Annotated in this window: 53 protein-coding genes and 3 pseudogenes (1 of these 56 running past the window's edge); 17 read left to right on the forward strand and 39 right to left on the reverse strand. The window is 72.1% G+C overall.

Going from position 1 to position 55,260, the window contains the following annotated elements; all coding sequences use genetic code 11:
- Window positions 1–69: 69 nt before the first annotated feature.
- From ACZ6S0_RS02245 to ACZ6S0_RS02255, 3 genes are all read right to left on the reverse strand, one after another.
- Complete coding sequence (locus tag ACZ6S0_RS02245; protein ID WP_103955008.1) at window positions 70–201, reverse strand: SapB/AmfS family lanthipeptide; 132 nt, start codon at window positions 199–201, stop codon at window positions 70–72.
- Between the two features lie 3 nt (window positions 202–204).
- Window positions 205–2,871, reverse strand: a complete 2,667-nt coding sequence (gene lanKC, locus ACZ6S0_RS02250) for a class III lanthionine synthetase LanKC (protein WP_465912769.1) — start codon at window positions 2,869–2,871, stop codon at window positions 205–207.
- Window positions 2,872–3,005: 134 nt separating this feature from the next.
- Entirely contained in the window at window positions 3,006–4,163 is a 1,158-nt protein-coding gene (locus ACZ6S0_RS02255; protein ID WP_465912770.1) for a sensor histidine kinase, read from the reverse strand.
- 190 nt (window positions 4,164–4,353) lie between these two features.
- Between ACZ6S0_RS02255 and ACZ6S0_RS02260 the strand changes: the two genes are divergently transcribed.
- The 4 genes from ACZ6S0_RS02260 to ACZ6S0_RS02275 all read left to right on the forward strand — a co-directional run bounded on the left by ACZ6S0_RS02260 (window position 4,354) and on the right by ACZ6S0_RS02275 (window position 10,102).
- On the forward strand, window positions 4,354–5,322 hold the full coding sequence (locus ACZ6S0_RS02260) for an aldo/keto reductase (protein ID WP_465912771.1): 969 nt from the start codon (window positions 4,354–4,356) through the stop codon (window positions 5,320–5,322).
- A gap of 69 nt (window positions 5,323–5,391) precedes the next feature.
- Complete coding sequence (polX, locus tag ACZ6S0_RS02265; RefSeq protein WP_465912772.1) at window positions 5,392–7,071, forward strand: DNA polymerase/3'-5' exonuclease PolX; 1,680 nt, start codon at window positions 5,392–5,394, stop codon at window positions 7,069–7,071.
- 202 nt (window positions 7,072–7,273) lie between these two features.
- On the forward strand, window positions 7,274–8,320 hold the full coding sequence (locus ACZ6S0_RS02270) for a sulfite oxidase (RefSeq protein WP_344874965.1): 1,047 nt from the start codon (window positions 7,274–7,276) through the stop codon (window positions 8,318–8,320).
- 159 nt (window positions 8,321–8,479) lie between these two features.
- Entirely contained in the window at window positions 8,480–10,102 is a 1,623-nt protein-coding gene (locus ACZ6S0_RS02275; protein WP_465912773.1) for a WS/DGAT/MGAT family O-acyltransferase, read from the forward strand.
- A gap of 184 nt (window positions 10,103–10,286) precedes the next feature.
- Here ACZ6S0_RS02275 and ACZ6S0_RS02280 read toward each other — a convergent pair.
- Window positions 10,287–10,391 (reverse strand): annotated as a pseudogene (locus tag ACZ6S0_RS02280) (TetR/AcrR family transcriptional regulator); the annotation flags it as partial.
- A 59-nt stretch (window positions 10,392–10,450) separates the two neighbouring features.
- Here ACZ6S0_RS02280 and ACZ6S0_RS02285 point away from each other — a divergent pair.
- Together ACZ6S0_RS02285 and ACZ6S0_RS02290 are read left to right on the forward strand one after the other, a co-directional pair.
- On the forward strand, window positions 10,451–11,026 hold the full coding sequence (locus ACZ6S0_RS02285; protein WP_465912774.1) for a TetR/AcrR family transcriptional regulator: 576 nt from the start codon (window positions 10,451–10,453) through the stop codon (window positions 11,024–11,026).
- On the forward strand, window positions 11,023–12,540 hold the full coding sequence (locus tag ACZ6S0_RS02290) for an MFS transporter (RefSeq protein WP_465912775.1): 1,518 nt from the start codon (window positions 11,023–11,025) through the stop codon (window positions 12,538–12,540). Before ACZ6S0_RS02285 ends, ACZ6S0_RS02290 begins: the two co-directional genes overlap by 4 nt.
- Window positions 12,541–12,782: 242 nt before the next feature.
- Here the strand turns inward: ACZ6S0_RS02290 and ACZ6S0_RS02295 are convergent, their stop codons facing one another.
- On the reverse strand, window positions 12,783–13,223 hold the full coding sequence (locus ACZ6S0_RS02295; protein ID WP_465913369.1) for a helix-turn-helix domain-containing protein: 441 nt from the start codon (window positions 13,221–13,223) through the stop codon (window positions 12,783–12,785).
- 138 nt (window positions 13,224–13,361) lie between these two features.
- On the opposite strand from ACZ6S0_RS02295, the pseudogene ACZ6S0_RS02300 reads away from it, so the two are divergent.
- Window positions 13,362–13,694 (forward strand): annotated as a pseudogene (locus tag ACZ6S0_RS02300) (STAS domain-containing protein); the annotation flags it as partial.
- A gap of 243 nt (window positions 13,695–13,937) precedes the next feature.
- Here the strand turns inward: ACZ6S0_RS02300 and ACZ6S0_RS02305 are convergent.
- Window positions 13,938–14,867, reverse strand: coding sequence for an aldo/keto reductase (locus tag ACZ6S0_RS02305; RefSeq protein ID WP_465912776.1), 930 nt, complete (start codon window positions 14,865–14,867; stop codon window positions 13,938–13,940).
- A gap of 159 nt (window positions 14,868–15,026) precedes the next feature.
- Entirely contained in the window at window positions 15,027–15,929 is a 903-nt protein-coding gene (locus ACZ6S0_RS02310) for a polyprenyl synthetase family protein (protein WP_465912777.1), read from the reverse strand.
- 561 nt (window positions 15,930–16,490) lie between these two features.
- Between ACZ6S0_RS02310 and ACZ6S0_RS02315 the strand changes: the two genes are divergently transcribed.
- On the forward strand, window positions 16,491–17,795 hold the full coding sequence (locus ACZ6S0_RS02315) for a cytochrome P450 (RefSeq protein ID WP_465912778.1): 1,305 nt from the start codon (window positions 16,491–16,493) through the stop codon (window positions 17,793–17,795).
- Window positions 17,792–19,333: a prenyltransferase/squalene oxidase repeat-containing protein gene (locus tag ACZ6S0_RS02320; protein WP_465912779.1), complete on the forward strand. Its 1,542-nt coding sequence runs from the start codon at window positions 17,792–17,794 to the stop codon at window positions 19,331–19,333. The genes ACZ6S0_RS02315 and ACZ6S0_RS02320 overlap by 4 nt, the downstream gene beginning before the upstream one ends.
- On the opposite strand, the gene ACZ6S0_RS02325 is transcribed toward ACZ6S0_RS02320, so the two are convergent.
- Complete coding sequence (locus ACZ6S0_RS02325) at window positions 19,330–20,367, reverse strand: terpene synthase family protein (protein WP_465912780.1); 1,038 nt, start codon at window positions 20,365–20,367, stop codon at window positions 19,330–19,332. The genes ACZ6S0_RS02320 and ACZ6S0_RS02325 overlap by 4 nt on opposite strands.
- Window positions 20,368–20,560: 193 nt before the next feature.
- On the opposite strand from ACZ6S0_RS02325, the gene ACZ6S0_RS02330 reads away from it, so the two are divergent.
- From ACZ6S0_RS02330 to ACZ6S0_RS02345, 4 genes are read left to right on the forward strand one after another with little or no spacing between them, the layout of a single operon-like run.
- Window positions 20,561–23,011 (forward strand): sensor histidine kinase, encoded by a 2,451-nt coding sequence (locus ACZ6S0_RS02330; protein WP_465912781.1) that lies wholly within the window; start codon window positions 20,561–20,563, stop codon window positions 23,009–23,011.
- Window positions 23,008–23,427: a roadblock/LC7 domain-containing protein gene (locus ACZ6S0_RS02335; RefSeq protein ID WP_465912782.1), complete on the forward strand. Its 420-nt coding sequence runs from the start codon at window positions 23,008–23,010 to the stop codon at window positions 23,425–23,427. The genes ACZ6S0_RS02330 and ACZ6S0_RS02335 overlap by 4 nt, the downstream gene beginning before the upstream one ends.
- 32 nt (window positions 23,428–23,459) lie before the next feature.
- Complete coding sequence (locus ACZ6S0_RS02340; RefSeq protein WP_344874990.1) at window positions 23,460–23,801, forward strand: DUF742 domain-containing protein; 342 nt, start codon at window positions 23,460–23,462, stop codon at window positions 23,799–23,801.
- On the forward strand, window positions 23,782–24,369 hold the full coding sequence (locus tag ACZ6S0_RS02345) for a GTP-binding protein (protein ID WP_344874992.1): 588 nt from the start codon (window positions 23,782–23,784) through the stop codon (window positions 24,367–24,369). The genes ACZ6S0_RS02340 and ACZ6S0_RS02345 overlap by 20 nt, the downstream gene beginning before the upstream one ends.
- 84 nt (window positions 24,370–24,453) lie before the next feature.
- Here the strand turns inward: ACZ6S0_RS02345 and ACZ6S0_RS02350 are convergent, their stop codons facing one another.
- The 5 genes from ACZ6S0_RS02350 to ACZ6S0_RS02370 form a co-directional block, all read right to left on the reverse strand.
- Window positions 24,454–25,038, reverse strand: a complete 585-nt coding sequence (locus ACZ6S0_RS02350; protein ID WP_465912783.1) for a hypothetical protein — start codon at window positions 25,036–25,038, stop codon at window positions 24,454–24,456.
- Window positions 25,039–25,178: 140 nt separating this feature from the next.
- Window positions 25,179–25,898 carry a DUF6882 domain-containing protein gene (locus ACZ6S0_RS02355; protein WP_465912784.1) on the reverse strand — a complete coding sequence of 240 codons (720 nt, stop codon included), beginning with the start codon at window positions 25,896–25,898 and terminating at the stop codon, window positions 25,179–25,181.
- Between the two features lie 89 nt (window positions 25,899–25,987).
- On the reverse strand, window positions 25,988–26,521 hold the full coding sequence (locus tag ACZ6S0_RS02360) for a DUF4240 domain-containing protein (protein WP_465912785.1): 534 nt from the start codon (window positions 26,519–26,521) through the stop codon (window positions 25,988–25,990).
- Between the two features lie 37 nt (window positions 26,522–26,558).
- Window positions 26,559–27,293 carry a TioE family transcriptional regulator gene (locus ACZ6S0_RS02365; protein WP_465913371.1) on the reverse strand — a complete coding sequence of 245 codons (735 nt, stop codon included), beginning with the start codon at window positions 27,291–27,293 and terminating at the stop codon, window positions 26,559–26,561.
- A 101-nt stretch (window positions 27,294–27,394) separates the two neighbouring features.
- Window positions 27,395–27,838, reverse strand: coding sequence for a MarR family winged helix-turn-helix transcriptional regulator (locus ACZ6S0_RS02370; protein ID WP_465912786.1), 444 nt, complete (start codon window positions 27,836–27,838; stop codon window positions 27,395–27,397).
- 107 nt (window positions 27,839–27,945) lie between these two features.
- Here ACZ6S0_RS02370 and ACZ6S0_RS02375 point away from each other — a divergent pair, with 107 nt between their 5' ends.
- Window positions 27,946–28,875, forward strand: a complete 930-nt coding sequence (locus tag ACZ6S0_RS02375; protein WP_465912787.1) for an LLM class flavin-dependent oxidoreductase — start codon at window positions 27,946–27,948, stop codon at window positions 28,873–28,875.
- Window positions 28,876–29,017: 142 nt separating this feature from the next.
- Here ACZ6S0_RS02375 and ACZ6S0_RS02380 read toward each other — a convergent pair whose 3' ends face one another.
- The 3 genes from ACZ6S0_RS02380 to ACZ6S0_RS02390 all read right to left on the reverse strand — a co-directional run bounded on the left by ACZ6S0_RS02380 (window position 29,018) and on the right by ACZ6S0_RS02390 (window position 32,330).
- Entirely contained in the window at window positions 29,018–30,616 is a 1,599-nt protein-coding gene (locus ACZ6S0_RS02380) for a solute symporter family protein (RefSeq protein WP_465913373.1), read from the reverse strand.
- Between the two features lie 17 nt (window positions 30,617–30,633).
- The gene (locus ACZ6S0_RS02385) at window positions 30,634–30,963 is read right to left on the reverse strand and encodes a DUF485 domain-containing protein (protein WP_465912788.1); all 330 of its coding nucleotides are present in this window, start codon (window positions 30,961–30,963) and stop codon (window positions 30,634–30,636) included.
- 200 nt (window positions 30,964–31,163) lie between these two features.
- Entirely contained in the window at window positions 31,164–32,330 is a 1,167-nt protein-coding gene (locus ACZ6S0_RS02390) for a trans-sulfuration enzyme family protein (RefSeq protein ID WP_465912789.1), read from the reverse strand.
- A gap of 32 nt (window positions 32,331–32,362) precedes the next feature.
- Here ACZ6S0_RS02390 and ACZ6S0_RS02395 point away from each other — a divergent pair.
- Window positions 32,363–33,301 (forward strand): annotated as a pseudogene (locus ACZ6S0_RS02395) (LacI family DNA-binding transcriptional regulator); the annotation flags it as partial.
- Window positions 33,302–33,356: 55 nt separating this feature from the next.
- On the opposite strand, the gene ACZ6S0_RS02400 reads toward ACZ6S0_RS02395, so the two are convergent.
- The 12 genes from ACZ6S0_RS02400 to ACZ6S0_RS02455 form a co-directional block, all read right to left on the reverse strand.
- Window positions 33,357–34,178 (reverse strand): inositol monophosphatase family protein, encoded by an 822-nt coding sequence (locus ACZ6S0_RS02400; protein ID WP_465912790.1) that lies wholly within the window; start codon window positions 34,176–34,178, stop codon window positions 33,357–33,359.
- On the reverse strand, window positions 34,175–35,350 hold the full coding sequence (locus tag ACZ6S0_RS02405) for an alpha-D-ribose 1-methylphosphonate 5-triphosphate diphosphatase (protein ID WP_465912791.1): 1,176 nt from the start codon (window positions 35,348–35,350) through the stop codon (window positions 34,175–34,177). The genes ACZ6S0_RS02400 and ACZ6S0_RS02405 overlap by 4 nt, the downstream gene beginning before the upstream one ends.
- On the reverse strand, window positions 35,347–36,102 hold the full coding sequence (locus ACZ6S0_RS02410) for an ATP-binding cassette domain-containing protein (RefSeq protein ID WP_465912792.1): 756 nt from the start codon (window positions 36,100–36,102) through the stop codon (window positions 35,347–35,349). Before ACZ6S0_RS02410 ends, ACZ6S0_RS02405 begins: the two co-directional genes overlap by 4 nt.
- Window positions 36,099–36,935 (reverse strand): ATP-binding cassette domain-containing protein, encoded by an 837-nt coding sequence (locus ACZ6S0_RS02415; protein ID WP_344875577.1) that lies wholly within the window; start codon window positions 36,933–36,935, stop codon window positions 36,099–36,101. Before ACZ6S0_RS02415 ends, ACZ6S0_RS02410 begins: the two co-directional genes overlap by 4 nt.
- Complete coding sequence (locus ACZ6S0_RS02420) at window positions 36,932–37,789, reverse strand: alpha-D-ribose 1-methylphosphonate 5-phosphate C-P-lyase PhnJ (protein ID WP_465912793.1); 858 nt, start codon at window positions 37,787–37,789, stop codon at window positions 36,932–36,934. Before ACZ6S0_RS02420 ends, ACZ6S0_RS02415 begins: the two co-directional genes overlap by 4 nt.
- Window positions 37,786–38,964, reverse strand: coding sequence for a carbon-phosphorus lyase complex subunit PhnI (locus ACZ6S0_RS02425; protein WP_465912794.1), 1,179 nt, complete (start codon window positions 38,962–38,964; stop codon window positions 37,786–37,788). Before ACZ6S0_RS02425 ends, ACZ6S0_RS02420 begins: the two co-directional genes overlap by 4 nt.
- On the reverse strand, window positions 38,965–39,651 hold the full coding sequence (phnH, locus tag ACZ6S0_RS02430) for a phosphonate C-P lyase system protein PhnH (protein ID WP_465912795.1): 687 nt from the start codon (window positions 39,649–39,651) through the stop codon (window positions 38,965–38,967).
- Window positions 39,648–40,088, reverse strand: a complete 441-nt coding sequence (gene phnG / locus ACZ6S0_RS02435; protein ID WP_344875585.1) for a phosphonate C-P lyase system protein PhnG — start codon at window positions 40,086–40,088, stop codon at window positions 39,648–39,650. The genes phnH and phnG overlap by 4 nt, the downstream gene beginning before the upstream one ends.
- Window positions 40,085–40,804 carry a GntR family transcriptional regulator gene (locus ACZ6S0_RS02440; protein WP_465912796.1) on the reverse strand — a complete coding sequence of 240 codons (720 nt, stop codon included), beginning with the start codon at window positions 40,802–40,804 and terminating at the stop codon, window positions 40,085–40,087. Before ACZ6S0_RS02440 ends, phnG begins: the two co-directional genes overlap by 4 nt.
- 71 nt (window positions 40,805–40,875) lie before the next feature.
- Window positions 40,876–42,459, reverse strand: coding sequence for a phosphonate ABC transporter, permease protein PhnE (phnE, locus tag ACZ6S0_RS02445; RefSeq protein WP_465912797.1), 1,584 nt, complete (start codon window positions 42,457–42,459; stop codon window positions 40,876–40,878).
- A 161-nt stretch (window positions 42,460–42,620) separates the two neighbouring features.
- Window positions 42,621–43,379, reverse strand: a complete 759-nt coding sequence (phnC, locus tag ACZ6S0_RS02450) for a phosphonate ABC transporter ATP-binding protein (RefSeq protein ID WP_344892871.1) — start codon at window positions 43,377–43,379, stop codon at window positions 42,621–42,623.
- A complete protein-coding gene (locus ACZ6S0_RS02455) occupies window positions 43,376–44,296 on the reverse strand; it encodes a phosphate/phosphite/phosphonate ABC transporter substrate-binding protein (RefSeq protein WP_465912798.1) in 921 nt (306 codons plus the stop codon). Before ACZ6S0_RS02455 ends, phnC begins: the two co-directional genes overlap by 4 nt.
- Window positions 44,297–44,524: 228 nt before the next feature.
- Between ACZ6S0_RS02455 and ACZ6S0_RS02460 the strand changes: the two genes are divergently transcribed.
- Window positions 44,525–45,052: an HD domain-containing protein gene (locus tag ACZ6S0_RS02460; protein ID WP_344892877.1), complete on the forward strand. Its 528-nt coding sequence runs from the start codon at window positions 44,525–44,527 to the stop codon at window positions 45,050–45,052.
- Here ACZ6S0_RS02460 and ACZ6S0_RS02465 read toward each other — a convergent pair.
- The 11 genes from ACZ6S0_RS02465 to ACZ6S0_RS02515 all read right to left on the reverse strand — a co-directional run bounded on the left by ACZ6S0_RS02465 (window position 45,049) and on the right by ACZ6S0_RS02515 (window position 52,795).
- Window positions 45,049–46,536: a sodium/solute symporter gene (locus ACZ6S0_RS02465; protein WP_465912799.1), complete on the reverse strand. Its 1,488-nt coding sequence runs from the start codon at window positions 46,534–46,536 to the stop codon at window positions 45,049–45,051. The genes ACZ6S0_RS02460 and ACZ6S0_RS02465 overlap by 4 nt on opposite strands.
- The gene (locus ACZ6S0_RS02470; RefSeq protein ID WP_465912800.1) at window positions 46,533–46,910 is read right to left on the reverse strand and encodes a hypothetical protein; all 378 of its coding nucleotides are present in this window, start codon (window positions 46,908–46,910) and stop codon (window positions 46,533–46,535) included. Before ACZ6S0_RS02470 ends, ACZ6S0_RS02465 begins: the two co-directional genes overlap by 4 nt.
- On the reverse strand, window positions 46,907–47,659 hold the full coding sequence (locus ACZ6S0_RS02475; protein ID WP_465912801.1) for a LytR/AlgR family response regulator transcription factor: 753 nt from the start codon (window positions 47,657–47,659) through the stop codon (window positions 46,907–46,909). The genes ACZ6S0_RS02470 and ACZ6S0_RS02475 overlap by 4 nt, the downstream gene beginning before the upstream one ends.
- A gap of 33 nt (window positions 47,660–47,692) precedes the next feature.
- Window positions 47,693–48,898, reverse strand: coding sequence for a sensor histidine kinase (locus ACZ6S0_RS02480; protein ID WP_465912802.1), 1,206 nt, complete (start codon window positions 48,896–48,898; stop codon window positions 47,693–47,695).
- Between the two features lie 70 nt (window positions 48,899–48,968).
- Complete coding sequence (locus tag ACZ6S0_RS02485; protein WP_465912803.1) at window positions 48,969–49,418, reverse strand: HIT family protein; 450 nt, start codon at window positions 49,416–49,418, stop codon at window positions 48,969–48,971.
- Window positions 49,415–50,134, reverse strand: a complete 720-nt coding sequence (locus tag ACZ6S0_RS02490) for a DUF1838 family protein (RefSeq protein ID WP_465912804.1) — start codon at window positions 50,132–50,134, stop codon at window positions 49,415–49,417. Before ACZ6S0_RS02490 ends, ACZ6S0_RS02485 begins: the two co-directional genes overlap by 4 nt.
- A 53-nt stretch (window positions 50,135–50,187) precedes the next feature.
- Window positions 50,188–50,607, reverse strand: coding sequence for a protease inhibitor I42 family protein (locus ACZ6S0_RS02495; protein ID WP_465912805.1), 420 nt, complete (start codon window positions 50,605–50,607; stop codon window positions 50,188–50,190).
- Between the two features lie 53 nt (window positions 50,608–50,660).
- Window positions 50,661–51,350 (reverse strand): DUF3618 domain-containing protein, encoded by a 690-nt coding sequence (locus ACZ6S0_RS02500; protein ID WP_465912806.1) that lies wholly within the window; start codon window positions 51,348–51,350, stop codon window positions 50,661–50,663.
- Complete coding sequence (locus tag ACZ6S0_RS02505) at window positions 51,347–51,727, reverse strand: phage holin family protein (RefSeq protein ID WP_465912807.1); 381 nt, start codon at window positions 51,725–51,727, stop codon at window positions 51,347–51,349. Before ACZ6S0_RS02505 ends, ACZ6S0_RS02500 begins: the two co-directional genes overlap by 4 nt.
- A gap of 118 nt (window positions 51,728–51,845) precedes the next feature.
- Window positions 51,846–52,010 carry a hypothetical protein gene (locus ACZ6S0_RS02510; protein ID WP_465912808.1) on the reverse strand — a complete coding sequence of 55 codons (165 nt, stop codon included), beginning with the start codon at window positions 52,008–52,010 and terminating at the stop codon, window positions 51,846–51,848.
- 17 nt (window positions 52,011–52,027) lie between these two features.
- Window positions 52,028–52,795 (reverse strand): class I SAM-dependent methyltransferase, encoded by a 768-nt coding sequence (locus ACZ6S0_RS02515; protein WP_465912809.1) that lies wholly within the window; start codon window positions 52,793–52,795, stop codon window positions 52,028–52,030.
- A 90-nt stretch (window positions 52,796–52,885) separates the two neighbouring features.
- Between ACZ6S0_RS02515 and ACZ6S0_RS02520 the strand changes: the two genes are divergently transcribed.
- A protein-coding gene (locus ACZ6S0_RS02520; protein ID WP_465912810.1) for a DEAD/DEAH box helicase crosses the window boundary here: on the forward strand, window positions 52,886–55,260 show its 5' portion. 676 nt of this gene lie beyond the right edge of the window; only the first 2,375 of its 3,051 coding nucleotides appear in the window; it begins with the start codon at window positions 52,886–52,888; its stop codon lies beyond the right edge, outside the window.

Genomic DNA, 55,260 nt, shown 5'->3' on the forward strand with positions numbered 1-55,260 from the left:
CCTCCCCTGGGTCGTTGATGTGGAGTCCCCGCGCCGAGACAGACGGCGCGGGGACCCGGGTATCGCGAATCAGTGGCAGAGAGCGACACTGAGGTTGCTGGGCTTGCCGGAGTGGCAGGACAGCACGGTGAGAGTGCTGCCGCCGCTGGCCACGTCGCTGGCCGCGGGAGCCTCCAGACCCTGAAGGTCGAGAAGTACCATGTCTTACACCTCCTTCCGCGGTGTCGTGGGGTCAGCAGGCCGCTCGGGCGCGGCCTCCAGGAACGGCAGATGGCAGGCCCGCTCGCCCGAGACCGCACCAAGGGCGAGGAGCACGCCGGCCGTTCCGGTCGCGAAATCCATGGACAGGCGCAGGAGCTGGTCACCGGGGAAGGCCAGGCCCCCCGCGTACGGCAGCGCGTGCCACCGCAGCCCCTCCACCAGTTCGGGCACCGGCCCCGGGTCCCCCGCGGCCGCCCCGGCGATGATCCCGGCGCGGCCGGTGAACAGGCCCGCCTGCACGAAGAAGCCCGCGCGCCCGGCCAGCCGCAGCTCGGCCAGCGCCGTGGCGAACGCCTCGTCCTGCCGGTGCCGCAGGTAGCGCTCCAGCACGAGCGCGATGCCGGCGGACCCCTCGTCCAGGTACGGCAGCAGCCGCCAGCCCTGGTTCACCTGGAGCGAGCCGTCCTCCGCGTGGCGGCAGCGCCGCAGGTCCTGCCGGAGCGCGGTGGCCGCCAGGTCGAGCAGGGCGGGGTCCGCGGTGTGCTCGTAGGCGTGCAGGAACAGCAGCGCGGGCCCGGACGAGCCGTGCATGAGCCCGGCGCGCGGCCCGGCCCCGCCGCTGATCTCCGGTACGGGGGCGTCGAGCCGCCCGGCGCAGATGTCCGCCGCGCGCAGGGCGAGGCCGGTGTGCCCGAAGTGGAGGAGGTTCAGCCCGATGCCGGACAGGCCGGAGACGAGCGCGGACTCCAGGCCGTCCCACTTCTCGCGCAGGCAGACGTCGACCAGGTCGCGGGCGTCGTCGTGGTGGCCGAGCAGGTCCAGCACGTACGCGATGCCGTGCAGCCCGTCGTACAGGCCGAGGCCGGAGCCCTGGACCGGGCGGCGGGCGCGCTCGCGTAACCAGCGCTCGTACTCGGGGTAGGGCCCCAGCCCGGCGCCGGCCAGGGCGAACAGCACGCCGGCCGCGCCGTGGGCGAGGTCGAGCCCGCCGCCGGGCCGGAACTGGGCGACGTCGCCGGGGAACAGCCGGTCGTCGCGGCCCGGCGTGGCGCTGGCCACGATGGCCGTGGCCATGGCGTCGCGCAGTTCGGGCCATCCTGCGGTGCCGGGAACGGGCGTCCCCGCCATCCCGGCCGGTGACGACGCCGGGCCGCGCCCACCGCCAGGCCGGGCGCTCTTCCCCGCAGGGCCGCTTTCCCGCGCGTCGCCCGAGAGGGCCGCTCCACCGGCGTCACCGCGGAGGGCCGCTCGCCCCGCGTCGCCCAGGATGGTCGCGACCGCCTCGTCGATCAGCCCCGCGGGCACCGGGAACGTCTCCTTGACGATCTCCCCCAGGTGCGCGACCTTGGCCCGGTGCAACGGCAGCATGATCGTGCACTGGGGCGCGAACAGGCCGAGGCGCAGGCACGCCAGCGCGTACCGGTCCACGTCCGGCCCCTGCCGGTCCGCGGGCGCGACGAAGGCCGGGTGGGCGAGGGCGGCGCGGCCCCGGTCCCCGGCGAGCGTGGCGACCTCGTAGTCGATCAGCGCGACCCGGCCGTCCTCGGTCAGCAGGATGTTGTCGGGGTGCAGGTCGCCGAAGACGACGCCGCGCCCGTGCAGCGAGGCGACGGCCCTGTCCACGGCGTCCAGGGTCGCGACGGCCCAGGCGGTGTAGTCGGCGAGGTCGTGCTCGGTGCAGGTGGCGCGCGTCAGCGGATAGCGCTGCACGAGCCGCCGCTGGAGCGGGGTGCCGTCCACGAACTCCTGCACGAGGAAGTGGTGCTCGCCGAGCGTGAAGTAGCCGCGCGGCGCGGGGGCGGCGGGCAGCCCGGCCAGGCGTTCGAGGATGTCGCGCTCGTGCTCGATCCTGGCGACGGCGTCGCGTCCCGCGGCGTCGAGCCCCGCGTGCGGCCTGGCCTCCTTGAGCACCACCCGCTCCCCCGAACGTGTGTCGCGGCCCAGGTAGACGCCGCCGCCGTTGGAGAAGTGCAGGACGCTCTCGATCTCGTACGGCAGCCCGGCCGTGGTCACGGCGTTGCGCGCGGCGAGCTGAGGCTCCAGGAACGCGGGCAGCGTCGTCCACGGCGGCACCGAGAACGTGGCGCCGCGTACGTCGGGCACGAGCCGGCCGTCCCCGTCCTCGACGGCGAGCACCCGCTCGCCGGAGGGCGACAGGCAGTGGCGCTCGGCGAACCCGCCGTACCTGACGAACAGCGGGCCGGTGCCGTAGCGCAGGTCGCTGAGGATGTACGGCCCGCGCACGTCGCACAGCAGCCCGTCCAGCTCCTTGAGCACGAGTTCGAGCTGCGCCTCGTCCCTGGGGTAGACGGTGACGAGCTTGCCGCTGGAGGCGCGGGAGGCGGCCTTGGAGTTGACCATGACGAGCACGGGCAGCCCGCGCAGGAACTTGAACGCGATGCCGCGCGGGAGACAGTAGTCCCGTACGGCCTCGATGGCCTTCTCGGCGTCCTCCACGCGGGCGGAGACGTGGATTTTCCAGCCTTGCGGGGGAAGGGGCGGGTCGATGGTGTCGGGGGCGTAGTAACACCAGGTGTCGGTCAGGGCGGTGGACCAGCCGGGCGGAAGGGGCCTGCGCAGAAGGGAGAAGTCGGCGTCCTCGGCCGTGCTGTGTTCGAGCGTGTCGTAGAAACACGGGTCAACAAGGCAGTACAGCTCGTGCTTGTCCATCTGGCGGGGACCTCCGGGGCGGTGTGCTTAGAGCCTCCCGCCGGGGCCGCCTTTCGACTAGTCACATACCGCATTGCCCATGCATGCCTATTGAATTGCCATTTGTGAATTCTTCACGATAAATCGGGTCAAGGCTATTTCTTTCGTGGGACGTACACCGTGAAGGAGAACTGCCCGCTGCTGGAGTCGGCGGCCTCCAGCCAGCCGCCGAGCATCGCGACCCGCTCGGCCAGGTTCAGCAGGCCGTGACCTCCCTCGCCAGGGCGGCGGGGCGGGCGCACGCCGTCGTTCGTGATCGTCAGGCGCACCATCCGGTCACGTTCCAAAAGATGCACCGAGCACTCCCGGGCGTCGGCGTGCCTGAGCACGTTCGTCACCCCCTCGCGCAGGGCGTGCGTGAGCGCCTCCTCCACCTCGCCCGGCAGGTCGTGGCAGGACACCCTGATCTGGCAGCGCACCCGCGCCGACTCCAGCAGCGCCCGCGCCGAGCCCAGCTCTCCCGCCAGCGACGAGTTGCGCAGCCCGTGCGCCACGGCACGGACGTCGGCGGACAGGACGCGCAGCAGCTCCAGCGTCTCGCCCACCTCGGCCCTGGCCTTCTCCCGCGCGGTGTCGTCCGGCTCGGCCACCAGCCGGTCCAGGAGCTGCATCTTCAGCACCAGCACCGTGAGCCGGTGGCCGACCAGGTCGTGCAGGTCGCGGGTGAAGCGGCGGCGCTCCAGCGCCACCGCCCTGCGCATGACCTCGGTACGCGCCTCGCCCAGGTGCCGCGCCCGCCTGGCCAGCGACACGACCGCGTACTCGGCCAGGCCCACCAGCGGCGCGACGACCACCCAGAGCGGATGGATCACGGACGGGTCGGGCGCCAGCAGCACCACCGGCCCGCACGCCGGCGCCAGCACCGCCAGCACGGTCGAGCGGATCCGGCGGGCCACCTCCAGCAGCGCGCCCGTCAGCAACCCGCACACCGGCGTCCACGCCGCCCCGAACACCGTCAGCGGCAGGTACGTCAGCCACGCCTGGACCGCCACCAGCCACCACGAGCCCGCGCACCGCGCCGGGGTCTCGGTCATGAACTTCAGGTGCAGCCCCAGCAGGACGAGCAGCGTCGCCGTCCCCGCCGCCAGCCTGTCCGCCGCCACCGCCCCCGGCGCGGCCAGAGCGCCCATGACCGGCAGCGTCAGCGCGATGATCCCCGCTCCCAGACCGAGCCCGCCCACCCAGTACGGGGACGACAGCTCCCCGAACCACTCCCGCGCCCGAGACGCGCGTCCCCAGCCTGTGTCGTCCACCCCACCCCCGATGTGCGCCGACTCCGGGGCCATGCGGTTCGCCAAGCCGCTGGAGAGCCCCGTTTGCAACGTTCCTCCAATCGACCCGATGGGCCTCGCCCCTGTAAAGCGCGTTTCCGCTTTTGGACAGGAATGACTGCCCGTCCGCCCGCCCGGTTAACCATGGCATCAGGGCCCTATGGTGAGCGGTATGGACTACACACGACTTGGTGACTCGGGTTTGAAGGTGTCGCGGGTGTGCCTCGGCATGATGAGCTACGGCGACCCCGACCGGCAGAAGTGGGCGCTGCCGCAGGACGCGGCCGAACCCCTCGTCCGCAGGGCCGCGGACGCCGGGGTGACGTTCTTCGACACCGCGAACGTCTACAGCAGGGGCGAGAGCGAGGTCGTGACCGGCAACGTGCTGCGCGGCGTCTTCCCCCGGCGGGAGGACTACGTGCTGGCCACCAAGGTCTATTTCCCGATGGGCAAGGGGGTCAACGACCGCGGGCTGTCGCGCAAGCACATCCTCGACTCCGTCGACGCCTCGCTCAGGCGGCTCGGCACCGACTACGTGGACCTCTTCCAGATCCACCGCTGGGACGACGAGACGCCCATCGAGGAGACCATGGAGGCGCTGCACGACGTGGTCCGGGCGGGCAAGGCCCGCTATCTGGGGGCGTCGAGCATGTGGGCCTGGCAGTTCGCCAAGGCGCAGCACGTGGCCGAGACCCACGGGTGGACGAAGTTCGTCTCGATGCAGAACCACTACAACCTCCTCTACCGGGAGGAGGAGCGCGAGATGCTCCCGCTCTGCGCCGACCAGGGCGTGGGCGTGATCCCGTGGAGCCCGCTGGCCCGCGGCGTGCTGGCCAGGGCCGGCTCCGCCGCCACCACCGTCAGGACGGGCTCCGACGAGCGCATCGACTACCTGTACGACCCCGAGAACGACAAGCTGGTCGTCGACCGGGTGGCGCAGGTGGCCAGGCAGCGGGACCTGCCGGCCGCGCAGATCGCGCTGGCCTGGCTGCTGCACCGGCCGGGCGTCACCGCGCCGATCGTGGGGGCCACCAAGGAGCGGCACGTGGACGACGCGGTGGCGGCCGTGTCGGTGTCGCTGTCGGCGGAGGAGTCGGCGTTCCTGGAGGAGCCGTACCGGGCGCGCGAGGTGCGCTTCTGACCGCGTGACCCGTGGCTCGTCCCAGGTCGCCGGGCGGGATTGTCGGCGCAGGACCCTAAGGTATGGGACATGCGGGCAAATGAGGAGGCTGCGGCCGCGCTGCAGGAATACGCGGAGCTGTTCGCGCTCACCGGCGGCGACGCCTTCCGGGTGCGGAGCTATCAGAAGGCGGCCAAGGCGATCGCCGGGTTCCCCGAGGACATCTCGGTCGTCGACGTGCGCTCCGTCCCCGGGGTGGGCGAGGCGATCGCCAAGAAGATGGAGGAGTTCCTCCAGCGCGGCAGCTTCCGGCAGCTCGACGACCTGCGGGGCCGTGTGCCCGAGGGCGTGCGCCGGCTGACCAGGGTGCCCACGCTGGGGCCGAAGACCGCGATCATGCTGTTCGACGACTTCGGCATCGACTCCACGGCGGCGCTGAGCGAGGCGATCGCGTCCGGTCGCCTCGACGGCGTCAAGGGCCTCGGCCCGAAGACGCTGGCAAACCTGCTCAAGGGCATCGAGCAGCTCGACCAGGCGGGCCGCCGGGTGCACATCGGCATCGCGATGTCCCTGGCCGAGCAGGTGATGGGATCGCTGAAGGCCGAGCGCCTCGCCTACGCGGGCTCGCTGCGCCGGATGAAGGACACGATCGGCGACATCGACATCCTCGCCGTCGCGCCCGAGGCTGTCATGGACGACTTCCGCGCCCAGCCCTACGTCGCCGAGGTGATCGCGGCGGGCGACAAGAAGACCTCGATCCGCACCACGTCCGGCATCCAGGTCGACCTGCGCGTGGTCCCGGCCGGGTCGTGGGGCGCGGCCATGCAGTATTTCACCGGCTCCAAGGAGCACAACGTCGCCATCAGGGAGATGGCGGTGAAGAAGGGCTGGAAGCTGTCCGAGTACGGGCTGTTCGAGGGCGACCGGGTGATCGCCGCCGAGTCCGAGGAAGACATCTACCACGCGCTCGGCATGCAGTACGTGCCGCCGCCGATGCGGGAGGACGGCGGGGAGGTGAAGGCGGCGCTGAAGGGTGAGCTGCCCGTCCTCGTCGAGCTGGGCGACCTCAAGGGCGACCTGCACACCCACACCGACCTGACCGACGGCATCGCCTCGCTCGACGACATGGTCGCGGCCGGGCACGCCCGCGGCTACGCCTACTACGCGGTCACCGACCACGCGCCCGACCTGGCGATGCAGCGCATGACGCTGGACAAGGCGCTGGCGCAGCGGGGCCGGGTGGCCGAGTTGCAGGCGAGATATCCGGACATGCGGCTGCTGCACGGCACCGAGCTGAACATCGCGCCCGACGGGTCGGTCGACTGGCCGGAGGACATCCTGCGGGAGTTCGACGTGTGCGTGGCGTCGGTGCACTCGCACTTCGGCATGTCCCGCGACGAGATGACCCGCCGGTTCATCGCGGCCTGCGAAAACCCGTACGTCGACATCATCGGCCATCCCACCACCCGCAAGATCGGCAAGCGTGAGCCCGTGGACGCCGACTGGGACGCCGTCTTCCGCGCCGCCGCCCGCACGGGCACCGCGATGGAGATCGACTCCTTCCCCGACCGCTCCGACCTGCCCGCCGACCTGGTGCGGCTGGCCAGGCACCACGGGGTGAAGTTCTCGATCGACAGCGACTCGCACGCGATCCCGCACCTGGCGAACCAGCGGTTCGGGGTGGGCATCGCCCAGCGGGCCTGGCTGACGACCGACGACGTGATCAACACCTGGCCCCTCGACCGTCTCCTGGCCTTCCTGGGCCGGTGAAGTCGACGCCCGCGCCTGTCAAACCTGGGACAAGCGCGGCGGTTGGGCGGGGTATGGGGGCGGGTAAGGGGTTTGAGGGGCCTCAGTTGGATCGTTCCCGTGCCGATCGCACAGATTTTTGGCAATGAAAGGGGTCCCATGAGACAGGGCCAGGAGATTAAATGGTTTCCAGGTAGGAAATAGGTGCTAAGAGGTGATGCGTATGGAGCAAGTCACGGCGGCGATCGTCAAGCCGCTGCCCGACCACCTGTTCCGCGTCCACGGCAACAGTGCCGAGATGCGGTGGGAGGCCATGGCGGGGTTGGGGTACCACACCCCCAACGACCGGTTCTTCGTGCGCAACCACACCTTCACCCCTCTCATCGACGCCGCCACCTGGCGGCTGCGGATCCATGGGGCGGGAGTGCGATGTCCGAGCGAGTTCCGGTACGAAGACCTGCGGGCCATGCCGTCGCGCACGTACGACGTCGCGATCGAGTGCGCCGGCAACGGGCGGCGGTTCTACCGGACCCAGCAGCACGACGGCGCTCCCGGCACGCAGTGGGGCCTCGGGGCGATCGGAGTGGCGCGGTGGCGCGGGGTGCCGCTGAAATACCTGCTCAAGCAGGCCGGCGTGCTCCCCGACGCGGTGGACGTGCTGGCGACCGGGCTCGACGCGCCGTTCGAGGACCACGGGCACGTGCGCCGGCCGGTGCCGATCCGCAAGGCCATGGACGACGTGCTCGTCGCCTACGAGATGAACGGCGTCCCGCTGCCGCCCGACCATGGATTTCCCGCGCGGCTGGTGGTGCCGGGGTGGGTGGGCATAGCGTCCATCAAATGGCTGGGCGACCTGGAGGTCTCCACGACGCGGCTCTACACGCCGTGGAACACGGTCTTCTACCCGGACATGACGACGCTGCCGGTGAAGAGCGCGTTCGAGCTCGAGTGGAACGCGCGCCTGCCGATCCCGGGCACCCACATCCTGCGCGGGCGGTCCTGGTCGGGGCGAGGGAGAATCGTCCGGGTGGAGGTCAGCTTCGACGGCGGGCTGACCTGGCGCCGGGCCGAGCACCACGGCCAGCGGCTGGTCAGGGCCTGGCTGCCGTGGCACATCGAATGGGCTCCGCAGCACACGGGCACGCGGCTGCTCATGGCCCGGGCCACCGACGAGACCGGCGCCACGCAGCCCCTCACCCGGCCGCGCGACCCGTACGGCTACAACTTCGACGCCGTGGTGCAACATCCGATTCACGTGGTCAACGGATAGGAAGCCGTCAACGGATAGGAAAATGTCACTGACCCAGGCTGAGCTGGACCTTCTCCATACGTACGGACAATGCACCTGAAGCCATCTGTAAGACTCGCGCGGAAACCTCCCGGAAATCCCCTCATGTAATGCTGACTACCTAGGGAAAGAGGAGAGCCGATGCGCCAGCTCACCGCACTCGACGCGCAGTTTCTCAATGTCGAGACTGCGACCACGGCCGCGCACGTGGCCGGAGTGGCGCTGGTCGACTCGGCCGACGGATCGGTCAACCGCGACGCGCTGGCGGCGCTCCTGCTCGACCGCCTCCACCTCTCCCCCGCGCTCGGCCTGCGGCTGGCGGAGGTGCCGCTCGGGCTCGACCACCCCTACTGGATCCCCGACCCCGACTTCGACATCGACAACCACCTGTTCGAGCTGACGCTGCCGCAGCCGGGGGACGACTGGCAGCTCGCCAGGGCCGTCGCGGAGCTGCACGCCCGCAGGCTGGACCGCGCGCACCCGCTGTGGGAGATGCACCTGATCGACGGGCTCGTGGACGGGCGGCTGGCCGTCTACACGAAAGTGCACCATGCGGCCATCGACGGCATCTCGGGCGCCGAGACCCTCGCCACCCTGCTCGACCTGACCCCCAACGGGCACCTGACGCGCAAGGGCCGGCTGGCGAGCGCCCTGGACGCCCGGCAGCACGACGTGTCCGCGGCCTGCGCCACCCCGTCCAGGGCCACCCCGCCGCGATCCGCACCGGCACCGGCCGGGGACGTGCCGGGGCAGGCGGCCCCTGAGGGCGTGGCGGCGACCGGCCCTGGTACGGGGCCCGACGAGGCCGGGCTGGTCGACATGCTGGCCAGTGCCGTCATCCGCACCGCGACCCACCCGCTCCGCGCCGCCCAGTCCGTGGTCAAGGCCGCGGGCGATCTGGACGTCATCCCCCTGGCCGCCGGGCTCCCCGGCGCGAAGCTGATCGCCAAGGCCGCCAGGGTGGTCACCCGCGACCGGCACCAGCGTCCCGAGCTGCCGAGCCTCACCGTCCCCCGCACCCCGTTCAACGGCCCCATCAGCGCCCGCAGGCACCTCTCCTTCGGCTCCCTGTCGCTCAAGGACGTCAAGAAGGTCGCCAAGGCGCACAACATGAGCGTCAACGACATCGTCATGGCCCTGTGCACGTCGGCCCTTCGCTCCTGGCTGCGCGAGCGCGCCGCCCTGCCGGAGGAGCCGCTGGTCGTGGGCGTGCCGGTGGCGGTTCGCCGGTCGAGGACCAAGGATCTGGTCGGCAACCAGCTCTCGGCCATGGTCGCCCCCATGCCCACGAACGTCCCCGACCCGTGGGAGCGCCTGCGGGCCGTCGGCGCCGTGATGGACGCGGCCAAGCGGCGTTTCGCGCTGGCCCCGGCGACCTGGCTGAACGAGCTGTGCTCGGTGCTGCCCGCCCCGCTGACGAGCCTGGCGACACCGGCGATCTTCCGGCTGGCCGGGCTGGCGTTCCCGCCGATCAACCTCATCATCAGCAACGTCCCGGGGCCGCAGGTCCCCCTGTATCTGTGCGGCGGGCGACTCCTGTCGTACTACCCGCTGTCCGTGCTGACCGACATGAGCGGCGGGCTCAACATCACCTGCTTCTCCTACGACGGGATGCTCGACTTCGGCATCGTCGCCTGCCCCGAGCGGATGGACGACGTGTGGGGCCTGCTCGACCACCTGCGTACCGCGCTCGACGAGTTGCTGGACGAGCGCGTGGGCGATGAGTTCCGAGACGGCGTCGGGGTCGATCTGGCGGCCGGTTAGCCGGCAGAGGCTCTCCTGGTAGAGCGGCACGGCCGCGGGCCGGCCGCGACAGCGTACCGACCAGGTCGCCGGGCACCGCGTCGACCTCGCGCCCCTCCTCGACGAGCGTGCGCTCGTCGACCAGGGCCACCAGTACGTCGATCTTGCGCGGGAAGTAGTCGGAGATCAGCCCGTTGGGCACCTTCGCCAGCTTGGCGATGACCGCGGTCGGGGTAGCCGCGTAGCCACCGCCCGCGAACCACCGCTCCGCCGCGTCCAGGATGCGCGGACCCGGGCGGGGAGCAACCACGCGAGTCGGTGCTGTAGCATCTGAGACAAGATTGTCTCAAACGATACGCAGGTGTTCACATGGCAGTGACCCGCGACCAGCTCATGACGGCCGCGATCCACCATCTCAACGAGTACCCGTCCGCCTCCATGGCCCAGCTCGCCGAGGCCGTGGGCATCAGCAGGGCCACCCTCCACCGCCACTTCACCAGCCGTGACGAGCTGATGCTCGCCCTCGGCCACCGCGCCCACGAGCAGTGGGAGCAGGCACAGGCGAGCAGCGGCATGGCCGAGGCGACCGCCTCCGACGACCCCGAGGTGGTCGGCAGGGCGCTGCACACCCTGCTCGACCGCCTGACCGAGGTGGCCGACGCGTACGGCTTCGGCCTGACCGACTACGCCATGGTGGTCCACCCGGAGCTGAAGCGCCGTTCCGACGAGCTGGAGGAGCGTGAGATCGCGTTCTACGCCGCCGCCCAGCGCGTGGGCGTGCTCCGCGCCGACCTGTCCGCCCGCTGGGTGAGCTGCATGGTGTACGGCCTGCTCGTGGCCGTACGCGAAAGCCTGCGCAGGGGCGACGTGGCCCGCCGCGAGGCCCCCCGGCTGGTCCTCGCCGCGTTCCTGCACGGCGCCGCCCCCAGGAGGGATGACGCATGACGATCACCACGTCGCCCGTCTCGTCGAGGCGGCGCTGGGCGTCCCTGGCGGTCCTGTCGGCCAGCGTGCTGCTCGTGGTCATGGACATGACCATCCTCAACGTGGCCCTGCCCGCCATCTCCGAGGACCTGCGGCCCGACTCGATCGAGCTGCTGTGGATGGTGGACGCGTACGCGCTGGCGCTGTCCGGGCTGCTGGTCACGGTGAGCGCCCTGGGTGACCGGTGGGGCCGCAAGCGCATGCTGATGACCGGGTTCGCGGTCTTCGGGGCGGCCTCGATGGCGATCCTGGCGACCGGCAGCCCGCTCGAGGTGATCGCCGTGCGGGCGCTGCTCGGCGTCGGCGGCGCGATGATCATGCCGTCCACGCTGTCGATGATCCGGAACCTGTTCACCGACCCCGGCGAACGCGCCAAGGCGCTCGGGGTCTGGGCGGCGATGGCCGCGGTCGGGGCCGCCCTGGGGCCGATCGTGGCCGGGTTACTGCTGGAGCACTTCACCTGGCACGCGGCCTTCCTGGTGAACGTGCCCGTCATGGTGATCGCGATCGCCGCCGGGCTGTTCCTGCTGCCGGAGTCCCGCAACCCCGGGCCAGGCCGCTGGGACGCGCCGGCCACACTGCTGTCGATGGCCGGCATGGTGGCGCTGGTCTACGCGGTCAAGTCGTTCGGCAAGTACGGTCTCGCCCATCCCGGCGCCCTGCTGTCGGCCGCGGTGGCGGCGGTGGCGCTGAGCTGGTTCGTGGTGCGGTGCCTGCGCCGGCCGGACCCGCTCCTGGAGGTCAGGCTGTTCCGCAGCAAGCCCTTCTCGGCCGGGGTGGTGACCGCGCTGACCACGTCGATCGCGATGGCCGCGATGTTGCTGCTGCTCGCGCAGTGGATGCAGCTCGTGATGGGGTACGGGCCGCTGGAGACCGGCGTACGGCTGCTGCCCGCCGCGCTGGCCGCCATCGTCGTCTCACCGCTGGCCCCGGCGCTGGCGGCGCGCGTCGGCGCCCGTACGGTGCTGACGGGCGGGCTGGCCGTGACCGGGCTGGCGTTCCTCCTGCTGTACGCGGCCCCGAGCCCGCTGGGCTACTGGCCGGTCGCGGTCGCGCTGGCGTTGATCGGCCTCGGGAACGGGTCGCTGGCGATCGCCTCGGCCACGATCATGTCGGGCTCGCCGCCCGCGAAGTCGGGCAGCGCGGCGGCCATCGAGGAGACCAGCTACGAAGTGGGCGGGGCGCTCGGCGTGGCCGTCCTGGGCAGCGTCGCGGCGGCCGTCTACCGGGGGGAGGTGGAGTACGCGGGCCCGGACGCGGACGTCGCACGGGAGTCGCTGGGCGGGGCGCTGGACGTGGCCGGGGAGCTGGGCGCGGCGGGCGACCTCCTCGCCGCGCAGGCGCAGGCGGCGTTCACCGAGTCGCTTCTCGTGGCGAGCGCGGCGGGGGCGGTGCTGATGCTGGTGGGGACGCTGGCGGTGTGGCTGCTCACGCCACGCGACCTCGACGTGTCGTCGCCCGAACACCAGCACTAGACCGAAGCCGGAGAGACAAGCCGAAGCCGAGAAACGGACCGGAGCGCCGGGACCGCGGAGTCCCGGTGAGGTCCAGGACCGCGAGCCATTCGGCCACGCGCCAGAGGCGAAGGCCGTGACCTGTATGGCCATGCGTCAGAGGCCAGGGCTCGCGACCTGCACCGCAACATGCCAGAGGCCAGGGCCCGCACCCCGCACGGCCACGCGCCAGAGGCGAGGGCCGCGACCTGTATGGCCACGCGTCAGAGGTCGGGGCCCGCGACCTGTTCGGCGACGCGGCCGATTCGGGCGAGGCGGGCCAGGGCGGGACGGGCGAGCACCTGTCCGATGTCGTGCAGGGCCACGATCAGCTCCTCGACCCCGTCGAGCGGCATGTCGGGCTCCCGGCTCAGCAGGATCCCCCGGTATTCCTCGGGCGAGACGGCCCCGCCGGGCAGCTCGATGCGGTCGTCCTCGGCCCGGAAGAGCACCGGGACGGCGGTGTCGAGCACCAGGGCCAGGGCGGTCAGCTCGGCGGCCGTGAACGCCCGCTGCCCGCGCTCGGCCTGGTGGACGGCCTGGCGGCTCCACGGCCTGTCCAGGTATCGGCCCAGCGCCTCACCCAGCTCGGTCAGCGACATGCGGCGCTCGGCACGCAGGCGCGCGATCTGCCGCCCGATCGCCTCTTCCACCCGCAATCCCATCACCCTTTCAATCGTCTGTCATTCTGCACGATGACACCGACAGTCGAGGATTGACGGGAGGGCGCTCGCGGCAGTAGTGTCAATCTACAGAGTTCCCCGTCAAGGTGGCCAATGACATGGCCGATGGTGAGGCGCGAAATGCAGGACATCCGCATAGAGGTGGTCGGACCGGTCGGCGACTGCGCAGTGCTCAGGATCGCCGGCGAGGTCGACGTGTTCACCGCTCCCAAGGTGCGCGAACAGATCGTGGACCTCGCGGCCAAGGGCGTCGTGCACGTCGTGGCCGACCTGAGCGCGGTGGAGTTCCTCGACTCGACCGGCCTCGGCGTCCTGGTCGGCGGGCTCAAGCGGCTGCGTACGCAGGACGGGTCGCTGGCGCTGGTGATGACCACGGATCGCATCTCCCGCATCTTCAAGATCACTGGACTCACGGCGGTGTTCGCCTCCCACTCCTCCGTGCCGGAGGCGATCGCAGCCGACCCGCACTGGACGGGGGCCGTCGAGGCGGAGGCGGGAAGCGTCGAGGAGTGGTGCCGCGAGCACGGCCTGACCTCCTGACCTCCCGGCCCGGCACCGGGCCGGCCCCAAAGGCTCGACCGGCCCGGCCCGCAGGTGCACGTCCTCCCGCCCCGGCCTCACGTGGCGCGCGAAACACGGGCACTCAGACACACAGACGCTCAGGCACACGGGCGTCCGGAGCACGGGCGTCCGGGGTCAGGGGCGGGAGGCCCGGTCCAGGAGGGCGAGTTCCGCGTCGCTCAGCGTCAACGTGGCCGCCTCCATCAGCGGCCGCAGTTGCTCCACGTTGCGCGCGCTGGCGAGCGGCGCCGCCACCGTGGGCTGGGCGGCGAGCCAGGCCAGCGCCACCGAGGCGGGAGCCGACCCGTGCTCCGCCGCCACCTTCGCCAGCGCCTGCAGCGTCCTGGGGCCGCGCTCGGTCTCCAGGTACTCGGCCGCCTTCCCCGCCCGCGGGCTGTCCACGTCCACCCCCGGCCGGTACTTGCCGGTCAGGAAGCCGCGCGCGAGCCCCGAGTACGGCGTGCTCACCAGCCCCTCTCCGGCCACCACGTCCCGCAACTCCCCCTCGTAGTCGCGCTCGACCAGGTTGTACGGCTGCTGCAACGCCACGTACCTGACCAGCCCCTCCTCGTCGGAGGTCTCGAGCGCCTCGGCCAGCCGGCCGGCCCCGTAGTTGGACGCCCCCACGTAACGGACCTTGCCCTCCTTGACGAGGGCGTCGAACGCGGCCAGCGTCTCCGCCAGCGGCGTGTCGGGGTCGTCGACGTGCGCCCAGTAGAGGTCGATGTAGTCCGTACGGAGCCGCCGCAGCGAGTCCTCCACGGCCGTCCTGATCGTGGCCGGGGCCAGCCCTCTGAGCCCCTCCAGCATGCCGACCTTGGTGGCCAGCACGAGCGAGTCACGGTCGCCGCGCCCGGCCAGCCACTCGCCGATGATCGTCTCGGAGGTGGGCTCCCCGGTCGCCCAGTACGGGTAGACGTCGGCGGTGTCGATGAAGTTGCCACCCCCCTCGACGTAGGCGTCCAGGACGGCGAACGAGGTCTCCTTGTCGGCGGTCCAGCCGAAGACGTTGGTGCCGAGCGATATCGGAAATACGGACAGGTCCGTGGTGCCTATTTGCCTCATCCCGCCATTATCCGCACGCCCCGCCGCGCCACCGCGACGCGGCCCCGGTTACCCCGGGATGCCTGGTCGGCGCGCCCCTTCCCGGCCCGGCCCCAGCGGGGTCGGGCAGGGAGGAACACCCGGGCCGGAAGGGCGGCGACAGGACCGAAACCCCGGGCGTCAGTTGACCCGGTCGACCATGGAGTCGCACAGGGCGCGCAGGTCCGCGGCATCCGGGAGGCACTCGTCGATCACACCGAGCGCCGAGGACGCGTACTGGTCGGCGAGCTTCCTGGCCCGCTCCCGGCCGCCGGCCGCCTCCACGAGGTGGGCGGCGTGCCGTGCGGACTCCTCGTCCACGACCCCGGAGTCCAGGACGGCGGACAGTTCGCGGGCGGCGGCGCCTTCCGCGGCGAGGGCGGCGAGCACGGGAATCGTTTTCTTCTCGCGCAGGAGATCGCTGTGGACGGGTTTGCCGGTGACCTGGGGGTCCCCCCAGATGCCGAGCACGTCGTCCACGATCTGGAAGGCCACCCCGAGGTCGCGCCCCATGGCCCACATGCGGTCGCCCAGCTCCGGCGCGCCGCCCAGGGCCACGCCAGCCGCCGCGGCGACGCCCAGCAGGCCGCCGGTCTTGCCCGCGGCCATCTCGATGTACTCGTCGAGGGTGACCTCGCCCGGCCCGTGCCAGGGGCGGCTCTCGAAGGCCATGTCGGCGGCCTGGCCCTGGACCAGTTCGACGAGGGCCGTCGACAGGTAGAGCATCGCCTCCGGCCGTCCGGCGAGCTGCTTGACGGCCAACGCCAGCAGCGCGTCGCCGGTCAGCAGCGCGGGCCCGACCCCGTACGCCTTCCAGAGGGCGGCGCGGTGCCTGCGCAGCTCGTCGTTGTCGATGATGTCGTCGTGCGCCAGCGAGAAGGCGTGCACCAGCTCCACCGCCACGGCAGCGGGCAGCGCGTCCTGGGCGCTGCCGCCGACGGCCTCGGCGCTCAGCATGGCGATCGCCGGCCGCACCTTCTTGCCGCCGTCTCCGTTCTGCTCCCCGCCGTTCACATCCGACCAGCCCAACGCGAACGCCGCCATCCCGGCGCTCCCCGGATGCAGCACCGAGACCGCCTCACGCAGAGCAGGTTCAAGCAGGCGTCGACAGCGAGCGATCACGCCGCTGTCTCGCGACTGGCTGAGATTCAATGGGTGCTCCTACCCGATACGATCTTGAATCTACATGCACAAACATGTGATACTCCACTCAACTGCTGACATTTGTCGGGAATGTCCGCGATGTGAGACGCGTACTGTACGCGATGGAGGAATCACAAGTGGCAGTCGAGGTTCCTGCCGACACGCCGACCGCCCGGGCTGGAGCCGGGGCGACGGCCGCCACGCGAGGCACCCGCGTGCGCCGAGGGCGAGCCGCAGGCACATCTCCAAGAGGACACCAGGCGGGCCAACACCTCAGATTCCCACCAATCTAATCAAACTTCGACATCCATCCAATACTTGCGCGACTCACCACAGATGTCTGTGCAGTCGACCCTCGGCTGCGCATCGCATCCGGGTCAGGGATTGCCACATGCCGCACCTCAAGGGAAACTCGTGAACACTCCTCATGTCGTTCCCTCCTACCGGGCCATACCTCGGCTCGTGAGTGATCCGGTCACAGCGCTGGCCAGGATGGGCACCGACGCCGCAGGACAGGTCGTCCGGCTCCACCTCGGGCCCTTCCGTCCTTACCTCATCTCCCACCCCGACCACGTCCAGCAGGTGCTCAAGACGGACTGGGCCAACTTCGTCCGCGAGGGCATGTTCTGGCAGCCGTTGCAGCGGCTGATCGGCCATAGCATCCTTGGCGAGGGCGAGGCCTGGGCGTCCGCCAGAAAGATCCTCCAGCCGCTCTTCACCGCGCGCTACACGGACTCTCTGGCCGAAGACATGGCCGACGTCATCGCCGAGCGCGTTCTCGAGTTCGACGACTTCGCGCGGGCGGACCGCCCGATCGACGTGGAGCACGAGATGACCTCGATCGTCAACCAGGGCGTCATCAAGCTACTGTTCGGCGGCCGGATCTCTCGTGACACCGCCGAGCGGTTGGCGCCCGAGTTCGCCACCTGCGCCACCTCGATCGGCTTCCGGTTGCTCCTGCCCTTCGCGCCGTACTCGATCAGAGTGCCGGGCGACCGTGCCTTCCTTCGATCCGCGAAGAAGATCGACGAGATCGTCTACCCCCTCATCGAACAGGCGCGGCACGACGACACCCGCAGCAAGGAGGTGGTCTCGGCGCTGCTCACGGCCCGGCTCGAGAAGGAGGGCAGGGCCGACTTGCATCAGGTGCGCGATGACCTGGTGAACATTTACGGCGCCGCCTCGGAGACGACGGCGATGTCGCTGGTCTGGTTCTGGTCGGTGCTGCACGACCACCCGGACGTGAACGCCCGGCTGCTGGAGGAGATCGACCGCGTGGTGGGTGACGGTCCGGTGCGGCCGTCGCACGTCACCGAAATGCACTACCTCCGCATGGTCCTGCAGGAGCTCCTTCGGGTCTACCCGAACGCGTGGGTCGTCCCGCGCCAGAGCGTGGCGGACACGGAGATCGGCGGCGTCCGGATCAAGGCCGGCTCGCAAGTGCTGATCAGCCCGTACACCACGCACCGGCTGGAGGAGTTCTGGCCCCGTCCGACGGAGTTCGACCCCGAGCGCTGGGCCGACGGCACGGCCGAGCGCCGGCACCGCTACGCGTTCATCCCCTTCGGCGCGGGCCCGCACGTCTGCCTCGGGCAGAGGCTGTTCTACATCGAGGCGTCCCTCGTGCTCGCCAACATCCTGAGCAGGTACCGGGCGGTTCTCACCAATCCGCAGAAGCTGACGCCCGTACCGGGAGGAGCCACCCTGAGGCCCAAGCAGAAGCTCTTCCTGCGGCTCGACCCGATCGAACGGAAACGTGCGGCGTGAGCATCGGCGAAGCCGTGGACATCACCACGGAAGCGGGCGACCTGGTCACCAGCCTCATGCTCCGCCCATGGGGGCAGGTTTCGACCTCCGTCTACGAGACCGGCCGGCTGGTCTCGCTCTCGCCCTGGCTGACCGGCCATACGGAGCGCATCGACTACCTGATCCGTACGCAGCGGCAGGACGGCGCCTGGGGTGGACCCGACGGGTACGGCGTGGTGCCGACCCTGAGCGCCACCGAGGGCATCCTCTCCGAGCTGACGCGCGGAGGTGATCGGGGGGCGGAACACGCGCGCCTCTCGGACGCCGCCCAGCGTGGCCTGAGGATGCTCACCACCTGGCTGAGCAACCCCCTCGACCTCCCCGACATGCCGGCGATCGAGCACATCATCCCCTCGCTCGTCGCCCGCATCAACCAGCATGTCCAGGGATTACCTGGCCACGCGCCGATACCTTTGCCCGATGCCATGAGCTATGACACGCTCCACGTCGTGACGTCGCGGGTCAGGTCCGGGATGGAGGTGCCGGAGAAACTGCTCCACGCCCTGGAGATCGTTGCCGAGGAGGCTGCCGGGGCGCCCGGCATCCGTCCCACGCCCATCGGCAGCGTCGGCGCCTCCCCTGCCGCGACCGCCGCCTGGCTGGGAGAGCACGGGGGGCAGGACGCGTACGAGCCTGCCCGCCGGCATCTGGAGGCGGTGGTTCGGCTGTACGGCGGCCCCGTACCCGTCGGGCTGCCCATCACGGTGTTCGAGCGAGGCTGGGTGCTGAGCTGGCTGCTCCGGGCGGGCCTGCCCATCGAGGTGCCGCCGGAGATGGTGGCCGACATCAGAACGGCCATTGGACCCGTCGGCACCCCCGCGGGGCCCGGGCTGCCCGCCGACGCCGACACGACATCCGTGGCGCTCTACGCTCTGGCCCTGCTCGGCGCTCCGCACGAACCGGACAGCCTGTGGGGGTTCCGCTCCGGAGCCCACTTCTCCACCTGGCTCAACGAGCAGGGCGTCTCGGTCAGCGTCAACGCGCACGTGCTGGACGCCTTCGGCGAGTACATCCGCCGCAAGCCGGCCGCCTCAGCGCGGTACGGCGAGACCGTCGCCGAGCTGGCCGTCTGGATCCGCGATCGTCAGCGATCGGACGGAAGCTGGACGGATCGATGGCACGCGTCCCCCTACTACGCCACGGTGAGCTGTGCGCTGGCGCTCGACGCCTTCGGCGGCGACGCCTCGGCGGAGGCGGTACGCGCGGCGGCGGAGTGGACGCTGGAGACGCAGCGGCCGGACGGCTCGTGGGGCCGCTGGGAGGGCACAGCCGAGGAGACCGCGTACGCGATCCAGATTCTGCTGCTGACTCGGGGACGCACGGATCCACGGCGCCTGCGCGCGGCGAATCGAGCTGACGCGTACCTGTCGAGTACGGCCGGCGGCGATCACCCTCCGCTCTGGCACGACAAGGACCTGTACGTTCCCCGTGCCGTGACCCGCGCCGCGGTCATCGCGTCGTCGCACCTCATCCGGCAGGCGCGGGCGGAGGCGGACTAGCTCCCATGAGCGTCCACGTCGGCAGCCAGCTCTCGAACGGTGTACGCGTGCGTGTCCCTGGCCCTGTACCAGCCACCGCTGAAGGTGATGCACCTGTGCTGAGCTTCCCCGACCCACCGCAGTTCGGCGGGCAGGCGCGCGATCGCCGTCGCGAATTCCGCGTTGAGCTCGACGATGTGCGCCGACACCTGTTCGACCGCCGCCTCGACGCTCATACCGGCGCGCTCGAGAATGAGAACCGAGTTCGGTTTGCCCTCGCTCCTCTCACGCTCGAACGTCCTGACGTCATTGGCCAGCCGCAGGCAGGCCGCGCCGAGATCGGTGACCGGCCCGACGGATCGCCAATTGGCGGCGGCATCGCCGGGGCGCGGGCCGCAGATCCCCAGGGCTGCCGCCCACCACGTGTGATAAAGGACCGTGAGGGCGGCGTTGCCCAGATACTCCTCATACGACGGCCAGGGCTCGGCGCCCCTCGCCCAGACGCGCTCGCGAGACATCCCCCCGGCAGTGCGTTCCAACTGTTCCATCAGGATCGGCGCATACGCGTCAGCTCCGTCGTATGCCCGGAAGCGGGCGCGCCATGCCTGCCAGGCATGGACGGCCTGTGCCATGGGGTGCGGGCCGACGTCGGTCACGAGCAGCGTGCCGGAGAGGACGGAGGACAGTCGCCGGAACAACGCGTTGACGTCACGGTCGGCCCAGTCCTCCGCGACGTTGTCGGCGATGTCGTCGACGCCGAAGAGGATCACGCTCAGAGTTCCGAGATCGGCGATCTGCTCCCGCCGCGCGTGCGGGAACGTGGCCGCGGCCGACAGGCAACTGAAGGCCACCCGACTGGCGGTGTTGTTACCATCGGCGAACAGGGCGGGGTAGGCGCCCAGAAGCCCCATCGCCTCGGGGACGGACTCAAGTGCGGCCTTCAGGACATCGGCGCGGTCCTGCTGGGGCACGCCGACCAGTTGGTCTGACCGCTCAAGGAGACGGTCGGCGAGGTCATTGTGGATGCTGAAATAGGGGAGGGTGGGGTCCGCCATTTTGTGAAGTATACCGATTTTTGACCCACATTGGTACAAATTGACTAATTTGGTCAAGGTCGGGCATGCGTGATTACTGTTGCTTGTGGGGCACTTTGCGCGTGCGCTAGAGTTCCTTGATCGATACTATGTCCAGCGTCACCGCGCGCCAGGTGACTGGCGCACAACGTGTGACTTTCACAGGGTGGGTGTAATGCGCTTCCGCAAGACGCGGCTGCGAACCAAGATCACGGCGATGCTGCTCTCCCTGGCGGCCCTGTGGGCCTTCGCTGCGTGGGTCACCCTTCGAGAGGGAGTCAACCTCTTGTGGGTCTCCCAACTCGATGCCTCCGTGTCAGCTCCCAGTGATCCGCTGCTCGTCTCGCTACAGGACGAGCGCAGGTTTTCGATGGTGACGTTAGCCGAGAAGTCGGCCAAATCCCGCAAAGAGCTCGAAGCTCAGCGCAAGGAGACCGACCGCCTTCTCGCCATTTTCCGCGAATCAGCGAGCTCAGGAACGGCCAGCCTGGCGTTGGACGACCAGGGTGACCGGCAGCTCGCCGAGATGCTCACGAAGCTGGACTCACTCGACACGATCCGCCAGGGCATCGACGCGAGCCGGATCAACCGAGTCCAGACGTCGACCGCGTACAACGACGTCATCGACCCTATTTACGGCCTCTACGGCTCACTGGCCACTCTCGACGACAAGGGCCTCTCCAAAGACGTCCGCTCCCTCCTCGCGCTGAGCCGGGCAAGAGAGCTCCTCACCCGCGAAGACGCTCTCCTCACCAGCGCCCTGGCTGAGGGGCGGTTGAGTTTCGCCACGCAGGCGCAATTCGCTCAGGACGTGGGCGCCTGGCGGATCACCGCCGAACAAGCCGCGGCCGACCTTCCTGACTCCGAGAAGGCCGTCTACGACAAACTGGCCGATGGACAGTCGGCCCTCCGGCTCCAGAACCTGGAGCGACAGGTGATGGAGCATGACCCGAACTCCCTGACCATGCCGTTCACCGCCGGCGAGTGGAAGTCGGCGACCGAACGCTTCCTGGCCGACTTCAACGCCATGGTGCTCGGTGCGGGCGACCGCGTCGTGGACCGGACCGTACCGGTGGCCGTCGGCGTCGTCGTCCGGCTGATCCTGGCCGGCGGTCTCGGCCTGCTCGCGGTCATCGCCTCGGTCCTCCTGTCCATCACCACGGCCCGAAACCTGTTCGCGCAGCTCCAGAAGCTGCGTGACGCCGCGCACGAGCTGTCCGACGACCGGCTGCCCGGCATCGTCGACCGCATCGGCCACGGTGAGGAGGTCGACGTCGCCAAGGAGGCGCCCGCGCTGGACTTCGGTGACGACGAGATCGGCCAGGTGGGCCAGGCGTTCAACACGGTGCAGCACACCGCCATCTCCGTCGCCGCCGAGCAGGCCGAGCTGCGCCGCAGTATCCGTGACATCCTGCTCAGCCTGGCGCGCAGAACGCAGGGCCTGGTGCACCGCCAGCTCACCGTCCTCGACGTGATGGAGCGGCGTGAGACCGACCCCGAGGAGCTGAAGGAGCTCTTCCGGCTCGACCACCTCGCCATCCGCATGCGCCGCAACGCGGAGAACCTCATCGTCCTGTCCGGCTCGGCCCCCGCCCGTACGTGGCGGCGCGCGGTCCCCATGGTCGACGTGGTCCGCGGCGCCCTGGCCGAGGTCGAGGACTACACCCGGGTCTCGCTCATGCCGATGGGCGAAGTGGTGCTCGTCGGCCGGGCCGTCGGTGACGTCATCCACCTGCTCGCCGAGCTGATCGAGAACGCCGTGTCGTTCTCGCCGCCGTACACGAACGTGCAGGTCAGCGGCCAGCTCGTGGCCAACGGGTACGTGATCGAGATCGAGGACCGCGGCCTGGGCATGAAGCCCGAGGACCTCGACGCGGCCAACGAGCGCATCTCCGACCCGCCCGAGTTCCGTATCTCGGGCACCGCCCGCCTGGGGCTCTACGTGGTCAGCCAGCTCGCCAGACGCCACGAGATCCAGGTGGTGCTCAAGTCGTCGCCGTACGGCGGCACGACGGTCGTGGTGCTGCTGCCGCAGGAGCTCGTCCAGCTCGACCCGTCCCCGGACCCGCAGGACGGCGACGAGCGGGAGCGGCTGCCGCGCCGTCAGCCCGCCGTGGCGACGGCCGCGCGGCTGCCCGTGGCGGAGAACGTGCGCACGCTCAAGCCCACGCGCTCCGGCCAGGTCCCGGCCCAGACGCCCGCGCCTGAGCGGACCCAGGGTCCGCGCCCCGCGCCCAGAAGCGCCCGGGGAGCGAACCCCAGGACCGCCCCTGGGACCAGCGCACCCGCCCCGATGCCGATCAGGAAGCCGACCTCGGTGCCGCCCCCCGCGCCCGAGCCCGTGTCGAAGCCCGCCAACGAACCAGCACCAACCGCAATACAGGCCGAACCGGAGCAGCCTGTGGCCGAGTTCACTCCGTCGGGGCTGCCGCTGCGCGTGCCCCAGGCGAACCTGGCGCCAGCACTGCGTGACGACATGCCCACGCAGCCCGATCTCGAGGAGGACGATGACGAGCGCTCGCCCGAGGAGATCCGCGCGATGATGGGATCCCTGCAGTCAGGCACCCGTCTCGGCCGTTCGCGAGCCGCCGAGATGATGGACGAGCAGCCGGACGGTGAGGCATGACCCCCACCGCAGGCACCGATCTCAACTGGCTGCTCGACGACCTCGTCGGTCGTATCAAGGAAGCCGACCACGCCATCGTGCTGTCGTCCGACGGCCTGCTGATGGCCTCGTCCGCCGATCTGCAGCGGACCGACGGCGAACACCTGTCCGCCGTCGCCTCCGGGCTGCAGAGCCTGGCCAAGGGCGTCTCCGAGCACATCTCGGGTGGGCCGGTGCGCCAGACCGTCGTGGAGTGGAAGAACCAGTTCCTCATCGTGACCACGGCGGGCGAGCGCGCCTGCCTGGCCGTACTGTGCGCTCAGCAGGTCGACATCGGGCTGGTGGCGTACGAGATGGCGATGCTGGTCGCACGGGTGGGCCAGTACCTCACCTCGGGCGCCCGCACCGCCGAGGCCATCGCCAGGAGCGACCGGTGAGAGGCGCGGACGAGCCCACGGACGAGCATTGGGTGGACCCGGAGATCATCCGGCCCTATGTCGTCACGCGTGGCCGTACCCAGCCTGCCCACGGCAGGTTCGACCTGATCTCCATGGCCCTGGCGGTGGGTCCGCCGCCGGGGCCGGACGCGGGGCTGGACCCCGAGCATCTGAGGATCCTCCAGCTCTGCCGCGAACCCAAGTCCGTCGCCGAGATAGCCGCCTACCTGGATCTGCCGGCGGGCACGATCCGGGTGCTGCTCGGCGATCTGTTCGACCGCGAACTCGTCTCTGCGCAGGAACCGCGATCCGAGGTGGACATGCACGACATGAAGATGTACAGGGCGGTGCTCGATGGTCTTCGCTCGCTCTGAGCGTCCGCGCCTGCCGACGGCGATCAAGATCCTCGTCGCCGGCGGGTTCGGCGCGGGCAAGACGACGATGGTGGGCGCGGTCTCCGAGACCCGGCCGCTGCGTACGGAGGAGGTGCTGACCGACAGAGGCATCGGCGTCGACGACCTGACCTCGGTGGAGGCCAAACGGACCACCACCGTGGCGATGGACTTCGGCCGCATCACGCTCGGCACCGACTACGTTCTGTACCTGTTCGGGACACCCGGCCAGGAGCGCTTCTGGTTCGTGTGGGACGAACTGGCGGAGGGTTCCCTGGGTGCCGTCATCCTGGCCGACACCCGGCGGCTGGCCGACTGCTTCCCGTCGGTCGACTACTTCGAGCGGCGGGGCACGCCGTTCGTGGTGGCGGTCAACTGCTTCGAGGGAGCGCCCACGTTCGAGATGGACGAGGTGCGGCTGGCGCTCCAGCTCAACCCGTCGATCCCGATCATCCTGTGCGACGCCCGCAAGCGCGAGTCGAGCCGCGAGGTGCTGATCAGCCTGGTCAAGCACTCGGCCCGGCTCCGCGCCGAGCCCGTCGGCAGCTAAGCCCTCCGGTGTCCGAGGCATAGGGTCCGCCCTCTTCCGGGGCTCGCGGCTACGGCCGTCGAGCCCCCTTTTCATGGACAGGGCTCATGGACGGGGCTCGTGGACCGGCTCATGAACGGGGCCGATGGCCGGGTCGGTCTCCGGGCGGGCGTGCCGCCAGGCGCGCTCGAACTCCTCCCGGCCGATCTCCTTGCCCGCCACCTCGGGATCGAAGAGGTCGACGATCGGCGGGTTCAGCACCCAGTCCGCGGGCGCGCTCCTGACCGCGGTGCCGTCAGGGGACACCTCCACCTGGCGGAGGCGGCGCCCGTCGGGCCCGACCTCCGCGAGGTAGATCGTCACACCGTGCTCGTCCTCCCATGCCTCGCGCAGGTGCACGAGGTCCCGGCCGGCCAGAGCGCCGAAGCCGGGACGCGAGCGCTGGATTTCGCGTTTGGCGCGCAGGCCGTCGAGACCGGCCGGGAGGCGGTCGGCGTCGATGTCCACCTCGTCCAGGTCCCAGGTCTCGGCCCGCGCGACGGCGTCGGGGCTGCCGACGACCTCGACCTCGGCCAGTCGTTCCACGAGCTCCCGCTCGGAACGCGCCCATATCCACCACCACAGACCGCCCATGCCGTAGTCGTGCAGCACGAGGAAGCGGTGTTTGGGCGGCATGTTCGTAGCTGTCACGCCACCACAGCCTAGATCTAGACGTCGTCCGATGTGGCCCACATGACGGACTCCCCGAACTCGTCCTCGCCGACGGCCGTTCGACGCGGCCGTTCGACGCGGCGGCCCGACAGGGTGGCCCGAACCGGCGGACGGCCGGGTTAGCCGGCGTTCGGGGAGGTCATGGTCGCCTTGATGCCCGCCACGCGACCGTACTCGTCGAACTCGACGACCGCCTCGAAGCCGGGCCCGGCCAGTCCGGCCCGCTGGACGCCGAAGTCGGCGCTGAGCCCGCGTTTGGCGGCGTAGCTGTGCAGCGCGCGCCGATGGTCGGTGAGCGGCAGGCCCGCGAGCGCCTGCTGGATGACGCGCATCACGCGAGCCGGCTCGGGCGGCGGCAGCCGGAAGTCGGGGTGCTCCACGAGGAACGCCGCCCGGGTGCCGCCACCGGCGTCTCCGCTGTAGGAGGTCCAGCGGCCGGTCACCGCCTTGGCCACCTCCGTGAGGAGCCCGGCGGCGTGGGCGGGGTCGGCCGGCGAGCCGGGCAGCGCGCTGAACGGGACCTCGGCGGAGGCCAGCTCCGCGATGCCGTGCTGGCGGCCGAAGTCGCGCAGGCTCGCGGACGCCGCCACCACGGGCTCGGGGAAGCCCGACGGGTTGGCCCAGGCCCACAACCACGAGGCCGGGCCGGGGGCCGCACTGCCGAGGAGGTGGAAGGCGGTGCAGGTGATCGTACGGGCGCCGGTGAACTCGAAGCGCTGCTGCTGCAGGTCGACGTTCCAGTTGTGGCTGCCGAGGACCTCTTCGAGGTGGAGCTGGTGTTCCAGGGAGAGCAGGGCGGCGTCGTCGAGCAGGTCGGCGAAGGTGAGGGAGGTTTGCACGCCCCGCAGAATATGGGTTTCGGCCGGGTTTTTCCGGGATTACGGAAAAGCTCCGAAGGGCGGCCCGGCCTCCCCTCGGCCGGGAAGTCCTACTGGTAGAGGGCGCCGAGCCGGGGCAGGCGGCGGGCGACCTCGGCGCCGTCGCCGAAGTCGAAGCTCCAGGCGGGGTCGAGGGCGGGGTAGCGGACGGTGAAGGAGCCGCGGGGAAGCTGCTCTCCGGTCGCCTGGAGGTGCGCCCGCCAGGCGAGGCCCAGCATCTCCTCACAGTCGAGCTCTCCGCCCTCGGCCGCCGCGGCGCGGACGACCGGCAGCTCGGCGAGCGTGTCGGGGTCGGCCACGACCCGCTCGAACACCTCGCGCCCCTGGGTGACCAGCCAGCCCCTGAAGTAGTCGAAGCCGTCGTCGGAACAGCCGCCGTTGATCAGGTAGGCGGCGCCCCACAGCGGCGCCCGGTAGGAGGCCGCCATGACGTCCCAGAACGCCTGCTGGGCCGCGACGATCTCGGCGGCCGGGCGGGCCGACAGCAGGGCGGTGGCCGTGGACGCCACGGCCTGATCGTCGTCGGCGTCGGGAACCTGGTCGCGGGCCCGCTCGATCAGCGTCCAGAACTGTGCGATGTCCATGGCGGCACAGCCTGCCAGCCGGGACCGACAGAAACGGTCACCCGCCGTCGCGGCGGCTCACGTACGCGTCCAGTTCGGCGGCGCCCCGGAGCATCGCCCGGCCGCGGGCCGACAGCCGGGTCCGCCAGTCGCGCAGGGCGCTCTCCAAGGGCTCCGGGCCTCCCGCCGCGCGCACCTGGGCGAGCAGCGGGGCGATCTGCTCCAGCAGGTAGCCGCCGCGTCTGAGCTGGTGGGCGAGCCGGGCATCCCGTACGTCGGCCGCCGTGTAGACGCGGTAGCCGGTACGCGGGTCGCGGCGCGGGCGTACCAGCCCGGCCCGTTCCCACTTGCGCAGCGTCGCGGGGCGGAGGCCGAGCCGCCGGGCCAGCGGTCCGATGAAGGTCTCCCCGCGCTCCCCCGTCTCCCCCGGCTCCCCGGGCTCCGGTGCCTGGGAGGCGGGCACCAGCGTGCGGAGCGCCTGCTCGACGGCCTGGAGGGTGCGGCGGTCGTCGAGGAGCTGGGCGTGGCCCTCGTCGATGAGTCTCAGCGCCTCGTCGGACGCGCCCTCGTTCAGCGCCCGCATGATCGCCGTGGCCGCCTGGTGGCCGAAGCCGGGCACCAGGGCGACGAACGCGCGCAGGGCCTGGGCGTGCAGGCCGGTGTAGGCGCGGTAGCCGCTGGCGGTGCGCCCGGCGGGCGGCAGGATGCCGTCCTGTTCGTAGTTGCGGACCGCCTGGGTGGACAGGCCGTGCTCGCGCGCGAGGTCCACCGGGCGGAGCCGCGCGCCGGGCATGACGTACCTCACCTGGTCGAGGGTCGGGTGGGACGACTCCGCAGAGTTTCAACGAGGGTTCCACGATATCGGGAAAGGGCGGCGGAGATGGTCACCGGTTGTCAGCTCGCCGGGGCGCCGACCAGGGACTGCAGGGCGCGGACCAGGTGCGCGGCGTCCGTGCCGGAGAGCGGGGCGAGGAACCGGCGTTCCACCTCCTGGCGGGCGGATTCGGCGTCCCGCAGGCGGTCGCGTCCCGCCGGGGTGAGCTGGACGATGTTCTTGCGCCGGTCGTGCGGGCTGCGGCGCCGCTCGACGAGTTCCTTGCCCTCCAGGGCGTCGACCAGGGCCACCATCGTGGTGCGGTCGACGCCCAGCTTGCCCGCCGCCTCCAGTTGGGACAGCTCGTCATGCGCGTCGAGGACGGCGAGCACGGCCAGCTCGCGGCCGTCGATCCCGTGTGGCGCCAAGGCCCGCGAGGACTCCTCGTTCAGCCGCAGGTACGCGTGCTTGAGCAGGTAGCCGAGGCGGGAGGTGAGGACCTCGGGCGGCGTGTCGCGCGTCATGGGCATAGCGTATCGAGGCTGATGGTCAGTCACACTGACGATCAGCTAGAGTGTCGATCGCGTCGCCGCCCATGGTGGCGCGTCGACTCGAAGGGCGTTTGGCAACCATGTCCGACCTGCACTCCCCCGCCGCGACCTCCGCGGCCCCCCTGACGTTCGGGATCAAGACCACCCCGATGCGGGTCCCCTACGAGGAGATCCTCCGCGTGTGGCAGGAGGCCGACGGCCTGCCCGAGATCGCGGACGCCTGGCTGTGGGACCACCTCATGCCGATCGCCGGCCCGAAGGACGGCCAGGTCCTCGAAGGGTGGACGCTGCTGAGCGCCCTGGCCGCCAGGACGCGGCGGCTGCGCCTGGGCCTGCTCGTGACGAGCAACCGCATCCGGCCGCCCGCCGTCCTCGGCAAGATCGCCACGACGGTCGACGTGATCTCCGGTGGCCGCCTGATCATGGGCCTCGGCGTGGGCGGCACCGTGCAACCGCCGGAGGCCGGTGACAATCCGGCCGCCGCCGAGTACGCGGCGTACGGCCTCACGCTCGTGCCGCCCGCCGAAGGCATCGCGCGTCTGGAGGAGACCATCGCCATCCTGCGCGGCATGTGGACGCGGGACGTCTTCGACTTCCACGGCCGCCACCACACCCTGACCGGCAACCGCAACGAGCCGAAGCCCGTCCAGCGGCCGGGCCCGCCCCTGCTGATCGGCGGCTGGGGCAACCGGATGCTCCGCGTGGTCGCCGAGCACGCCGACATCTGGAACGTCCCCGGGCCGCCGCACAACACGCTGGACTACGTCATCGAGCGCAGCGCCGTTCTGGACGACCACTGCGCGGCCATCGGCCGGGACCCGCGGACGATCACCCGCTCCGTGCAGTACATCGTCTCCTACGACGACCCCGCCGCCGACCGCGAGGCCGTCACCGAACTGGTCGCCGCGGGCATGACGCACATCGTGCTGAGCCTCCGGGGCCCCTATCCCCCGCGGGTCGCGCGGTGGCTGGTCGACGAGATCATCGACCCCGTGCGCGGCACGGTCTGATGGCTCCGGCGCCCCCTGGCCGCGCCGGGGAGGGCCCGGCCGTTCCGGCGGCCGGGCCCTCGTCCGGCAGGCGCCCCGTGGCAGGGAGCGGGCGCCCTCCTCGGAAAGGAGCCTGGAAAGGAGCCTCGAAGGGGGTGGATCGTCAGTGCTCCGTGGCCTTCTCCGCGCCCACCCCGGTCAGGGAGCGGACCTCGATCTCGGCGTACTTGGCGGCGTTGTGCTCCTTGCTGAGGATCGTGCCGAGCCAGCCGCACAGGAAGCCCAGCGGGATCGAGACGATGCCGGGGTTGCTCAGCGGGAACAGCGCGAAGTCGGCCGTCTTGAACAGCGCCGTCGGGCTGCCCGAGACCACCGGCGAGAAGATCACCAGCACCAGGGCGGAGATCAGGCCGCCGTAGATGGCCGACACGGCCCCCGCGGTGTTGAACCGCTTCCAGAACAGGCTGTAGAGGATCGCGGGCAGGTTGCCGGAGGCCGCCACCGCGAAGGCCAGGGCCACCAGGAACGCCACGTTCTGGCCCTGCGCGAGGATGCCGAGCCCGATGGCGACGGCCCCGATGACCAGGGCGGAGACGCGGGCCACCACGACCTCCTGGCGTTCGCTGGCCTGGCCGCGCTTGAAGACGTGCGCGTACAGGTCGTGGGCGAAGCTGGAGGAGGAGGCGAGGGTGAGACCGGCGACCACGGCCAGGATGGTGGCGAAGGCCACGGCGCCGATCAGCGCCAGCAGGATCGTGCCTCCGAACGGGCCGAAGATCTCCTCGCCGACCCGCTGGGCCAGCAACGGCGCGGCGGTGTTGCCCGCCGCGTCGCCCTTGGTGATCGTCTCCTTGCCGACCAGGGCCGCCGCGCCGAAGCCGAGGACCAGGGTCAGCAGGTAGAAGACGCCGATGATGCCGATGCCCCAGAGCACCGACTTGCGGGCGTCCTTGGCCGTGGGGACGGTGTAGAAGCGGATGAGGATGTGCGGCAGGCCCGCCGTGCCCAGCACCAGGGCCAGGCCCAGGCTGATGAGGTCGATCTTGCCCGCGATGCCCTGCGCCTCGGTGCCGTACTTGAGGCCGGGGATGAGGAAGCTCCCCGGGTCGGCCTTGGGGCCGCTGACCGCGGCCGCCTGGCCGAGCAGGGCCGACAGGTTGAAGCCGAACTGCGCCAGCACCAGCAGCGTCACCAGCGCGGCGCCGCCCATCAGCAGCACGGCCTTGACGATCTGCACCCAGGTGGTGCCCTTCATCCCGCCGAACACCACGTAGATGACCATCAGCGCGCCCACGCCGATGATCGTCCACGCCTTGCCCGCCTCGCCGGTGATGCCGAGCAGCAGGCCGACCAGCGCGCCCGCGCCGACCATCTGGGCCAGCAGGTAGAAGATGCTGACCACGATCGTGGACACGCCGGCCGCCGTACGGACCGGGCGCGGGCTCATCCTGAACGCCAGCACGTCGGCCATGGTGAACTTGCCGGAGTTCCGCATCAGCTCGGCCACCAGCAGCAGCGCCACCAGCCAGGCGACCAGGAAGCCGATCGAGTACAGGAACCCGTCATAGCCCGACAGCGCGATGATGCCCGCGATGCCGAGGAAGGAGGCGGCCGACATGTAGTCGCCGCCGATGGCCAGGCCGTTCTGCACGCCGGTGAACGACCGTCCGCCCGCGTAGTAGTCGGCGGCCGTCTTGGTCTGGCGGCTGGCCCAGAAGGTGATCGCCAGGGTGGCGGCCACGAAGGTGAGGAAGAGGATCATCCCCAGGGTCGTCGAGCTCACTGGGTCTTCTCCTCCACCTCGTGGCGCAGCTTGTCGGCGATCGGGTCGAGCTTCCTCTCGGCGTGCCTGGCGTACGCCCACGCGATGAGGAAGGTCGACACGAACTGCAGCAGACCGAACACCAGACCGACGTTGATGTCACCGAGCAGCTTGATGCCCATGAAGCCGCGCGCCCATCCGGACAGCACCACGTAGAGCAGGTACCACACGAGGAACGCCACGGTCATGGGGAACGTCCAGCGCCGGAAGCGCCGTTTCAGGTCCTGGAACTCACTGCTCTCCTGCACCTGTTCATAGACCGATGCGTCATGTTCTCTGGTCGTCACGAGACCTCCACTGTGATGCGGATCACGCCCAACGTAAGAGCGCAACCTACCCGTCGTGGAGATCCGGAGGCGGGTTGTTCGGCGAGCCGCTGAGGTCCGGCGATTAGTTGGGGAGGGCCTGCGGTGAAAGGTCTGTATAGCGCGACGAGCGGTCGGTCATCCCTTTCACCCCCTTACCGGCCCTCCGCCGGACAGCGCTGTCAGTAACGGGTGGCGGACAGCGCCTCCAACGCCAGCTCAAGATCCTTGATCAACGTGTCGGCGGGCTCCAGCCCGACGGAGAGCCGGACGAGGCCGACCGGGATGCCCATGGTGGCCCGTACGCTCTCCTCGGTGGACAGGGCGGGCGCGTTCACCAGGCTCTCGAACCCGCCCCACGACACCCCGATCCGGAAATGCCGCAACCTGTCGATGAAGGCGGCGACCTCCTCCCGCGACTCCGTGTCCAGCACCAGGCTGAACAGGCTGGAGAACCCCGTCATCTGCCGCACCGCCAGCGCGTGCCCCGGATGCGAAGGCAACCCCGGATGGCGCACCGCCCGCACGGCCGGATGGCCGTCGAGGAAGGCGGCCACCGCCAGCCCCCGCTCCTGGTGCGCGGCCATCCGCACCGGCAACGTCCGCAGGCCCCTGATCACCTTGGCCGCGTCGTGCGGCGACATGGCGGCGCCGTAGAGCTGGTACTCCGTGCGCGCCAGCGGCCTGATCAGCCGCTCCGGGCCCACGACCACCCCGCCCACCAGGTCGCTGTGCCCGCCGACGTACTTGGACAGCGAGTGCACCACGAGATCCACCCCCATCGTCAGCGGCTTCTGGAACAGCGGCGTGGACCACGTGTTGTCCATCACCGTCACCAGCCCGCGCTCCCGCGCCCACCCCGTCACCTCGGCGAGGTCGACCACCTGGAAGGCCATGTAGGAAGGCGACTCGAAGTAAAGTAGGCGAGTGCTCGCCCTGATTGCGCTGTCACCCCCCGCGAGGTCATCGACATGCGTATGCGTGACCCCGAACTTCTCCAGGTAGCGCAGGAACTGGGTGGTGGGCCCGTAAACCGCGCCCAGCACCAGCACGTGGTCCCCGGCCGACACGAGCGAGGAGACGGTCGCCGAGATGGCGCCCATGCCCGACCCGAAGCACTTGGCCCGCTCCCCCCGCTCCAGCGCGGCGAGCTTGCGCTGGGCGAGATCGACCGTCGGGTTGGTGCCCCGCCAGTAGACGTAACGCTCGTCCTCGTCCTTGAGCGCCTCGCCCAACTCCTCCGCCGTCGCGAACGTGAACAACGAGTTCTCGAACACCGGCGGGTTGACCGCGCCCAGCATCCAGGGCTCGTCCTCGCCCAGCCGGCCACAGATCCATTCATCATCCATGGGGGCAGAGTATGACAACACGGAAGCCGACCATGGCGGACGTGGCCCGGCAGGCGGGCGTGAGCCTCAAGACCGTCTCCCGGGTGGTCAACCAGGAGCCGCACGTCAGGGCCTCGCTGCAGCAGCGGGTGCAGGAGGCGATCAGCACGCTCGGCTACCGGCGCAACGAGGCCGCCGCCCGGCTGGCCAGGGGCGCGACCATGCTGACCCTGGGCCTGGTGATGGAGAACATCTCCAACGAGTTCTCCTCCCGCCTGGCCGCCGCGGTCGAGGCCGCCGCGGCGCGGCACGAGGCGCTCGTCGTGTTCGGCTCGTACGAGGAGAGCGCCGACACCGAACGCATGCTCATCGAGTCCATGTACGCGCGCGGCGTCGACTGCCTGATCGTCGTCCCGTCGGCGGCCGACCACGGCTGGCTGGCCGAGCACCCGGGCCTCACCACGGTCTTCGTCGACCGGGTGCCGCGCGGCCTCGCCGCGGCCGACGTCGTGCTGCTCGACGACGAGTGGGGCGGCCGGGCCGCGACCGGGCACCTGCTCGCCCGCGGGCACCGCAGGATCGCGCTGATCTCCGACGACGACGGGCTCAGCTCGGTGCACGACCGGGCGACCGGCTACCGTACGGCCCTGGCCGAGGCGGGGGTGCCGGCCGACGAGGCGCTGGTGGTGCGGGGGGAGTTCGAGCCGTGGCGGGTCGCGCGCGAGGTCACCCGGCTGCTCGACCTGCCCGCGCCGCCCACGGCGTTCTTCGCCACCAACAACCGGGCGGCGATCGGGATCCTGCAGGCGTTGCGGGAGCGGCCGGAGCGGCCGGCGTACGTGGGGTTCGACGACTTCGCGCTGGCGGACGTGTTCAACCCGGGGGTGACGGTGGTCCGCTACGACATCTCCCGCCTGGCCGGCGGCGCGGTGGACCTGCTGCTGAACCCGGCGCGGGAGGCGCGGCGGCTCAGGGTGCCGGTGGAGCTGGTGCCCCGCGGCTCCGGTGAGCTGCCGCCCCCTGAACGCCCCCGCCCGTGCCCCCGCCTCAGCCGGTGCGTTGCGCCACGTAGGCGTCGTGCAGGACCGTCACCAGTTCGTCGGCCAGGTCCGGGGTGGCGGCCACGACGCCGCTCCAGCGCTTGGTCAGGTCGGTGTCCAGGGCGATCGGGCGGCCGAACACGTCCCTGACCGCCCCGCCGCCCGCCTCCGCCAGCACCACCGAGGCGGCCAGGTCCACCAGCCGGTGCGTGTCGGTGGCGGCGTCGGCGAAGGCGTCGGTCGAGCCCTGGGCCACCAGGGCGCCCTCCAGGCAGCTCGTGGACAGGATGCGGATGCGGGCCGCCGTCCTGGCCACCTCCCACCAGGCCGCCGCGGCCCCGGGGTTGGCCGGGTGCGGGCGCAGGAGGGAGACGGCGGCGCCGGCCAGCCCGGTACGACCGCTCGTCCGCAGCGGGGACGGCTCCCCCGCCCGCGCCCACCAGCTCCGGCCCGTGTCCAGCCAGACGGTCAGTGCCTCGGTGAAGACGCCGTCCTCGGCCACGACCGCCGAGAACGCCGCCAGCGGGACCCCGGCGGCGGCGTTGGCCGAGCCGTCCACCGGGTCCATGACCAGGGTCAGCGCGGAGCCGCGGTCCACCCACCCGGTCTCCTCGCTCAGGACGTTGACCGGGTGCCGGGACAGCGCGGCCAGGATGGCCTGCTCGACGAGCACGTCGATGCGCATGGTGGGGGTGCCGTCCGCACCGTCCGCGACGACGGCGGCCAGGGTGGCGCGGTCGTGCCCGGCGGTGGCCACGGTGTACGCCTCCAGCGCCGCCGACGCGGCGGCGGCCAGCGCCGGGTGCGCCTCCAACGGCGGAGTCGTCATCGTCCCACCCCTTCGAGCAGCGGCGCGTCGTTCGCCGCGACGGTCATGCGGACGGTCGGCCAGCCCCGCTCGACGGTCACCACGGCCAGGTCACCGCGCTGTCCCTCGGCCAGGGCGCCCCGGTCCGTCAGCCCCGCGACGGAGGCCGGGCCCGAGGTGACCAGCGCCACCGCCCGCGGCAGCGGCACCACGCCCCGCGCGGCCAGCAGCAGCGCCGCGGCCAGCGGGGCGGAGGGCAGGTAGTCGCTGGACAGGCCGTCCACCAGCCCCGCCGCCACCAGTTCGGCCGCGGCCACGTTGCCGGAGTGGGAGCCGCCGCGCAGGACGTTCGGCGCGCCGGCCACCACCCGCAGCCCGCGCTCCTTGGCCGCCCGCGCGGCCTCCGTCGTCGTCGGGAACTCCGCGACCGCGACGCCGTTGGCCACCGCGACGTCGATCTCGGAGGCGGTCACCGGGTCGTGCGCGAGCAGCCGGGCCCGGCCCAGCGCCGCCAGCTCCGCCAGCCGGCCGAGGGCGATCTCCCGGTGCCCGATGCGCGTGTCCCGCTCGGCCACGAGCGTCTCCACCCGGCGCTGCGCCTCCTCGGCGGAGATGCCCTCGGTGCCCTCCAGCCAGCGCCGGTACACGGCCGAGTCACGGTACTGCCCCTGTCCCGGCGTGTGGTCCTCGAAGGAGACCAGCGGCGGCGGCACCGGCGTACCGGACAGGCAGGAGTCGAGGGCCGCCAGGCCCTCGGGGTCGCGGGCGTCGAGCCGGTAGAGGACGCGGTGGTCGACCAGCGCGTGCCCGGAGGCGGCGCGCTCGCGCAGCGCGGCGTCGAGCCGCCTGGCCCGGTCGACGGTGCGGCCCTTGCGGTTGTGCGACTCGAACGCCACCCCGTGGAACACGGTGGTGACCCCCGCGGCCCGCACGCGTCCCTCGAAGCTGGACACCCCGAACTCCACGTCGAACTCCGCGCCCGGACGGGGCCGCAGCTCGGTCTCCAGCCCGTCGGAATGGGTGTCCACGATGCCGGGCAGCAGCAGCGCGCCTCTCAGGTCCACGGCCTCGGCCGGCACCGCGCCGGGCCGGGCGGGGCCGACATGGGTGATCAGCCCGCCCTCGGTGACGACGAGCGCGTCCTCGATGACGTGGCCGGGCAGTACGGCCTTGGCGTGGGCGAACGCCCTCATCGGGCAACCTCCAGGTTCAGTTCGGAATCACGGAGCACGGCGGCGGGCGGCCCGTCGGCGGCCACCCGGCCGTCCTCCAGGACCACGACCCGGGTGGCCAGCCGTTCGATGGCGTCGAGGTCGTGGAAGACCGACAGCACGGCGACGCCCGCCCCCGTCAGGTCGGCGATCATGGACAGCACGGCCTCCCTGTTGACCGGGTCGAGCGCCGAGACCGGCTCGTCGAGCAGCAGCAGCCGGGGCGGCGAGATGGTGCCGGCGGCCAGGTTCACGCGCTGCTTCTGACCGCCCGACAGGACGGTGGTGTGCATGGCCCACAGCCGCTCCTCGATGCCCAGCCTGCGCAGGGCCGCCGCGGCGGCGTCACGGGCCGCGCCGGGGTCCAGGCCGCGGGCGGCCCCGGCGCGCGCCACGACGTCCAGCACGGCCCTGCGCGGCTCGGCCCGCAGGAACTGCGAGACGTAGCCCAGCTCCCGGCCGCGCAGGTCGGCGACCTGCGCGTCGGGCAGCGCCGCCAGGTCCACGGTGCTCCCCGACGACGTACGCAGCAGGATCCGCCCGGCCGTCGGCACGTACGTGCGGTGGACGCAGCGCAGCAGCGACGACTTGCCGGCCCCGGACGAACCGGCCAGCGCGACGTGCTCGCCGGCGGCCACGTCCAGGTCCACGCCGTGCAGCGCGCCCACGGTGCGGCCGTCGATCGTGTGCAGGGTGAACGACTTGACCAGTCCCCTGATCTCCAGGACGTTCATCCGCGCGCCGCCGCCACCAGCCGCTGGCTGTAGGGGTGCTGCGGGTCCTCCAAGAGCTGGTCGGTCAGGCCCGTCTCGACGACGCGGCCGTGTTGCATCACCATCACCCTCCTGGTCAGCATCTCGATGACGCCGAAATCGTGGGAGACGACCACGGCGGCGACGCCGAGCCGTTCGAGCAGGTTGCGGAGCAGGTCGAGCACGCCGGCCGCGACCGAGGCGTCCAGTCCGGTGGTGGGCTCGTCGAGCAGCAGCACGGGCGGGCGGTTGGCCAGCGCCTTGGCGATCTGCACGCGCTGGCGCATGCCGCCGGAGAACGTCCGCACGGGGTCGTCCATGCGCGACAGCGGCACCTCGGTCAGCTCCAGCAGTTCGGCGGCCCGCTCCCGGATGCGGCCGAAGTGCCGGCCGCCCGCCGCGGTCAGGCGCTCGGCGATGTTGCCGCCCGCGCTCGTGTCCAGGTCGAGCCCGGCGGCCGGGTCCTGGTAGACGACGGAGACGCGGTCGATGCGCAGCCGCCGCCGCTCGCCGTCGCCGAGGGCCAGCACGTCGGTCCGCCCGTCGTCGTAGCCGCGCAGGTACGCGCTGCCCCGGCTGGGCCGCTCGTCACCGGCCACGCAGCGCATGACCGTGGACTTGCCCGAGCCCGACTCGCCGACGATGCCCAGCGCCTCGCCCGGCTCCACCTCGAAACCGACGTCCCAGGCCGCCACGACGGCCCCGGTCGCGGGCGAGACCGAGGTGCCGTGCTCGGGGCCGGTGCCGGGCAGCGACCGCGGCCCCGGGTCGCCGTAGACCCTGCCGAGGTCCTCCACCTTCAACGCCCAGCTCATTGGTCCCTCTCCCTGTTACGCGCGCAGAAGTCCGTGTCGCTGCACACCCAGGCCACGGAGCCGGCCACGGACGGCACCTCCACCAGGTACGACCCCTCCGAGCCGCAGTGCCGGCAGGCCGCGCCCGGCGTGTGCTCGACCTCGAACGGGATGTCCTCGAACACCAGCGGCTCCACGGCGGTGTGCGGCGGCACCGCGTAGATCCGCTTCTCCCGTCCCGCCCCGAACAGCGTCAGATGCTCGGCCCGGTCCAGCTTGGGCACGTCGAACCTGGGGATCGGGGAGGGCGAGATCAGGTAGCGGCCGTCGACCACGCAGGGGTAGCCGGCCGTCTTGGTGACGACGCCGTTGCGGACGACGTCCTCGTACAGGCCGACCCACATGCGCGAGTAGTCGGCCTCGGCGTGCATCCTGCGCTGCTCGCGTACGTCGTGCTCGACCGCGCGCAGCGGCTCAGGCACGGGCACCTGGAGCACGAGCACCTGGTCGGCGCGCAGCGGCGTCTCGGGGATTCGGTGCCTGGACTGGATCAGGTCGGCCTCGCGGGTGTCGCTCTCCTCCGCGCAGCCGACGTGGCCCACGACCAGGCGGCGCAGGTTGGAGGCGTTCACGCCGCCGTCCTCGCCCTGGTCGATGACCTTGAGCCGGTCGCCGGGGCCGACGAGGGCCAGCGTCACCTGCAACCCGCCCGAGCCCCAGCCGCGGGCGACCGGCATCTCGCGCGAGCCGAACGGCACCTGGTACCCCGGCACGGCCACGGCGGTGAGCGCGGCGCGGCGCACCTCGCGCTTGGACAGCTCGTCGAAGATGCCCCTGGGACCGCCGTCGCCGGCGAGGTCCGTGATCGTCGTCATCGGGCGGTCGCCTCCTCCATGGCGGCGCGTACCGCCCGCTTGCGGTCCAGCACCGAACGGAAGTCCACGTAGTGGGGCAGCTTGAGGTGCTCCAGGAAGCCGGACGCCTCGATGCCGTCGAGGGTCAGCAGGACCTCCTGCTCCAGCTCAGTACGGCCGCCGTCCCGGTGGACCAGCAGGTCGAGCCCGGCCATGGCGATGGCCTTGCGCTCGTTGTGGCCGAAGCACATGCCGTAGCCCAGGTCCAGGCGGCTGCGGTCCTCCTCGGCCCGGTCGAGGTCGTCGATGGTCTCGACCTCGGTCACCCGTACCTCGGTCACGGTGACCGGGGCGCCGGTGAGCGGGTGGCGGACCCTGACGGGGAGGGCGCCGTGGCGGACCTCGCCGGGGAACTCGTGGTTGTGGCGGCCGGGCCGGAACGTGTGCGAGTACCACAGGTGCACCAGGGCGCCGGTCTCGGCCCTGGCCATCGCGGTCAGGCGGGCCGAGCGCGGGATTCCGGGGCGTACGGGGGAGCGGGTGATGTCGTACGGCTCGGGGTCGGCGTCCGTCGTCCTGTCGACCAGCAGGTCCATGGAGCGCAGGAGGCGGAGCAGGCGCGGCGGGCGCCTCGGGTCGTCGCCGTTCGCGTGCCCGTGCCCGTGCCCGTGCTCGTGGTCGTGGTCGTGGTCGTGGTCGTGGTCGTGGTCGTGGTCGTGGTCGTGGTCGTGGTCGTGGTCGTGGTCGTGGTCGTGGTCCGGCTGCTGTTCCTGGAGGCGGGCCTTGGCCTGGTCCTCCGGCATGAGGTCGAGCAGGCGGCCCACGTAGTCGAGCGTGCGGCCGAGGAGCTGGCTGCCTGGCGGGTTGCGGAAGGCGGGCGAGATGCGGCGCGAGATCTTCAGCTCGTCGGCGTGCACCGGCTCGGAGTAGGCCACCCTGGGCAGCGTCGAGCGGTGTGCCCGGATGAGCTGGGCCGCCTCCTGCACGTCGCCCTCCGACTGGCGCAGGGCCCTGGCCGCCAGTCCGGGGGCCCACAGGCCGCCCTCGCCCATGATCCGGTCCACGGCCAGCCGCAGCCGCTCGGTGATCTGGTCGATCCCGAGCCAGTCGCTGGGCCCGCCGTAGCGGCGGCGTTCGACCAGCTCCTCGGCCGCCAGGATGGCCTCGTGGCCGCCGCTGGCCCCTGAGTACCCCATTCAGTGCTCTCCGTTCTCGATCTCGATGCGGGTGCTGCGCGGCAGCCCGGCGACGGTCCCGTCCCCGGCGACGAGGAAGGTGTCGATCCCGGCGGGGAAGGCCGCGTTGGCGGCGGCGAGGGCGGCGAAGACGTCGCGGTGCAGGCCCGCGACCCGCAGCCGCCGGGTGCCCGGCACCCCGGGCCCGCTGAGCGTCAGGACGGTCTCGGGCCCCTCAGCGCCCGAGAGCCGATCATCAGGGACGTCCCCGTCGGCGGCAGCGAGACCGGCCTCCGAGAGACCGGCGACGGCGAGACCGGCGACGGCGGCGATCAGGCGCGTGCCGTGCTCGGGGTGCAGGGCGTCGCCCCTGGGCAGCCCGGCGATCTCGGCACCCGTAAGCGGGCGCAGCGCGACCACCATGCGCGCCTCCCCAGGCGGGGCCACCGGCGCGGAGGTCGCCAGGTGCAGGGCCCGTTCCCAGTGCTCCTCCTCCGGCGCGGTCAGCACGGCCGTCGGCACCTCGACGTCGGCCAGCCCGGCCGCCACGGACAGCGCCGCGGGCCCGTCGCCGGCCCCGACGACGTCCAGCACGCCGGGCCTGGACAGGACGTTCAGCAGGGCGCGGAAGTCGGCCTGCGCCCGCGCCGCGGTCGGCGTCACCGCGCGGACCCGGGCGCCGATCCCCTGAACGGTGGTGACGGTCACGTCAGCTCCTCGAAGGCCACGCGGGTCCGGGAAACCTCGGCCCACTCGGCGGCGTCCTCCCTGGCCCGGCGCTCGGCGACGGCCTCGCACAGGGCGCGTACGTCTCCGGCGGCGGGCAGGCCGGCCGCCGCGGCGGCGTCCAGGAGGGCGGCGGCCAGCGCCGCCACGCGGTCGTCGCCGCCGCGCATGCACCACCCGGCCGCCCCCGCCACCTCGACGGTGCACGAGGTGACCAGCACCTCGCCCAGGTGGAAGCGCTCCTCGGCCACCGGTTCGCGCACGGTGAGCATCACCATGCCGACCTCCGGCGGGTGCAGCACGGTCGGCTCGCCCAGGTCGCCGGACCGGAGCAGGCGCTCGGCCAGTGGCAGCAGTTCGTCGGGGGTCGCGGCGGCCAGCAGCCCGGCGCGTTCCTCCCTGGTCATCAGGTCGGTCAAGGCGTTTCCTCTTCGATCTCGAAGGTGACGTCGAGCACGTCGGGCCGCAGGTACGTGCGGGCGTACTCGACGTACGGGCCGCCGGTGGCGCGGTTCACGCTCTCGGCCAGCCAGACGGGGCCGCGACTGCCGCCGGTCAGGTACTCGGCGATGCCCTGCGGGGGCACGTCGAGGCTGATCCGGTAGCGGGCGCGGACGACGTTGAGCCCGTAGCGGCGGCGCAGGACCTTGTGCAGGGAGACCTCGTCGCCCAGCTCCCTGTCCAGGTTCAGCAGGGGCCGCCGGGGCAGGACGCTGGTGGCGTACGCGGCGACCTCGCCGTTCACGCTGAACACGCGCTCGACCGACCACACGGCCGCGCCCGCGGACAGCCCGAGCCGGGAGCGCTCCTGCTCGACCGCGCGCCGCGCGCCGCAGCTCACCAGGCGCGCGCCGGGTTCGGCGCCCGCCAGCCGCACGGTCTCGCTGAACGAGGGCGGGACGTGGGCGGAGATCACGTACTCCACGCGCCCGCGCCTGAAGGTGCCGACACCCTGGACGCGGCGCACCAGCAGCCGCCGTTCCAGCTCCTGCAGGGCCGCGCGGGCGGCGGGCCTGCTGACGTGGAACCGCTCGGCCAGCACGTGCTCGCTGGGGACCTGCGCGCCCACGGGCACGTGGGCCAGCTCCGCCTCCAGGATGTCGGCCATCTCCAGGTAGCGCTGCGAGCTTGTCATGACAAGCAGCCTTGGCGGCGTTCCTGACCGAGAGGTGAACGACAGGCGACGCCGCACAAGCGCACAGGCCATCAACGCAGGACGGATCTGAGCCGGGCCGAGATCGCCTCCACGGCCAGGACCAGCACGAACACCGGCAGCACGATCGCGGTGACCACGTCGTAGTTGAGCGCCCTGATGTGCTGGCTGAGCGCGAACCCCAGCTCCCCCGCCCCCACGATGCCGAGGATGAAGAAGGCCCGCAGGTTGACGTCGAGCGCGTACAGGGTGGTGCCGGCCAGGCGCGGGGTGAGCTGGCCGAGCACGGCCACGGTCAGCTCCTGTACGGGGCCCGCCCCGGCCGACAGCACGGCCTCGCGCGGCCCTCCGCGCAGTTCCTCGGCGTCGTCGGCGACGAGCTTGGCGACCAGGGCGGTGGTGAAGACGGCCAGCGCCAGGGTCCCGGCGACGGGGCCGTCCATGAGGCCGAAGGCGGCCACGAAGATCAGCACCAGCAGCAGGTCGGGGATGGAGCGCAGGCCGACGAGGAAGGTGCGGGCGGTCAGGCGTACCGCGTCGTTGGGGGCGACGGCGCGGGCGGCGATCAGGCCGAGCGGGATCCCGGCCAGCGTGCCGAGGAACGTGGCCCCGAGCGCGATCGCACCCGTCTCCAGTAGCCCCTCGCCGAGGAGGTCCGCGACCGGGGCGAAGTCGGGCGGGAAGAAGTCGCCGAGCGCCGCTACGGAACCGCCGGCCGCCTCGGCCAGCGCCGCGGGGCTCGCGCCGACCCGCCAGAACGCCACCGCGGCGAGCGCCAGCGCGCCCCAACCGGCCAGGTGCGCGGCCAGCCTCGAACGGGTCCACGGCACCCGCTCCCCCCGTACGGGAGGCACGGCCCCGCCGCGCCCCGCGCCCAGGAGCTGCCCGCGCAGCGCCACGGAGACCGCCTCGACGAGCAGCACGACCGCCACCGTCACCAGCGCGATCCCGGTGGCCTCCCGGTAGTCGGTGAACCCGAACGCGGTCTTCAGGTCGAGCCCGATGCCGCCCGCGCCGACGGCGCCGAGCAGCACGGAGCCGCGGAAGTTGATGTCCAGCCGGTAGAGGATGGCCGCCACCCAGGACGGCGCCACCTGCGGCAGCACCCCGGCCGACAGCCGCTGGAGCGGCCCTGCGCCGGTGCCCGCGACGGCCTCGCGCACACCGGTGTCCGCCTGCTCGACCGCCTCGGCGAACAGTTTGCCCAGCATGCCCACGGAGTGCAGGCCGAGCGCCAGCACGCCGGGCAGCGGCCCGATGCCGATCGCGGCCACGAAGAAGACGGCGAACACGATGTCGGGAACGGCCCGGCAGGCGACGATCACGCTCAGCGCGGCCGACCTGACGGCCCGCGCCGTCCTGGACGCCGCCGCGGGCCCTCCCCTGTCGGCGGCCAGCACGCCGAGGACGGCGGCCAGCACCGTGGCCAGCGCGGTGCCGGCGACGGCCATCCAGAGGGTGTCGAGCACGTGGGCGAAGGTCGTGGCGGGGTCGCTGAGCGTCGGCGGCCAGGCCCTGGCCAGGAGCCCGGCGACCTCGCCGAACCCGCTCACCAGGCCGCCGATTCCGACGCCCAGGTGATCGAGGGCGACGATCCCGAGCGTCATGGCGACGACGGGGAACGTCCAGGCCGCCACGCGCCGGGCGCTGCGCGGCGGCCGTCCGTACGGGTGCGCCCCGCCGGGGCCTCCCCCGCCGCGTCCCGGCCGGGGAGTCCCGCCTCCGGAGCCGCCGTCCGGGGCTCCCGGCCCGCCTCCCGTCGCCCGGGGTGCTCTCTTGCGGACCATCGCCGGGGCCGTCATGGGACCGTCACGGGGGCGGACGCGTACAGCCCTCGCAGGCGGACCGCGTCCAGCGCCTCGGTGGGCTCGTCCAGCCGCACCTCCCCCAGCCGCAGGCCCACCACCCGGCGGGTCCACTGCAACGCCAGCTCGATCTGGTGCAACGTGCACACCATGGTCAGCTCGTCCTCCCGGCACACCCGGACCAGCAGGTCCATCACGGACGCGGCGGTCTCCGGGTCGAGGGAGGCCACGGGCTCGTCGGCGAGTACCAGCTCCGGCCGCTGCAACAGGGCGCGGGCGATGGCCACGCGCTGCTGCTGGCCGCCCGACAGGCTCCCGGCCCGCTGGTAGGCCCGGTCCGCCAGGCCCACCCGGTCGAGGTGCTCCAGCGCCTCCGCGCGGACGGCCCGGGGCCAGGTGACGATGCCGTACCGGGGGCCTCGGACCCGGCCCAGGGCGCCGTGCAGCACGTTCTCCATCACGGTGAGCCGTCCGACGAGGTTGAACTGCTGGAAGACGACCCCGACCCGGCGCCGCAGCGCCCGCAGGGCGGCGCCCTTGGCGGCGGCCACGTCGACCCCCAGCACCTCGACCTCGCCCGAGTCCGGCCTGGCCAGCCCGTTGAGGTGGCGCAGCAGCGTCGACTTGCCCGAGCCCGAGGGGCCGAGCAGCGCGACGATCTCACCCCGCCGCACGGTCAGGTCGATCCCCGCGCACGCGCTCACCTCGCCGAACCTCTTGACCAGGCCCCTGGTCCTGACGACCGCCGTCATGCCGTGGAGCACTTCTCGTTGTGGGTGGCCGCGCACACCTCGCGTACGGGATTGAAGGTGGCGTCGGTCACCGGCTGGAAGCCCCAGATGGAGGAGTCGGCGGTCACCCGGCAGGAGTCCTCGTCCGCGCAGATGCCGAGCTGCACGAGCCGGTCCTTGGTGGCGTCCTTGGTGAAGGTCTGGACGAGCTTGGCCCTGACGTCGGCGGGCAGCGCGTCGCGCATGGCCACGGGCGACATGGGGATCGGCGCCGACTTCCACACCACCTTCACCTGGCCGGCCTTGAGCTTGCCCTTGTCGATGAGGATGTGGTCGACCATGGCGTTCTCGGAGAAGCCGGCCTCGCACTTGCCGTCGGCGACCGACAGCACGGAGTTGTCGTGGCCGCCGGCCATGACCGGCTGCACGCCCGTCTTCGGGTCGATGCCCGCGCCGAGCAGGCCCTGGCTCGGGAAGAGGTAGCCGGAGGTGGAGCCCGGGTCGACGAAGCAGACCTTGGCGCCCTTGAAGCCGTTGAGGTCGGTGATCCGGCTGCCGGCCGGCACGATGCCGTAGCTCTGGTACGTGGGCGTGCCGCCCTTCTCGACCATCGACGCGATCGGCGTGATCTTGGCGCCGTTGCTCCTGGCGAGCACGTAAGACAGCGGCCCGAACTCGGCCAGATCGATCTTGCCGGACACCATGCCCTCGATCACCGCGTTGTAGTCGGTCGAGCGGACGAACTCGACCTTCCTGCCGGTGTTCTTCTCGATGAGCGCGATGATGTCCTTGTACTCGGCCGTCGGGTCGATGTTCTGCTCGACCGGCACGGCGGCGAAGCGCAGCACCTCGTCGCCGCCGGTGCTGCCGTCGGCGGACGAGCAGCCCGCCGCCGCGAGCGCGCCGATCATGGCCAGGGCGGTCAGGATACGTTTCACAGTCAGGTCTCCGAGCTGGTCGCAGGTGGCATCCGGCTCGTCACGCTCGTCGCCGACAGTGATGAAGAGGTCGGTCGCGCCTGACGGTGCACGAACCGAGGGGTTAACTCCGGACGAACCCCCTCGCCCGTCACCTTCCGGCCGGTGCGCGGCCACCGTCCCGACGCCGTCCGGTCTCCGGATGGGACGCATGATGCCCTTACCGATCTCCACATAAGAGGACAAGTCATGCTTTCTCGGGATGAATTGCACGACCTCTTCGAGGGCCTCGCCGGTCTCCCGTACGGCGGCGAGGTCGTCGACCAGCGCACCCACGCCCTCCAGGCCGCCGCGCACGCCGTGGCCGCCGGGGCCGACGACGAACTCGTCCTGGCCGCCGCCTTCCACGACGTGGGCCGCGCCCGGCCGGTGGCCGAGCGCCACCGCGGCCTGCCCCACGAGCAGGCGGGCGCCGCCTTCGCCCGCGACCACCTGACCGAGCGCTCGGCCTGGGCGATCGAGCAGCACGTGGCCGCCAAGCGCTACCTGGTCGCCGTCGACCCCGCCTACCACGACACGCTGAGCCCGGTGTCGGTCCGCACGCTGCGGGCCCAGGGCGGCCCGATGTCGCCGGAGGAGACGGCCGCGTTCGAGGCCCACGCGTGGTCGTCCGACGCGGTGGCCCTGCGCCGCTGGGACGACACCGCCAAGGACCCCGAGGGCCCGGTGCTCCCGATGGAGGACCTGATCGCCGCGTACGAGCGGGTGATGCGCTAGGACGAGCGGGGACGCCAGTCGCCCCGGTCGAGGTCGAGGTTCTCCGGGGTGTGCAGGCGCACCATGGTCCTGGCCACCCCCGCCGGCACCCGGTGCGGGGAGAGGAACGACACCGCCACCATCACCGCGAACGCGATCGGCACCGTCCACGCCGCCGGCTGGGCCAGCAGCGCCCCCGCCAGGCCCGCCTGCGGCCCGGCCACGATCGTCACCAGCACGGCCCCGCTCGCCAGTCCGCCCCCCACGAACAGCCCGGCCAGCGCACCCGTCGTGGACAGGCGCCGCCACCAGATGCCCAGCACGAGCAGTGGGCAGAACGACGAGGCCGCCACCGCGAAGGCCAGCCCCACCACGTCCGCGACCGGCAGCGCCCGTGCCCACAGCGCCAGGGCCAGCGGCACCGCCACCGCCATCAGCGTGGCCACCCTGAACGAGCGCACCCCGCCCTTGAGCAGGTCCTGGGCGATCACCCCGGCCACCGACACGGTCAGCCCCGAGGAGGTCGACAGGAACGCGGCGAACGCGCCCGCGGTGACCAGGGCGGTCAGCAGGTCGCCCAGCGTGCCGCCGATCATGCGGGCGGGCAGCGTCAGCACGACGGTGTCGGTGCGTACGAGGTCGGGGGCGTACATGCGGCCGAGCCAGCCGTACACGGCGGGCAGCAGGTAGAAGGCGCCGAGCAGCGACAGCACCACCAGCGTGGTACGCCGCGCGGCCCGCCCGTCGGGGTTGGTGTAGAAGCGCACGAGCACGTGCGGCAGCCCCATGGTGCCCAGGAACGTGGCCAGGATCAGCGAGTACGTCGAGTAGAGCCCGTACTCCCTGCCCCCGGCCAGCGGCACCTGCCAGGTGGCCGCGTCGGCGGCGCTCACGTTCGGGGCCCCGTCCGCGTGCCAGGCCATCAGCAGGAACACCAGCGGCACCGCCAGCGCCGTCAGCTTGAGCCAGTACTGGAACGCCTGCACGAACGTGATCGACCGCATCCCGCCCGACAGCACGTTCACCGCGACGACGACCGCGACCAGCAGCCCGCCCACCCAGACGGGGGCGCCGGTGATCGTCCGCAGCACCAGGCCCGCGCTCTGGAACTGCGGCATGAGGTAGAGCCAGCCGATCAGCACGACCAGCACGCTCGCGGTGCGGCGCACGGTCATCGACTCCAGCCTGGCCTCGGCGAAGTCCGGCAGCGTGTACGCCCCCGAGCGCCGCAGCGGCGCCGACACCAGCACCAGCAGCACCAGGTACCCGCCGGTCCAGCCCACGGGCAGCCAGAGCATGTCCACGCCGAAGGACAGGATGAGCCCGGCGACGCCCAGGAACGAGGCCGCCGACAGGTACTCGCCGCCGATGGCCGAGGCGTTCCAGAGGGGGCTGACCGTGCGGGAGGCGACGTAGAAGTCGGAGGTCGTGCGCGAGACCCTGATCCCGAACGCCCCGATGAGCACGGCCGCCACCACGACCACGACCACCGCCGTCAGGCTCATCGGCGCTCGACCAGCTCGGCGAAGCTGCGCTCGTTGCGCTCGGCCTGGCGTACGTAGAGCCAGGCGCCGATGACGAAGGCGGGGTAGATGAGGCCGGCCAGCACCGCCCACGGGAGGGGCAGGCCGAGCAGGTGCACCTCGCGCAGCTCGGGGATGAGCAGGAACAGCAGCGGCAGCCCGCCGATCACGCAGGCCAGCACCGTGCAGACGAACAACGCCAGCCGGAACTGGGTGCGCAGGAGCGAGCGCATGTAGACCTCGCCGAGCCGGGTCTGCTCGTCGATCTCCCGGGTGGCGGGGTACCGGGGACGCCGGGTGGCGGCCGTGCGCGGGCTGGTCACGGTGACCCGGCGGTCACGCGGGTCGGGGCTCATTCGTGCCTGCCCTTCCTGGCCCGCCGCACCAGCAGGTCGCGCAGCTCGCGCGTGTGCCGGCGGCTGACCGGCAGCTCGGTGTCGCCGACCCGGACGGTGCACTTGCCGGAGTCGATGTGCAGCTCCTCGATGTGCTTGACGGCCACCAGGTGGCTGCGGTGCACCCGGACGAACCCGGCCGAGGCCCACCGCTCCTCCAGGGTGGCGAGCGGGATGCGGACGAGGTGGCTGCCCGAGGCCGTGTGCAGGCGAGCGTAGTCGCCCTGCGCCTCGACGTAGACGACGTCGGCGCTGGAGACGAACCGGGTCACCCCGCCCAGCTCGACCGGGATCGTGTCGCTCTCGCCGCCGCCCTCCACGGGTACGTCCGCCGAGACCGCCACCCGCCGGATCGCCTCCGCCAGCCGCTCCGGGCGTACGGGCTTGAGCAGGTAGTCCTCCGCCTTGATCTCGAACGCGTCCACCGCGTGCTCCTCGTACGCGGTCACGAACACCACCCGCGGCGGGTTGGCGAACTGCGACAGCAGCCGCCCCAGAACCACCCCGTCGAGCCCGCGCATCCGGATGTCCAGGAACACCGCGTCGATCGGCCGCCCTTCGGCGATGGCGCGGTCGAGCAGCCGTAGCGCCGCCGCGCCGTCCCTGGCGGTGGCCACCTCACCGATGCGGGGGTCGGCGCGCAGCAGGTACGACAGGTCTTCGAGGGCGGGTAGCTCGTCGTCGACCGCGAGGACCCGTAGAAGTGCCATAGACAGTGATGAAACCGACAACAAAGATCGAGGTCAACGGGCGGAGACACCTGGGTGATACTTCGGCAACCTGATGTTGACCTTCGTGCCCGCGCCGCTGGCCGTCTCGACCACGAGACCGTAGTCGTCGCCGTACACCTGGCGCAGCCGCTCGTCCACGTTCGCCAGCCCGACACCGCCCGCCGGGGTGATCTCGCCCGCGAGGATGCGGCGCAGCCGGTCGGGGTCCATGCCGAGCCCGTCGTCCTCGACGGTGATGCGGCACTCGGCGCCCGCGTCCTCGGCGATGATCGTGATGCGGCCGACGCCGTTCCTGCTCTCCAGCCCGTGCCGGACGGCGTTCTCGACCAGCGGCTGCAGGCACAGGAACGGCACCGCGACCGGCAGCACCTCCGGCGCGATGCGCAGCGTGACCTGGAGCTGGTCGCCGAACCTGGCCCGTTCGAGTATCAGGTAGCGGTCGATCGAGCGCAGTTCCTCGGCCAGCGTGGTGAACTCGCCGTGCCGCCGGAAGGAGTAGCGGGTGAAGTCGGCGAACTCCAGCAGCAGTTCCCTGGCCCGCTCCGGGTCGGTGCGGACGAAGGAGGCGATCGTGGTGAGCGAGTTGTAGATGAAGTGCGGCGAGATCTGCGCCCGCAGCGCCCGCACCTCGGCCTCCATGAGCAGCGTGCGCGAGCGGTCCAGCTCGGCCAGCTCCAGTTGCGAGTCCACCCAGCCCGCCACCTCCTGCGCGGCCCTGACCAGCCCCGCGGAGGCGGTCTGCCCGTAGGCGGCCAGCGCGCCGACCACCCGGTCGTCGGTGGTCAGCGGCACCACGACGGCGTGCCGGATCGGGCATTCGAGCAGGTCGCAGTCGATGGTCAGGACCTGCGTGCGGCCGTCGTTGAGGGTGGCCTGGGCGTGCTCGAACGCCTGGTCCGCATGGTGGTCGTCGCCCGCGCCGTCGTAGACGAGCAGCCGTTCGACGTCGGTGACGGCCAGGGCGGCCGAGCCCAGCAGGGCGCGCAGGTGGCGGGAGGCCCGCTCGGCGCCGTCGGCGGTCAGCCCGGCCCGCAGCGGCGGCCCCGCCAGCGAGGCGGTGTGCAGGGTCTCGAACGTGGCCCGCTCGGCCGGGCTCGTGCCCAGCTCGCGCCGCCCCCGCAGCACCCGCCAGAGCACGAACGCGGGCACACCGACGACCACCGCGACGACGGCCACGCCGACCAGGTACTCCACGCGCACGCCGACCAGGTAGTCCACGCGGTCAGAGCCTAGCCCCGGCCGCCGGCCGTCCGGTGTCCGGGCCGCCCTTTTCCGCCGGGTCCGCGCCTCACAGGGCCTTCGCGATGAGGTCGGCGTACGACTGGGCCTCCTCGGCGGAGGCGTACGTGGTGCGCGGCCAGAAGAAGCCGCGCAGCCCGTCTTTCCTGTTGCGCGGCACCACGTGCACGTGCAGGTGGGGCACGCTCTGGCTGACGCGGTTGTTCAGGGCCACGAACGTGCCGCCCGCCTGCAGCCCCTCCTCCACCGCCCGCGCCATGGCCCGTACACGCTCGAAGAACGGCCCCACGTCGGCGAGATCGGCGAGCGTCTCGACGTGCACGCGCGGCACGACCAGCACGTGGCCCTTGAAGACCGGCCGGATGTCGAGAATGGAGACCGCCACCTCGTCGGAGGCCACCACGGTGGCCGGGCGCTCACCGGCGATGATCTCGCAGAACAGGTCGGCGCCCGGCCCGGCGCCTTCCCCGGTGCCCGGCTCGGTGCCCTCAGTGCTCACGGCCCGACCTTACCCGCCGCCCGGTCCCTGAAGGCCGTCCAGCTCGACACGTTGGGCGCCGTCCACTCGTCGGGCGCGTGCAGGAAGCGCTCGCCCACCCGCTCGGCCAGATGCCCCGGCACCTCGGCCACCTTGGCGCCCCGGCAGTGGTAGACCAGCCCGCCCCCGCGCGACCCCATGGCCATCCACGGCAGCCAGGGCGACACCCGGCACCACGAGAACACGCACGGCACGTCGGGCACACCCGACTCCAGGTCGGCCGCCGAGGCGAAGAACTGGAACAGCTCCAGCGCCCGGTAGGTGTCGTTCGCCGAGTTGTCCGGGTAGTCGGCCACCTTGAGCGGCGAGGGGTAGGCCAGCCGGACGTCCACGTTGTAGACGACCTGTCCGCCCAGCCGCGTCTCCGGCACCGGGTAGGCGCCCAGCCGCTGGTTGACCGGGTCGTTGAAGACGTGCTGCACCTCGACCGCGCGCCCGGTGAACGGGTTGTCCCACGCGTCGAGCGCCTGCCTGGTGCGGGGGTCGAGGTAGAGGGCGGCCTCCCTGGTCAGGAGCTGCCAGCCGCCGCCGGACTCGACCGCCCTGGCCACGTTGAGCCCTTCGAACCCGAACAGGTGGTGCGGCCCGTCGTCGTCCTGCCAGCCGTAGACGTCGCCGGTCCAGTAGGAGATCGTCTCTGCCCCGTCGGACGACGCGCGCACCCGGATGAAGTCCATGATCTGCACACTAGCCCGTCACCACGCCCCCCAGGGAACCCCCTCCCGGCGGCTCACCCGACGGTGATGGCGAAGACCGCCTCCGCCGTCTGCCCGCCGCCCTCGGGGGCGGGCGTCTGCCGGCACATCCGGCAGTTGCGCAGCCTGATCTCGGTCGAGCCCGGCTGCTTGCCGTTGAAGACGAAGTACGCGGTGCCGCCCGCCCCGGGCCGGTCCGACTCCCCTTCGTGCTCCTCGCTGATGAACGAGGCCACCTTCGTGTCGGGCACCTCCACCAGCTCCCAGTCGTCGCCTGCGGAGGGGTTGTCGGGGACGGTCAGCGAGAAGCGCTGCCCCGGCCGCACCTCAGCGCGCACGGTCGCGTCCGTCGACCCCTTGATCACCTTGCCGTAGTCGCTCACCGCCGACCCGGCAGCACACCCCGTCACCAGGAGCAGACCGAGGAGGGCGGCGGCGGACGTTCGACGCGTCATCCCAGCAGCGTATCGCCGCACCCGCCCGGCCGACCGCTCACCCGCTCACCCGCTCACCCGCGCGGCCGTCGACGGCGACGCACGACGTGACGCCGCACGCGGCTCATCAGATGGCGGCTGCTCATGTGGCGGGTCTGGTGGCGCGTGTTCGTCACGTGACGCGTGTGGCGACGGCGGTGCAGGGTGCCGCGCGCCAGGGGACGCGCGTCGTGACGGCGGCGCACCGCGCGACGCGTCATGTCGCGGTGCACCACGCGGTGCACCACGAACGCGGTCACCGTGGCCGCGGTGCCCGCGACCGCGGCGAGCACGCCCGGCCGCTGCCCCGCCCTCGCCAGGGCGTCCGCGACGCGACCCCGCGCCATCTTCGCGGCGTGCCTCGCGCGGGCCTTGACGTCGGTCTTTCGGGCCAGGGCGCTGAGGGTCTCCCCCAGCTCTCGACGGGTCCTCCTGATGTCCGCACGTACGTCGTCCGCCGCCACCCCGTGCGCCCCCCTCACCGGCTCCTCTCCTTCCCACCTGCGCAGGATCGGGGCGGACCACTCCGCGGAGGCCGGGATCTCGGGGGCGTACGTCTCGTGCGCCCGTCGGTCCGCCTCGAACCTGCGCGCGTTCTCGGCGGCCCCCGGCCTGGTCGGGGGGACGTTGATGGATTCCGGCTCGGTCGGCGTGCCCACGGTCGCCCGGCGGGCTCCGACGTCACCGGCATGCCGCTCGTCGAATCCGGCTTCGGTCTCACTCATCGCCGCGCCCTCTCCTTGACCATGTCGATGTCGGCCTTGACACTCGCGATGGTCTCCGCCGGGACAGGCGGCCCGACCCGCTTGACCTCGTTCCTGCCGAACAGGCCGAGCAGGGCGGCGACGACGAAGAGCACGGCCGCCACGATCGCGGCGGCCGCCCATCCGGGCAGCACCAGGGCGAGGAGCAGCACGACCGCGGCCACGAGGACCGCACCGCCGAAGAACGCGGCCATCCCGGCCGCGCCGAACAGCCCCGCGCCGAAGCCCGCCCGCTTGCCCTTCTCCGCCAGCTCCATCCTGGCCAGGCGCAGCTCGTCCTTCACGAGCCGGGAAACCTGCTCGGAGAGATCGTTGACCAGCTTGTGGGTGTCGTTCACGACGCTCGCCTCCTCCGCTGAGGAGAGCGACTACCCAGACAAATGGTCCTTTATCCCCACAAAACGCCCATATCACCGCTCGGGCACACCACATCGCCCGGCGGCGCGGGCCGGGGACCTATCGCTTGGCGGCCCTGAGGAGAAACCCGAGCACCGACACGACCGGGTCCTTCTGGACCTCGCACCAGTTGTCGGGCTGCTTCGGCCTGCTCCACGGGGACGGCAGCTCGCACGAGGGAGCCTGCGGCTCGGGCCGCTCACACCACGATCCGGGAGGATTCATACCTTCAGCCTACTCCTTCAGCCGCGGGCGGCCCCGGGGCTTTCGTGGCCGCAGACGAGGTGGGTCAGCGCGGCCACCGCGCGGTAGGGGTCGGTCCTGCCGGCCACTTCCTCGGCCGCGAGCAGGTCGTCGAGGTCACCGGGGATGGACGCGTCGCCGGGGGCGGTGTCGGTGAACACGCGTACGCCGTACCACCGGCGTACCGCCAGCCCGTCCTCGCCCAGCCGCCGCTCCAGGTCGCCGAGCCGGTCGGCCCTGGCCTCGACGCCGATCCTGTTGAGGTAACCGGTCCGGCCGAACGCCCGCAGCGCGCCCTGCCAGTCGCCCATCAGGCCGGGCCGCATGGCCAGGGCGTCGCCGTTGCGCACCAGCAGCGACAGCAGTCCGCCGGGGGCCAGCACCCGGGCCAGACCGGCGAGGAGCGGACCGGGGTCGTCGACGTACATCAGCACGCCGTGGCAGAAGACGGCGTCGAAGCCGCCCGGCTCGAACAGCTCCCCCAGCCGCTCCGCCTCGGCCCGCACGGTACGCACGCGCATGCCCGGCTGGATCCCGGCCTCCAGGAGGCCGAGCAACTCGCGGGAGGCGTCGAGCGCGGTGACGTGGTGGCCCCTGGCCGCCATCCTGAGCGCCTGCGTGCCCTGGCCGGACCCGACGTCGAGGATGCGGCACGGGGTGGCGGGGAGATGCTCGGCGAGCTGCCGGGTGACCAACTCCTGGCGGACGACGTCCCGCAACGTGCCCAGCCCGGCCCGCCAGGCGCCCTCGGCCCCCGAAAACCTCATGCCAGGATCCTAAGCGGAAACGATCTCCGCGCCTCGGCGGCCCCCTGTCCCGGGGCCCGATCTCCCGCTGATCAGGGGTACCCTGCCGGGGTGCTGGTACACGGAGTCTGGGCGGAGGGCGGCCTCGCCTTCTGGGCGGAGACCGTCGACGCCGCCGCCGCGAGACGTCCCGGCCGTGGCACGGGCGCGCGGCCCCATCCGCACGCCGCCCCCGCGCACGAGGTCGCCGCCGTGCTCGGTCTCGGGCTCGGTCTCGGGCTCGGTCTCGGCTCTCCGCCCGGCGCTCCGGAGCCGGAGGTGCTGGAGCTGCTCCTGCCCGGCTCGGCCACCGAGCCGCTGCCCTCCCCCGAGACCGGGAGGCTGGCGGAGGTGACCCGGCCGCGGCTGCGCCTGTGGCAGGTGCCCGCCGTCGTCCCGCCCGCCGCCGACGCGCTGCGCCTGCTGACCGGCTCCACTCCGACCGCCCCTGCCCCAGCCCCGACCGCCGACGCTCTGCCCGCCCAGGTCGGCACCGCGACCCTGCGTCACTGGGCGGCCGTCGCCGCGTTCGCCCACGACCTGGTACGCCGGGGCCGCGTCGTCCCGCACCTGCTGGCGCCCGCCGCCCGCCGCGACGCCGCCGCCGCCCCGCCCGGCTCGGCGGCCATGTGGGAGGTCCCGCCGGACGACGCCCAGGCCAGGTGGCGGCCGGTGCTCACCGGGGCCGACGCCGCGTACTTCCGTGAGCTGGCCGTGGCCATGCCGCCCGCCTGCCGCACGTCCGGCGTCGAGCGCCACTCCGCCGACGTCCTGCGCGCGGCGCTGGAGACGTTCACCGACGCCCTGGTCCGCCGGACGCTCACCGCGCCGCTGATCGCCAGGCCGCCCAGAACGCTCAGGGAGCGCTGGCTGGCCGCGCTCAGCGGTGAGTCCGCCGCCTGCCCCGACGACCCCGAGCTGCGCCGGGAGCTGGACAGGTGGCACGAGGCGGTGGCCGCCGCGGAAGGGGCCACGCGCGTGTGCTTCCGCCTGCTGGAGCCCGCCGACACCGACGACTGGCGGGTGGAGCTGGCCCTGCAGGCGGCCGACGACCCCAGCCTCTACGTCCCGGCCGCCGACGTCTGGAGCGGCGGGCGCGTGACCGGGCTGCCGGGCAGGCCGGAGCGGGAGCTGCTGGCCGGGCTGGGCCGGGCGGTCAGGCTGTATCCGGAGCTAGACCGGGCCCTGCGCGTGCCCGAGCCGAGCGAGCTGGCCCTCGACACGGCCGGCGCGTTCGGATTCCTGCGGCAGGCCGCGCCGCTGCTGCAGGCGGCCGGGTTCGGCGTGCAGTTGCCGCGCTGGGCCGGCCGGACCCGGCTGGGTCTCAAGCTCACCACGCGCGCCAAGGCGCAGACGGCGGCGGTGGGCCAGGGGTTCGGCCTGCGGGAGCTGGTGGACTTCCGCGTCGACCTCGCGGTGGGCGACGCGACGATCAGCGAGGCGGAGCTGGCCGAGCTGGCCCGGCTCAAGGTGCCGCTGGTCCGGGTCCGCGGCCAGTGGGTGGAGCTGGACGACCGGCAGCTCAGGGCGGCGCTGAAGGCCGTGGCGGGCAGCCGTACGGGTGAGGCCAGTGCCGCCGAGATCCTGCGGCAGGTCGTGCGGAGCGGCGACGAGGAGCTGCCGCTGCTGGAAGTCGACGCCGACGGGGTGCTCGGCGACCTGCTGTCCGGGCAGGCTGAGCGGCGGCTGGTCCCGCTGGCCACGCCGCCGGGGCTCGACGCCACCCTGCGGCCCTACCAGGAGCGCGGGCTGGCGTGGCTGAGCTTCCTGTCGGAGCTGGGGCTGGGCGGCGTGCTCGCCGACGACATGGGGCTGGGCAAGACGATCACCACGCTGGCCCTGCTCGTACACGAGCGCGCCGACGCCCCGACGCTGCTGGTGTGCCCGATGTCGCTGGTCGGGAACTGGCAGCGGGAGGCGGCCAGGTTCGCGCCGGGGCTGCGGGTCTACGTGCACCACGGCAGCGGGCGCGACGCCGCCGAGATCGGCCGGGCCGACCTGGTGATCACCACGTACGGCACCGCCCAGCGCGACCTGGAGACGCTCAAGGACGTCCCCTGGCACCGGGTCGTGTGCGACGAGGCCCAGGCGATCAAGAACAGCGGCACGTTGCAGGCCAGGGCCGTACGGTCGATCCCCACGGGCACCAGGCTCGCCCTGACGGGCACCCCCGTGGAGAATCACCTGGCCGAGCTGTGGTCGATCATGGAGTTCGCCAATCCGAGCCTGCTGGGGCCGCGGGCCGCGTTCAGGACCCGCTTCCAGGAGCCGATCGAGGCCCGCCAGGACGAGCAGGCGGCACGGGCGCTCAAGCGGGCGACGGGCCCGTTCATCCTGCGCCGCCTCAAGACCGACCGGTCGATCATCTCGGACCTGCCGGAGAAGCTGGAGGTCAAGGAGTGGTGTCCGCTCACGACCGAGCAGGCCACGCTGTACCAGGCCGTCGT

The sequence above is a fragment of the Nonomuraea sp. NPDC051298 genome (assembly GCF_055586305.1).

Bases quoted from the DNA above. Each gene is read 5' to 3' on its own strand.
- ACZ6S0_RS02245 (WP_103955008.1), bottom strand. From the start codon at position 201: ATGGTACTTCTCGACCTTCAGGGTCTGGAGGCTCCCGCGGCCAGCGAC.
- lanKC (WP_465912769.1), bottom strand. From the start codon at position 2,871: ATGGACAAGCACGAGCTGTACTGCCTTGTTGACCCGTGTTTCTACGAC.
- ACZ6S0_RS02260 (WP_465912771.1), top strand. From the start codon at position 4,354: ATGGACTACACACGACTTGGTGACTCGGGTTTGAAGGTGTCGCGGGTG.
- polX (WP_465912772.1), top strand. From the start codon at position 5,392: ATGCGGGCAAATGAGGAGGCTGCGGCCGCGCTGCAGGAATACGCGGAG.
- ACZ6S0_RS02270 (WP_344874965.1), top strand. From the start codon at position 7,274: ATGGAGCAAGTCACGGCGGCGATCGTCAAGCCGCTGCCCGACCACCTG.
- ACZ6S0_RS02275 (WP_465912773.1), top strand. From the start codon at position 8,480: ATGCGCCAGCTCACCGCACTCGACGCGCAGTTTCTCAATGTCGAGACT.
- ACZ6S0_RS02285 (WP_465912774.1), top strand. From the start codon at position 10,451: ATGGCAGTGACCCGCGACCAGCTCATGACGGCCGCGATCCACCATCTC.
- ACZ6S0_RS02290 (WP_465912775.1), top strand. From the start codon at position 11,023: ATGACGATCACCACGTCGCCCGTCTCGTCGAGGCGGCGCTGGGCGTCC.
- ACZ6S0_RS02295 (WP_465913369.1), bottom strand. From the start codon at position 13,223: ATGGGATTGCGGGTGGAAGAGGCGATCGGGCGGCAGATCGCGCGCCTG.
- ACZ6S0_RS02305 (WP_465912776.1), bottom strand. From the start codon at position 14,867: ATGAGGCAAATAGGCACCACGGACCTGTCCGTATTTCCGATATCGCTC.
- ACZ6S0_RS02310 (WP_465912777.1), bottom strand. From the start codon at position 15,929: ATGGCGGCGTTCGCGTTGGGCTGGTCGGATGTGAACGGCGGGGAGCAG.
- ACZ6S0_RS02325 (WP_465912780.1), bottom strand. From the start codon at position 20,367: ATGGCGGACCCCACCCTCCCCTATTTCAGCATCCACAATGACCTCGCC.
- ACZ6S0_RS02330 (WP_465912781.1), top strand. From the start codon at position 20,561: ATGCGCTTCCGCAAGACGCGGCTGCGAACCAAGATCACGGCGATGCTG.
- ACZ6S0_RS02335 (WP_465912782.1), top strand. From the start codon at position 23,008: ATGACCCCCACCGCAGGCACCGATCTCAACTGGCTGCTCGACGACCTC.
- ACZ6S0_RS02345 (WP_344874992.1), top strand. From the start codon at position 23,782: ATGGTCTTCGCTCGCTCTGAGCGTCCGCGCCTGCCGACGGCGATCAAG.
- ACZ6S0_RS02360 (WP_465912785.1), bottom strand. From the start codon at position 26,521: ATGGACATCGCACAGTTCTGGACGCTGATCGAGCGGGCCCGCGACCAG.
- ACZ6S0_RS02365 (WP_465913371.1), bottom strand. From the start codon at position 27,293: ATGCCCGGCGCGCGGCTCCGCCCGGTGGACCTCGCGCGCGAGCACGGC.
- ACZ6S0_RS02370 (WP_465912786.1), bottom strand. From the start codon at position 27,838: ATGACGCGCGACACGCCGCCCGAGGTCCTCACCTCCCGCCTCGGCTAC.
- ACZ6S0_RS02375 (WP_465912787.1), top strand. From the start codon at position 27,946: ATGTCCGACCTGCACTCCCCCGCCGCGACCTCCGCGGCCCCCCTGACG.
- ACZ6S0_RS02380 (WP_465913373.1), bottom strand. From the start codon at position 30,616: ATGATCCTCTTCCTCACCTTCGTGGCCGCCACCCTGGCGATCACCTTC.
- ACZ6S0_RS02390 (WP_465912789.1), bottom strand. From the start codon at position 32,330: ATGGATGATGAATGGATCTGTGGCCGGCTGGGCGAGGACGAGCCCTGG.
- ACZ6S0_RS02400 (WP_465912790.1), bottom strand. From the start codon at position 34,178: ATGACGACTCCGCCGTTGGAGGCGCACCCGGCGCTGGCCGCCGCCGCG.
- ACZ6S0_RS02405 (WP_465912791.1), bottom strand. From the start codon at position 35,350: ATGAGGGCGTTCGCCCACGCCAAGGCCGTACTGCCCGGCCACGTCATC.
- ACZ6S0_RS02410 (WP_465912792.1), bottom strand. From the start codon at position 36,102: ATGAACGTCCTGGAGATCAGGGGACTGGTCAAGTCGTTCACCCTGCAC.
- ACZ6S0_RS02415 (WP_344875577.1), bottom strand. From the start codon at position 36,935: ATGAGCTGGGCGTTGAAGGTGGAGGACCTCGGCAGGGTCTACGGCGAC.
- ACZ6S0_RS02420 (WP_465912793.1), bottom strand. From the start codon at position 37,789: ATGACGACGATCACGGACCTCGCCGGCGACGGCGGTCCCAGGGGCATC.
- ACZ6S0_RS02425 (WP_465912794.1), bottom strand. From the start codon at position 38,964: ATGGGGTACTCAGGGGCCAGCGGCGGCCACGAGGCCATCCTGGCGGCC.
- ACZ6S0_RS02440 (WP_465912796.1), bottom strand. From the start codon at position 40,804: ATGACAAGCTCGCAGCGCTACCTGGAGATGGCCGACATCCTGGAGGCG.
- phnC (WP_344892871.1), bottom strand. From the start codon at position 43,379: ATGACGGCGGTCGTCAGGACCAGGGGCCTGGTCAAGAGGTTCGGCGAG.
- ACZ6S0_RS02460 (WP_344892877.1), top strand. From the start codon at position 44,525: ATGCTTTCTCGGGATGAATTGCACGACCTCTTCGAGGGCCTCGCCGGT.
- ACZ6S0_RS02465 (WP_465912799.1), bottom strand. From the start codon at position 46,536: ATGAGCCTGACGGCGGTGGTCGTGGTCGTGGTGGCGGCCGTGCTCATC.
- ACZ6S0_RS02470 (WP_465912800.1), bottom strand. From the start codon at position 46,910: ATGAGCCCCGACCCGCGTGACCGCCGGGTCACCGTGACCAGCCCGCGC.
- ACZ6S0_RS02475 (WP_465912801.1), bottom strand. From the start codon at position 47,659: ATGGCACTTCTACGGGTCCTCGCGGTCGACGACGAGCTACCCGCCCTC.
- ACZ6S0_RS02490 (WP_465912804.1), bottom strand. From the start codon at position 50,134: ATGGACTTCATCCGGGTGCGCGCGTCGTCCGACGGGGCAGAGACGATC.
- ACZ6S0_RS02495 (WP_465912805.1), bottom strand. From the start codon at position 50,607: ATGACGCGTCGAACGTCCGCCGCCGCCCTCCTCGGTCTGCTCCTGGTG.
- ACZ6S0_RS02500 (WP_465912806.1), bottom strand. From the start codon at position 51,350: ATGAGTGAGACCGAAGCCGGATTCGACGAGCGGCATGCCGGTGACGTC.
- ACZ6S0_RS02510 (WP_465912808.1), bottom strand. From the start codon at position 52,010: ATGAATCCTCCCGGATCGTGGTGTGAGCGGCCCGAGCCGCAGGCTCCC.
- ACZ6S0_RS02515 (WP_465912809.1), bottom strand. From the start codon at position 52,795: ATGAGGTTTTCGGGGGCCGAGGGCGCCTGGCGGGCCGGGCTGGGCACG.